The sequence below is a fragment of the Mycobacterium sp. NS-7484 genome (assembly GCF_001953975.1).
Taxonomy (GTDB): domain Bacteria; phylum Actinomycetota; class Actinomycetes; order Mycobacteriales; family Mycobacteriaceae; genus Mycobacterium.
In genome coordinates, this window is the sequence record NZ_MBEJ01000099.1 from 56,681 (window position 1) to 111,831 (window position 55,151).

Genomic DNA, 55,151 nt, shown 5'->3' on the forward strand with positions numbered 1-55,151 from the left:
TCGGTGAGCCCGAGGGCCGAAGCTCGTTCGGGGTCATACGGATCGGTGACGACGGCGGTGAGGTGGCCGGTGCCGTGGTCGGATGCGGTGATCCGGAAGAACACCGACAGGGAGGACCAGTCGCCGGTCGGATCGGTCTTGAGATAGATGAAGGGGTTGTCCCCGGTCCAGTCCACCTTGCCGGGCAGAACGGTGCTTGTCATGGAGTAGTCCTTTCTGCGGTTCTCAGACGCCGAGTTCGGCGCGCAGCGAGAGAAAATCTGTGGTCGGTTCCCAGCCCAGCAGCTCACGAGCCTGCCGGTTGCTGAAGATCGATGCCCGCGGATTGAGTTGGAACAGACGCGGATTGGTGATCTCGGGCAGTTCCCCGATCCGGGACCGGTACCAGTCGAGCGTCGGTTCCGGATGCGAGGTGTCGTCGGCGCTGAGAAAGAAGGTGCCGAACTTCAGGTCGCGCGCCTCGAGTGCTTTGCGGAAGCCGGTCGCCACATCGCGGGCGTGCACGTAGTAGTAGAGCCAATGGGTTTCCGGATTGTCGATGAACGCGGTGTATTCGGCGATCGTCTCCGGCAGCACCACCGCCAGCGGGCGCAGGCACAGCACGTCCATGGGGCTGCCGGTGGCGAAGCTGCGGCCCATGGTTTCCATGATCTGCTTGCTCACGCTGTATGCCTGCACCGGGCGAAGTTCATGGCGCTCGTCGACCTGCAGCGCCTGCGGCGTCCAGTCCGGCCGCATCTCGGATAATCCGCACGCCGAAATGCTGGAGCACAGCACGACTTTGCGTACCTCGTTCTCGGCGGCGGCCTGCAGGACGTTCCAGGTGCCCATGGTGTTGACCCGAATGTACTGTTCCGGTGCGGCGTTCCAGTCGTAATCGAGGGCGGCCAGATGCACGACCGCATCCGCACCCTTGGTGGCGCGACGGACGCTGTCCAGATCGGTGACATCGACCTGGGTGTAATCGACCGCAGCCTCGGACTGGGCGAGATCGGCGTTGGTGACATCGAATCCGGACGCCAGTTCGTCGACGACATAGCGGCCGACGCGACCGGACCCGCCGGTGACGACGACCTTCGACAGGGGGGACATGAGATGTTCCTTTCGGATGAGGGGCTCAGATATCGAGAACCAGGCGGGCGGTTCGGGCGCGGGAGACGCAGATCATCATGGTGTCGTTGGCTTCCCGCTCTTCGGTGCTGAGTACCGCATCGCGGTGCTCGGGTACGCCTTCGAACACCGCGGTCTCACAGGTACCGCAGACTCCTTCGGAGCAAGAGAACTCCACCGCCATACCGTTTTTCCGGAGAACTTCCAGGATCGAACAGCCGGCCGGAACGGGATAGCTGGCACCGCTGCGGGCGGTGACCACCTCGAAGTCGACGTCACCGGTGACATCGATCGGGGCGGCGGCGAAGCGTTCCAGGTTGAGCTGCCAGTCGGCGTCGGCGTGGTGTAACTCGGTGAGAGCGTCGAGCATCCGGCCGGGGCCGCAGGCGTAAACGCCGCAACCTGGCGTCAGTTCGGCCACCAGGGCGGGCAGATCGAACAGGCCCATCTCATCGTCGACCCAGATCGTGACCCGGTCCTCGCCCAGAGCCAGCAACTCGTCGGCGAAGGCCAACCGGTCCCGGCTCCGTACCAGATACACCACGCGCCAGGGCCGGCCGGAAGCCGCGGCCGTCCGGGCCATGGCCAGGATCGGCGTGATGCCGATTCCGCCCGCGACGAACAGGTAGGATTCGGCGGCCTCGTCGAGCGGGAAGTGGTTGTGCGGACCGCGGACCCGGACTGAGGTGCCTTCGTTCAGGTGCGCGTGCACATACGCCGACCCGCCGCGGCCTTCGGGTTCCTCGAGCACGCCGAACCGGTAGACGCCACGATCCGTCGGGTCCCCACACAACGAGTAGTGCCGGATCAGCTCGGTACCGTCGGGTCCGGGCAGCAGGAACTCCAGATGCGCTCCCGGTCGCCAGGGCGGTAGTTCGCCACCGTCCGGTGCGACGAGGTCCAGACCGATGATTCCGGTCGCGGCATCGTGGCGCCGGGCCACCTGAAGGTCGAATGCCGAAGCGTTGGCGGGCTTTTCCGGTGCCATCGAGGTTCGGCTCAGCTGGCTGGTCATGACTGTTGGTCGGCTGCGCGGTACTTGCGTACCAGCCAGTGGTTGAGTGCGACGAGCACTTCTTCGGGCGGGGCGTAGCGTCCGCGCGGGGCGAACCGGGACCGCATGCCGCTCTGCGTGCCGTTCCAGGCCATTTCGTCTTCGCGCATGACCTCGGCCAGATCCTCGACCTCCTGCTTCCAGTCCACATCGAAGTTCGGCAGCGCCAAGGTGGACTCCGGGTACATCCAGGTGGCGGCGAACTGTGAAGTGCCGGCAGTGGTTCCGGGTAGCCAGTGGAAGTACTTGACCTTGTCGGGCATCGCGATGATGAGCAGGTTGGGTGCCACCGTGACGTAGGCCAGCTTGGACCGCTGCTCACTGGTGAGGTTGGGCAGGAAGGGCTGCATCACCCGTCCGGTCTTGGTGGGCGAGGCGCCTTCTTCGACGCTGATCAGCTCGTAGCCGATGACGCCCTTGTCGGCGTCGTTGAAGGAGGCGCGGAAGTTGATCTGTTCGGCCGAGGTCGGGTACATCGGCACCCAGGACTGCGAGTGCAGGAATTGGCAGTGATAGCACTCGTCGCCGAACAGCTTCCAGTTGAAGTTGTAATCGGTGAACTGCTGCGGCGCCGCTGAGTGCAGGGAGGCGATATCCCAGTTGGCCAAATAGTCCGAGAGTCCGCCGAGCCGCTCGGTGAGCGAAGGAATGGTGTCGTCGAAGGTGACGAAGATGAAGCCTTCCCAAAGCTCCGAGCGCACCTCGGGCAACTTTACGTCGGCCTTGTTGAAGCACGGTGAATCGTTGAGCTGGGGAGCGGACTGCAGTTGCCCGTCCAGGCCGTAAACCCAGGAGTGGTAAGGGCATTGGAAGCGACGGCGGTTGCCGCTGCCCTCGACCAGCAGCATGGCACGGTGTTGGCAGACATTGGCCAGCACCCGCACCACGCCGTCGCGGCCGCGCACCGCCATCAGCGGATCGTTGGCCACCGTGACGGTGAAGAAGTCACCGGCGTTGGGGATGTCGGCGGCCCGGCCGATGCAGAACCACTCATGGCCCCACACGGCGTCGAGTTCGAACTGGTGGAATTCCTCTGAGGTGTACACCGCCGGTGGCATCGAGATGGCGGTGTCGATGCCTTGGTCGCTGGTGTCGAAAGCCTGAAGGGGGATGGGGCTTTGCAGGTTTCGGGGCATGTTTCAAACTCCTTCGTTGCCGCGTGAACGGGATCAGGACAGGGTGTCGATCAGGGCGCGCATCCAGGCGCCGAGATCACGGGGCAGCTGGGCGGTGATCAGGTTGCCGTCGACGACCACCGGCTCGTCCACCCAGTCGGCGCCGGCGTTGCGCAGGTCGTCGCGGATTGCGGTGACGCTGGTGAGGCGGCGGCCCGAGACGATGCCGGCCGAAATGCCAACCCAGGCGCCGTGGCAGACGAATGCCACCGGTTTGACCGCGGCGTCGAACTTGCCGACCAGGTCCAGGACGGCCGCCGAACGGCGCAGCAGGTCGGGGGCGAAGCCGCCCGGCACCACGACCGCGTCGAAGTCGTCGGCACTGAGGTCGGCGACGTCGGCGTCGACCGGGTATGGCCCGTAACCCGATTTGCCGCGCACGGGTGCGGTCCCCATGCCGGCCACGGTCACCTGGTAGCCCTCCTCCCGGGCCCGGAGGACGGGGTAAATCAGCTCCGACTCTTCGAAGAAGTCGGCCGCGAGGACCAGGATGCGGGTGGGTTGCTCAGGATTGGACATGGCAGCTCCGGGGAATCGACTGAGATCGAGCGATCTGTGAGAACAAACGCGAGTGTTCTGTAGTTACAAACGCTTGTCAAGCGTCGGATCCCGGATGGAGGTCAGAAAGCCTGATCGGTGCGCCGGCGTCGATCAGTGCGGAACGTTGGACACCCAGACGGCGCGGGCCACGCCCGGGCCCTCGTTCCAGAATCGGTGTGGGCGAGAGGATTCGAAGGCGATCGAATCGCCCGGGCCAAGGACGAAGACGTCGAACTCGACCTGGGCATGAAGACGGCCTTCGAGGACCAGGCCGTATTCATGACCGTGGTGCCGGATGAATGCCTCCTCCGGCGGGGACGAGGCGATCTTCGAGTAGATGATCTCGCGGAAATCTATGCCCGCATCGGTGGACGGGGTGAGCAGTTCCCAGCGCACGCCGGGGCTCACCTCGATGGCCTGACGCTGATCGAAACGACGGATATACCGGCCTTCACCTGGTGATCTCGGAATGTCGGGGTCGCCGGCGGCCGCGGTGGGACGGCCCCCGTCGGTGCCGTCGTCGAACAGTGAATCCATCGATACGTCGAGTTCGGAGACGATCGCGTAGAGCAGGCTGATCGACGGCGCCACCAGATCACGCTCGATCTGGGAGAGGTGTCCGGGGGAGACGTTGACCCGTCGGGACAACTCGCGAAGCGACATCTGTCGCGCCTCGCGGGCCTGGCGCAATCGGGATCCCTGGCCCCGGCCCGGGCGGCTTCCTGCAGCTTGGCCGTGTGAATCCACCACGCCGCGAGTGTAGGTGACGGCCGCCCTCGCGGCGGTGGCTCCGGCGACCGGTGTGTTCCGCTCGCGTTAAAAGTGTTCGTTCACTATTGACATAGCGTTCGTTAAGAAAGAACACTGTCGGGTGTCGGGGATCACATCGAGGGTCCTAGACTTCACAATCCGCACTCCGCAGAGGAGATCCGCTTGTCAACCGCCTCATCGTTCATCGACACCGTCCCGCTCACGCGCTTTCACAAACGTCTGCTGCTGCAGAGCGCCGGCGGACCCTTCCTGGACGGCTACCTGCTGAGCATCATCGGCATTGCCCTGGTCGGGATGACGCCGGAACTGGGCATGTCCACCGGCCAGGAGAGTCTGGCCGGCGCCGCGGCGCTGATCGGCATCTTCGTCGGCGGGGTGGCCTTCGGTCGGATCACCGACCGCATCGGGCGACAGCTGATGTACACCGTCGACCTGTCCGTCCTGGTGGCGGCCTCGGCCCTGTGTGTTTTCGTCGACGCGCCGTGGCAGGTGATCGCCTTGCGCTTCGTCATCGGCATCGCGATCGGGGCGGACTATCCCATCGCCACCGCGCTGCTGGCCGAATGGCTACCGGCCAAGAAACGCGGCGCCATGCTCGGCTCGCTGGTGGTGTTCTGGTTCCTCGGCGCCACCGTGGCCACTTTCGTGGGCTTCACCATCTCGGCACTGTTCGGCGACCACGCGTGGCGGTACATGCTCGGAAGCGCGATCATCCCGGGCATCGCCATCCTGCTGATGCGGATCGGCACACCGGAATCTCCCCGCTGGCTGCTGTCCAAGGGACGAGTGGACGAGGCAAAACAGGCGGTACGCAAGGCATTCGGCGAGAACATCGACCTCACCGGCCTGGAAACCATCGAGACGCCGGCCGCCCAGGATCTGGGCTTCCGTGGACTCATGCGCGGCGTGTACCTTCGCCGGACCTTCTTCTGTGGCTTCTTCTATCTGGCCGCCGTCACCCCGGTGTTCGCGATGTACACCTTCGGGCCACAGATCCTCGGCTCGTTCGGTCTCGCCGAGGGCAATATGTCCAACCTGGGCTACACCCTGATCAGCCTGCTATTTCTGATCGGCTGCCTGCCGGCCCTGCGCTGGACCGAGTCGCTGGGCCGCCGTCCACTGCTGATCTGGTCGTTCGTCGGCATGCTGATCCCGATGGTGGTGCTGGGCATCGCCCCCGCCGGACCGGCGTTCCTGGTGATCGCTGCCTTCGCGGTCTATGCCATCGCCTCGGGCGGACCGAACATCCTCGAATGGTCGTATCCCAACGAGATCTTCCCGACCGAAATCCGTGCCACCGCAATGGGACTGGTCACCGCGGTGAGCCGGGTCGGCGCGGCCATCGGCACCTTCCTGCTGCCGATCGGGTTGGATCACCTCGGCACCGGACCCACCATGCTGGCCGCGGCCGGACTCACCCTGGCCGGCCTGGTCGTCTCGGTGCTGATGGCCCCGGAAACCCGCAATCGCAGCCTGGCCGAAGCGAGTGGAGACGGCACCGTCAAACCAGGGCCGGTCGCTGTCGTGGCCGAGCCCGAGAACCAGCCGGCGAGCCAACCGTGACTCAGCCGTGCGACTTGGAAATCCACGCGATTGCCGAGCTGATCCACAGCGGTGATCTCCTGCCGTCGCAGCTGCTGGAGAGCTGCCTGGATCGCATCGACGCCCGGGAACCGGCTGTCGGGGCGTGGGAGGTCCTCGACGTCGAGGGTGCCCGAGTGCAAGCGAAGGGACTCGACGACCGCCCTCCCGCCGGCCCCCTGCACGGGGTACCGGTGGGAGTGAAAGACATCATCGACGTCGCGGGACTGCCGACCCGATGCGGCTCGCCGGTTCGCGGTGGTGCCCCGGCGGTGCAGGACGCCTGGATCGTCAGGCGGCTGCGGGAGGCCGGGGCCGTCATCGTGGGTAAGACCGTCACCACCGAGTTCGCCTACTTCACCCCGGGCAAGACCCGAAATCCGCACGATGTCGAGCGGACCCCGGGGGGTTCGTCCAGCGGGTCGGCGGCCGCGGTTGCCGACCGGATGGTGCCGTTGGCGCTGGGCACCCAGACCGCCGCGTCCACCACCCGGCCCGCCGCCTACTGCGGGGTGGCCGGTCTGGTGCTGCCTCCCGGACATCTGGACGACAGCGGGATCACCGGGTTGAGTCCCACGCTCGACTCGATGGGCTTCCTGACGCGCTCCGTGCCGGACCTGCAGCTGGTGGCCGCCGGACTGTTGGGTATGGATTGCGCACCGGGACTCGACCACGCGCCTGCCTTGCGAATCTGTGCCGCAGAACAGTTCGGTGAAGTCGAACCGGCCATGCGGGAAGGTTTGGCCAGTTCGGTTGCCGCACTGCACAACAGCGGTGCCGTGGTGGACCGGCTGGCCCCCGAGGCGGCACCGGGATCGCTGGTGCAGGCGCACCTGGACATCATGGCGGTGGAAGCGGCACAGTCCCTGGCGGCCGAGACCGGGCAGGTGAGTCCCAGCCTGCAGGCCCTGCTCGATCAGGGGCGGGCGACGTCCGAGGCTGCCTACCGCCGGGCCATCGACCATGCGCGTAGGCAACGAGATGCGGTCACCGAGCAGTTGCGCGGGTTTGACGCCATCCTGGCTCCGGCCGCGCCCGGACCGGCGCCGGTCGGTATGCCGACCGGCAGCCCGGTGTTCAGCCGGCCCTGGCAGGTGATGGGCTTGACCTCGGTGGCCGTCCCGGGGCTCCGCGACACCGATGGGATGCCGCTGGGACTTCAGGTGATCGGACGGCCCGACGACGTACCGCGGCTGCTCGCCGTGGCCGAGTGGATCGAGCGGGTATTGGCCCGAGCCGTCACGGGTTGATCGTGGGCTCACCGACCTGGCGCCCCCACACGTAGTCGATGAAGATCGGCGAGCCGAGTTCGACGTGGTTGTACGGGGCGATCGACAGACCGGTGTCCATCACCAGATACGGCGCCGGCCACAGGTCGCGCGTGATCTTCTGCCAACAGCCCGGCCGGCCCTCGGGCCCACCGCTGGCATTGACCCGCGGCAGATTGTCCGGATAGACGTAGGCGTTGCCCACCCCGATGCTCGACAGGGTCCCGGTGACGTCCAGCGAATACCCGTTGTCACCGCCGAAGGTCTCCCAGAAGGCCGGTGCGACATCGTGATAGTTGCGGATGGTGCAGAACAACTGCCCCTGATAGTCGTCGAACAGTTTCGACGTCGGGATCAGATCCTGCGCGCCGCGCTGCAGATAGGGACCGCCCCGTTCGAGGATGTCGGACCCGGTTTCGGCGAATCCGACGGCTGCGATCAGGGCGGCGTCGAGGTGACCGCGCTGGGAGTTGAACGTGTCGGCACTACGGGCCGCGTCGGCCAGTCCGTCGAACAGATCAGGCGCGGCCGCCGCATAGCGCGCGCCGAGATCGGCCAACCCGGCGATGTCGTGACGCAGCGCAGGCAGTCGCGGGTTCACCTGGTCGAGGATGGTGTTGCCGTCGGACAACGACTGCCCGAACGCGCTGCCCATACCGGACAACGCCTGCGCGGTGGCCGACAGCGTCTGGTTCAACTTGATCGGATCGACAAGTTCGGTAATCGCGGTGATCGTTTCGAACAAACTGTTGAACTCGGTGGTGACCGCGGTGACATCGATGGCGGTGGTGCTCGAAACCCGTTGTGGGCTTGGATGTTCCGGCGAGGTGAAGGCGACGTACTTGTTGCCGAACACGGTGGTGGCCGCGATGGAGACCTGCACGTTGGCCGGCAGCAGATCAACGTACTTCGGCGTGATGTCCAGGCGTACCAGGGCCCGCACCGGATCTGCGCCGTCCGTGCTGACCGAGGCCACCCGGCCGATCGGCACCCCGTTATAGGTCACCTTCGAACCCGGGTCGAGCACCAGACCGGCCCGCGCGGCCAGCAGGGTCAGCCCGACCTTGGCCTCGAACGCGCCCCGGAACTGCGCCGCGATCAGTCCCAGGGCCAGCGCGAGAACCGTCACCAGCACCGCACCGGCCGTGCGATACGGCGGATTGCGGTGATCGGCAAACACTTTGCGAGACTCTAGGGCATGGCCGCGCGAGGCAGTGTCGATCCACAAAAGACCCGGGCATCGGTTATCGCGGTGGCCGGCTGGTTGCATGACCCGACCGAGCCGGAACCCGCGCGCGCCGAACTGGCCGAGGCCGTCCGGCTGACCGCCCGCACCCTGGCCGCACTCGCTCCCGGCGCCAGTGTCGAGGTCAGGGTGCCGCCCTTCGTCGCGGTGCAGTGCATAGAAGGGCCCCGGCACACCCGGGGCAATCCGCCCAACGTGGTGGAAACCGACGCCCGCACCTGGCTGCTGCTGGCCACCGGGCTGCTGGGACTCGAGGCGGCCGGTGCCGCCGTGCAGATGTCGGGATCGCGGGCCGGCGAGATTGCCCGCTGGCTACCGCTGGTGGCGGTGGACTCGTGACTCACCGGAAGTACGGATACTCCTGCACCCAGTGGAAGCCCCGGTTGCGCAGCGTGAACTGGTCGAGGTCGTAGCGATCCAGCCAGATGTCGACGTCGCGGCCGGACAGCTCACCGCTCAGCTGCAGCTGCTGCGGTGACGGTCGGGTCGCGGTCAGCGAGGCCAGCGGGGAACCGTCCGGTCCCGACACCACCAGGTGGTTCCCGTCGAGCTTGACCGGCGCGTCCACCAACTCGCCGTTCATCCGCTGATAGGTCATCACCTCAGGGGTGTCGAAAACGACGCGCTGCCAACGCTGCTGATCGCTCGTCAAGGGGGCGACGGCCTCGCCGTCGACGTCGAACCGGCTCACCGTCCAGATCCCGTAGAGCTCGGGCTTGTCGCGGCCACCGCCGTACTCGGTCCAGCTCTGCCAGCTGGTCAGGACGCAACCGGCGATCATCCAGATACCAAGCAGGACCTGGACCCGGGCTGCGATGGTGTTGGCGCGTGCATGTGCGAACAGCTCAGGTTGGCGGGCCGGGGTGGTGTCGCGCTGCAGCACCAGGAAGTCCGCCAACCGGCGGTACTGCGGTGCCAGCAGCACCAGCCCCATCAACAGCAGATGGCCGGAGAGGATCTTGACCGGCACATCGAATGTCATGTTCAGCAGGAACACCTGAACCATGCTGGCCACCCCCAGCAGGGCACCCAGGGTCGCGGTCCGCGGAGCGAACAGCAGCACCCCGGCGAGGACCTCGACCGCACCGAGCGTCATTTCGTACGGATACGAGCTGCCGACCTGCAACCACAACACCGAGGCCGGGCTGAAGTCCCCGTACGGGCGCAGCAGTGCGGCCAGGGGCGGGGCCGGCATCTGCGTCGGGACCAACTTGGCGAACCCGTAGAACAGCATCTGCCCGGCCACACACAGCCGTAGGAACGTCAGGAACCAGGCCCACAACCGGGCGTAGTCGCGGCGCCGCCGATCCATCAACGACCACGCTGCGGTACAGGCGATCGCGACGACCAACAGGCAGAACACCATCACCCAGATCGCGGCCTGGTCTCCGCTGCCCGAATCCCGGTGCAGCACCGCCTCGATCCCGAAGACATGTGCGCCGACCCAGCGCAGCAACGGCTCCAGCACGGTCATCTGCCACATCACCGCCCGGTCCGGCAGCCAGTTGCCCACGGCGCCGAGGAACGCGAACAGGATCTGCGCGAACATCAGGCTGAACAGACCGAAGTACAGGAAGCAGAACCGGAATGCGATCTTCGTCACCTCCGGCCACGCCGAGGGCCGGGCGTCGTCATCGGATACCGGACCCGCGGTTGGCAGCGTCTCGGGGAGTTGGGGCGTCACGAAAACCTTCCTTGCCCTTGGCGTGTGGTGGGCCGACGAGGTTGTCCCGACAATTTCGGGTAGGGCACGCCACACCATCGTGCGGTCAGCACGGAAATGCAACCGCGTCCCGTGCTGTTGTAACCGCTGATGCCAGACCGGCCATTCGATTCCTTTGTTGGGCCGGCTGGACCGTAGACTCGGTTATGTCACCAACCGCCGCCCCGGGAGCAGCCCTATCGTGACTGGTCAGCAACTCGACGAGAACGAACCGCGCGAGGAGTGTGGCGTATTCGGGGTCTGGGCCCCGGGTGAAGACGTCGCAAAGCTCACGTACTACGGCCTGTACGCACTGCAACACCGAGGGCAGGAAGCTGCCGGTATCGCGGTGTCCGACGGGTCGCAGATTCTCGTGTTCAAAGACCTCGGGCTGGTCAGCCAGGTATTCGACGAGCAGACCCTGGCCGCCATGCCGGGCCATGTCGCCGTCGGGCACTGCCGCTACTCCACCACCGGCTCGACCACGTGGGAGAACGCCCAGCCGGTGTTCCGCAACACCGCGGCCGGCACCGGCGTCGCACTCGGTCACAACGGCAACCTGGTCAACACCGCCGAGCTGGCCACCCGCGCCCGCGACGCCGGGCTGATCGACATGACGATCCGGGGGAGCGCCGCCGCTCCAGCGACAACGGACTCCGACATCCTGGGGGCGTTGCTGGCCCACGGCGCCGCCGACGCCACATTGGAACAGGCCGCCCTGGAGCTGCTGCCCACGGTCCGCGGCGCCTTCTGCCTGACCTTCATGGACGAGAACACGCTCTACGCCGCACGCGACCCGCACGGTGTGCGCCCGCTGGCTCTCGGCCGGCTGGACCGCGGATGGGTGGTGGCGTCGGAAACCGCCGCCCTCGACATCGTCGGCGCCTCCTTCGTGCGCGACATCGAACCCGGTGAACTGCTGGCCATCGACGCCGACGGGGTGCGCTCCACCCGATTCGCCAATCCGAACCCCAAGGGCTGCGTCTTCGAATACGTCTATCTGGCCCGTCCGGACAGCACGCTGGTCGGCCGTTCGGTGCACGCGACCCGCGTCGACATCGGCCGCCGGCTGGCCCGCGAGCACCCCGTCGACGCGGACCTGGTGATCGGCGTCCCGGAATCGGGAACGCCGGCTGCCGTCGGGTACGCGCAGGAGTCCGGGATCCCGTTCGGGCAGGGTCTGATGAAGAACGCCTACGTCGGCCGCACGTTCATCCAGCCCTCACAGACCATTCGCCAGCTCGGCATCCGGCTCAAGCTCAACCCGCTGCGAGAGGTGATCCGCGGCAAGCGGCTCATCGTCGTCGACGATTCGATCGTGCGCGGCAACACCCAGCGCGCACTGGTTCGCATGCTGCGGGAGGCCGGAGCGCTGGAGGTGCACGTACGCATCGCGTCACCGCCGGTGAAATGGCCGTGCTTCTACGGCATCGACTTCGCCACCCCGGCCGAACTGATCGCCAACGCGGCCTCTGCCGAACACGAGGGCGAGATGCTGGAGGCCGTCCGGCACGCCATCGGTGCCGACAGCCTGGGCTACATCTCCCAGCAGGGCATGATCGCCGCCACCGAGCAGCCTCCCACCCGGTTGTGCTCGGCCTGCTTCGACGGCAACTACCCGATCGAGCTGCCCGGGGAGACCGCCCTGGGGAAGAACGTCGTCGAGCAGATGTTGGCGACCGCGGCTCGCACCGGTGTCCCGCTGACGGCCGACAACGACAACGCGTCGGCGCTGCGCAGGCCCTGACGGCTCCGGCGTCGCGGCGACCCTGACGGCGTCCTTGACGCGGGCTTAACGCCTCCTGCGCTGTACCCCCGAAATAGCGGGGCGGTAGCCTTGCATCCGATGACTAAGGGCGCCGAACAGCACGGCATCGCCGAACAGCACAGCATTTCCTATGCGTCGGCCGGAGTGGACATCGAAGCCGGTGACCGCGCCGTCGAACTTTTCAAACCGCTGGCCGCCAAGGCCACCCGTCCCGAGGTGCGGGGAGGGCTGGGCGGCTTTGCCGGCCTGTTCGCCTTACGCGGCGGGTACCGCGAGCCGGTGCTGGCCGCGTCGACCGACGGGGTCGGCACCAAGCTCGCCGTCGCCCAGGCCATGGACAAGCACGACACCGTCGGCTTGGACCTGGTCGCCATGGTGGTCGACGACCTCGTGGTGTGCGGTGCCGAGCCGCTGTTCCTGCAGGACTACATCGCCGTCGGCCGTACCGTCCCCGAGCGGGTCAGCGCCATCGTCGCGGGCATCGCCGAAGGGTGCGTCCAGGCCGGTTGTGCGTTGTTGGGCGGGGAGACGGCCGAACACCCCGGCCTGATGGAACCCGACCACTACGACATCTCCGCAACCGGCGTCGGCATTGTCGAGGCCGACGACGTGCTCGGGCCCGACCGGGTCCGCCCGGGTGACGTCATCATCGCGATGGCGTCCAGCGGCCTGCACTCCAATGGCTACTCGCTGGCCCGCAAGGTGCTGCTGGAGATCGACCGGATGAACCTGGCCGGCCATGTCGAGGAGTTCGGCCGCACGCTCGGCGAAGAGCTGCTCGAGCCGACGCGTATCTACGCCAAGGACTGCCTGGCACTGGCCGCCGAAACTCAGGTCCGCACGTTCTGCCACGTCACCGGCGGTGGTCTGGCGGGCAACCTGGAGCGCGTCGTGCCGCATGGGCTGACCGCCGAACTGGATCGCGGCACGTGGACGCCCGCCCCGGTGTTTCAGATGATCGCCCAGCGCGGACGCATCGAACGTGCCGAGATGGAGAAGACGTTCAACATGGGCGTCGGGATGGTCGCTGTCGTCGCCCCGGAGGACACTGACCGCGCGCTGGCCATCCTGACCGCGCGACACCTGCAGTGCTGGACGCTGGGAACCGTCAAGAAGGGCGGCAAGGACAGTGTGCGCGCCCAGCTGGTCGGACAGCATCCGCGGTTCTAGGCAGTCAGAGACAGGTCGCGCTGGTAAGCGTTCTGCGTAAACCAGCGCGACCTGTGTCTAAGAGCTGCGACGGACTGCTGACGGCTCAGCGCCGCCAGTCATCCTCACCCGACCATTCATCGGCGTCGTCGTTGACGTCGCCGGAATCGGGAGATCCCGACAGCTCTCGTTGGAGCTGACTGAAGTCGGTCTGCGGTGAGCTGTACTTCAGCTCACGTGCAACCTTGGTCTGCTTTGCCTTCGCCCGGCCGCGGCCCATGGGGGGACCCCCTCGCGCAATAACGGAGCGGCCCAATTACTAGGCGGCTCCGATCTGTGTGTCTTTATTGTCCTGCCGACACTTTACCGTGCCCCGCCGCGAAGCGCTGCCAGGCCCTGCCGCACGGCGACCGTCCTGGGGGTTCGGAAGGCTTGAGGGTTCAACGGCCGCGCAGGCGCTCGACGGCAGCGCGGCCGGCCCCGGCGGTGGCATCGGCCTCGGGCAGTGAGTCCGGGTCGATCGCGGCCGGTACTTGCGCCTCAGTGCCGGCCACGAGCTCGGTGTCGGCCGGCAGCCCACGCTTGAGCAGTGCCAAAGCGATCGGCCCCTCGTCGGCATGCTCCACAATCGTGCCGATCCGGCCGACAGTGCGCCCGCCCGCCGTCACCGGATCCCCGGTCACCGGACGGTCCGACGCCCCGTCGAGGTGCAGAATCACCAGCATGCGGGGCGGTTTGCCCAGGTTGTGGACCCGCGCGACGGTCTCTTGACCGCGGTAGCAGCCCTTGTCGAGGTGGACGGCCCCGATGCCGGGGCCGCCGATCCAGCCGACCTCGTGCGGAATGGTCCGCTCATCGGTGTCCACACCCAGCCGCGGACGTCCCGCGGCCACCCGGTGCGCCTCGTACGCCCAGACGCCGGCTGGGCGGACCCCGGCATCGGTGAGCTTCTGCAGGTAGGCGGCTACGGATTCACGAGGTACCACCAGGTCCAGTTCGATTCCCGCGGCAGGCAGCCTGCGGATGAACCCACCGCCGGGCAGTGGCGCGGCCGTGGACTCCACGGGCAGCTCGTCACAGCCGAGGGCCTTGATCACCGCCGTGTCGGCCAGGCCGGGTCCGAGCAGGGACAGCACCGCCAGAGCGGCGGGCTCGATCTGCACATCGGCCCAGAACACCATCTTGCGCAGGTACGCCAGCAACGGCTCGCCCCGCCACGGCTCGGTGTCCAGATACGTGGTGCCGTCGAGCTCGGTCTGCAGCCAGTGATCTTCGACACGGCCTTGCAGATCCAGGCTGAGGTTCTCGGTGACGGCCCCGTCCGGCAACGCGCTGACGTGCTGGCTGGAGATGCTGTGGAGCCACGTCTGACGGTCCTTGCCGGTCAGCGTGAGCACCGCGCGGTGTGATCGGTCCACCACGACCGCGGCGCGGTCGGCGGCCTGTTGTTCACCGAGCGGATCACCGTAATGCCACGCGGCGCCTGCGTCGGGGCCGGCCTCGGGCGCCGGAACCGCCGGCGGTAGTGCAGTCATAGGCCAACTCTACGTTTGCGGCGCATCGCGCTCTCGGTGCTCTTGGCGCTACGCTGGCGCCCCATGGCAAGCCCACCAGCCGTGCTGGTCACCCTTGACGGGCAGATCCACGATCCGGACGTCCCGCTGCTGCACGCCGACGACCTGGCCGCGGTGCGCGGTGACGGGGTGTTCGAGACCCTGCTGGTGCGCGACGGTAGGCCGTGCCTGCTGGAGGCGCACCTGACCCGGCTGACGCAATCGGCCAAGATGCTTGATCTGCCGGCCCCGGACCTGGATGCCTGGCGGGCGGCGGTGGCACTCGGAGCAGGGCACTGGGCTGCCGAGCACGACGCAGACGGCGTGCTGCGGTTGGTCTACAGCCGCGGCCGGGAAAGCGGGGGACCGCCCACGGGGTTTGCCACCATCGGTGCGGTGGCAAACCGGGTGGCCGGCGCCCGGCGCGACGGGCTGGCGGCGATCACCCTCGACCGGGGACTGTCCCGCAGCGCCAGTGACCTGCCCTGGCTTGCCGCGGGAGCCAAGACGTTGTCCTACGCGGTGAACATGGCGGCGCTGCGGCACGCTGAACGGCACGGCGCCGGCGACGTCATCTTCGTCAGCTCGGACGGCTACCTGTTGGAGGGGCCGCGGTCCACCGTGGTGATCGCAGCCGCAGGGGCCGACGGTCAACCGCTGCTGCTCACCCCACCGCCGTGGTATCCGATCCTGCGTGGCACCACCCAGCAGGCGCTTTTCGAGGTGGCCCGCAACAAAGGATACGACTGCGACTTCCGCGCCCTCACCACCGCGGATCTTCTTACCGCGCAAGGGGTTTGGCTGGTCTCCAGCATTACCCTGGCCGCGCGGGTGCATACGCTGGACGGGCAGCGGCTACCTGATGCGCCCCTGGCCGCCGAAATGGCACAGCTGATCGACGCGGCGATCACCAGCGACCGTTGAGCGGCGAATAAATCGCTTGTCGGGCTGCGCGGACGAGGGTACTTTCGTGGGCACACAGGGAAGGAGGTGGTCCGTCAAATTGAGTGACTTATGGACATGTGAGGTGGCTGCCCGCTAGCAGCGCCGGGGTATTGCCCGCAGCGCGCTGGCGAATTCCCCGCAGCCACCCGGCCCCCGAGCCCCTCGGTCTGTCCAACCAGGAACCAAGGCTCGGGGGCCGCCCCATATCTGGGCCCGGCGAAGACATGACGGTGAGATGTGCGCTTGGGGCTAGCTCGGGCCCGGTGCCAGCGTCGAACACGCTTTGGTGGCCTGTTGCCAGGTTTGGTCGTCAACCCCGGCGGGCGGGCCGGCGACCGGTCCGGGAGCCGCCGGTACCCCGTGCTCGGTCAGACAGTGGGCGTAGGACCCGTGCTCGGCCGGTGCCGAGGTGGGTGCGGGCTGCGGGCCTTCCGACGAGCAGGCGCCCAGGATCGCGGCCGCGGCAAGCAGACCTGCCGTGACGATTGGCCGGCGCATCAGCCGACGAACCGGGACAGTCGGGCCGACAGGTGCGGCACGAGGCCACCGTCGGCGTCCACCCGTTCCTCGACGTACCCCAGATCGCCACCCTCGACGATGCCGTACAGCCGCTTGGCGCCGCCCACCAACAGCCCGGACTTGCTGCGGGCCAGGGCATCGGTGGCCAGCTCCCAGGAAGCCTGGGTGAGGGGTTTGCCGTAGAACAACTCGACATAGCCGGCTGAATGGGCCAGCAGCAGTTCGATTGCCTGTGACTCGGCCGGATCGTCGGGATCGGTGACGAAGCGCCAGAAGCCGGTCTCCCGCAAGCCGGGGGAGTCGTATTCGCCGGACTCGGTCAACCGCCAGGAGCGAGACTCCCAGTTCAGGTAGTCACCGCCGTCGTGGGAGACCACGATCTGCTGGCCGAATCGGTAATCGCCGTGGGTGTCACGGCCTTCACCCTCGCCACGCCAGACGCCGACCAACGGCAACAGCGCCAGGAGAGCATCGTTGAGTCCGACGCCGTCGCGCAGGTTGGCGGTATCGGCGGGTAACGGGAGGTCGTCGAAGACCGGAATGTTGCGGGCGGCGGTGACCTTGGCCCGTTCGGCGGCAGCCGCTACGGCCCGGTCACCGGAACCCGGCTCGGGCGCCGGGGTCTTGGCCGGCACGTCCCGGTCGGAGGTCACGACTCGTCGGTGACGAGGCGGTACAGCGCGTACAGCGCGAACCACGTGATGACCACGACGGCCGCGACGAGCAGAATCTCGAAGAAGAGCACCACGGGAAAGAGTCTAGTTCCTAGTCGGAGGGGTCGGCGTCCCGGGTCGGGGCGCCCTATACCAGTCGAACGTGAGCTTGTGTGCGAGAAATCGCTGAAAGGTCGCACACAAGCTCACGTTCGAGCAGCTAGGTCTCAGGCGGTGCCGATGGGCCTAGCTCCTCATCGGCTCGTGCCTCGCCTTGATCGTCGCTAGGCGACCTTGACGTCGACCTCATGGATGCCGGCACCGGCGGGGGCCACGCTGGCGTCGCCGTTACCCGCCGGCGACAGGGCGCGAAGCGTCCACGTGCCCGGGGCGGCGAAGAAGCGGAAGTCGCCGGTCGCCGAGGCCACCACCTCAGCGGTGAACTCGTCGCTGGAGTCCAGCAGACGCACGAACGCGCCGCCGACCGCCTGGCCGGAGCCGTCCACCACGCGGCCGGTGATGACGGTTTCCTTCTCCAGGTCGACGCCGGCCGGCAACGTCAGTCCTTGCTTAGGTGCAGAGCACATATCAACTTCCCAACTCGATCGGGGCGCCCACCAGGGAGCCGTATTCCGTCCAACTGCCGTCGTAGTTCTTGACGTTCTGGTGTCCCAGCAGCTCCTGCAGCACGAACCAGGTGTGCGAGGAACGCTCACCGATCCGGCAGTAGGCGATGGTCTCCTTCTGCCCGTCGAGGCCGGCCGCGGCATACAGCTTGGCCAGCTCCTCGTCGGACTTGAAGGTGCCGTCGTCGTTGGCTGCCTTGCTCCACGGAACGTTGATGGCGCCGGGGATATGCCCGGGCCGCTGGCTCTGCTCCTGCGGCAGGTGCGCGGGTGCCAGGATCTTGCCGGAGAACTCGTCGGGCGAGCGCACGTCGACCAGGTTCTTCTCACCGATCGCGGCGATCACCTCGTCGCGGAAGGCGCGGATGTTGTTGTCCGGGGCCTTGGCCGAGTACGAGGTTGCCGGGCGGCTGACGGCGTCGGTGACCAGCGGGCGGCCGTCGAGCTGCCAGCGCTTGCGCCCGCCGTCGAGCAGCTTGACGTCGTTGTGGCCGTACAGCTTGAAGTACCAGTAGGCGTAAGCGGCGAACCAGTTGTTGTTGCCGCCGTACAGGATCACCGTGTCGTCGTTGCTGATGCCCTTGTCGCTCAACAGCTTCGAGAACTGCTGCTGATCGACGAAGTCACGCTTGACGGCGTCCTGCAGATCGTCTTTCCAGTCCAGCTTGACGGCGCCGGGGATGTGCCCCTCGTCGTCGTAGGCGCTGGTGTTCTCGTCGACCTCGACGAACACCAGGCCCGGGGTGTCGAGATTGTTCCCGGCCCACTCGGTCGAGACCAGGACGTCGGAACGTGCCATGTACGAATTCCTTTCGATTGCTTCAGGTTTGAGTTGTCAGGCGGGATCGGGGACGCGACGCAGCCGCGCCACCAGCGGGTAGATCTGGCAGCCCAGGCAGATGCCGAAGGCCGCGTTGAGGAATGCCGCCACCAACGCCAGCGCGGTGGCGGTCAGGCCGAGGATGTCCAGGCCGAACCCGAATCCGGCAGTACCGACGACCGCGAACACCAGGCCGACCAGCTGGGCGAACTTCAGCGGCGCCACCGGCTCGCGTTCGCTGACCGGAGCCAGACGCGGCGCGACGACGGTGGCGAAAACGCGGCCATAGGGATGGTGGCGTGGACCGGTGAGCGCGCCGATGGCGAACACCACCGCCTGGACACCCAGCAGCACCGCCGCCGCGGACGTGCTCACACCGGCCAGCAGCACGGTGGCGATCAGTACCGCGGTGGTGACCCAGGCCGCGAAGCGTGGCCCCCGCACGTCGACCTGCGTAGGCGCTACGCCGGCGGCGGGCCTGGTCGATGTCGATGACATGTGAAAGAACTCCTGTTGTTGTCGAAGGTCTGGTGGTGTGCAGGCTCAGGACGCAAGGCCCGAGCGGGCGCGCAGAAGCGCGCGGCTGCCCTCAACAGCAACAACAACAGCAGCAACCCGCGACGCGGCACAGATCAACTGCGCGGCGCTTGGTGAGCACGAGCTCAAGGCGGGCTGACACGAGCGACAGCTTACCCAATGACCGCCGCGTCAAGCCAACAGCGGTTCCAGCGCCGAGCGCAGGTCAGCGGCCTTGGGAACCCCGCTGGTGCGGTACCGCGGCCGGCCATGGCGGTCGAAGATGATCGTGGTGGGCAGCGACAGGACCGAAAGCCGCCGGGCGGCTTCGGGATTGGCATCCATGTCGATCTCGACGTGAGCAACGTCGGGCAGCTCCGCGCAGACCTGGTCGACCACTCGGCGCACGCCGGCGCACGGCCCGCACCATTCGGCCGAGAAGTGCAGCACGGTGGGACCGGTGTCCGACAAACCCAGATCGCTGGTATCGACGTTGGCGGCTTCTTCGCCGGCCTTGACCATCCCCGAACGCAGCGTGATCAACCGGCCGATCACATAAGCCACCCCCAGCGCGGCGATGAGCACCGCGATCGCCGTCACCAGGGAGGCACTCATGACTGCCTGAACCCCGCCAGGTCGATCGTCACTCCCGATGCGATGCCCTCGATGATCACGTCCGAGCCGCGCGCGCCTGCGGTGGTCGGAGCGACGCCGAAGGGCAGTTTCTGGCCGGTGATCGTATTGCTGAACTCCGAGAGCACCGCTGCGGTCTTGTCCTCGGGTACCGGTTCGTCGGCGGTCCCCGGCCCGGTCAGGATTCCGGTGGCGGTGAGCACCAGGGTGGTCTTGTCGGCGTCGGCGAACGACAGGTCAACCGACACGCTGACCCGCTTGTCCACACCGGATGCCTTGGGCGTTCCGGTGAACACCAGCCCCTGAGGGCTGGAGATTCCGGACTCGGTGGTGCCCCCGGTGGCGTCGTTGGATTCGCGTGCCGGCGCCTCCACCAGCAGGTCGTCGATGCCCATGTATCTGCCGATGTGGGTGGAGTCGATGATGATGCGGCTCTCGGCCTTGTTGACGTGCATTTTCGCCGTGGGACGGATCAGCCACGACGCCTCGGTGAGATCGATCCCGTGCAGGGTGGCCTCGAGTGAGGCTTTGCCGACCACCGGGTGATCGACGCTGCCGGCCCGGATCTCGACTTCCCGGTATTTGTGGTTGCGGACCTGGGTGAGGAACGGGAAACCCAGGATGGCCACCCACGGATCCCAGTTCAATCCGGCGGCGCTGCGGATGTTGCGGGCCAGCCGGTACTCCGCGTAGATCGCGGAACCGAAATCGGCGCCGAGCACCCCGACGACGAGTGCGGTCACGGTCGCGGTGAGCCCGATCAGCAGTTTGCGCACCGCCACATTGTCGCCCACGGCAGACGGATCGATCCGCTCGGCGCGGCTGATCCGCAGGTGAGGCGTTATCGTTAGAACACTAATGGCCGGTAACGGCTTCATGTCAGTCATGAATCCGACCGTGCGGACACCGGGGTCCGGGCGATCGTGGGAAGTGATTGCCGGCGCGCCGGAGGACCCGTTGGATCTACTGCTACTGACCGTCGACCCGCATCCCGAGACTGTCTTGCCCTCTCTGTCGCTTCTGGCCCACACCGTGCGGACCGCACCAACAGAAGTGTCCTCACTCTTGGAAGCAGGCAGTGCCGATGTGGCCATCGTCGACGCGCGCACCGATCTCGCGGCCGCTCGCGGGCTCTGTCGACTGCTGGGGACGACGGGCACGTCGGTGCCGGTGGTCGCGGTGATCAACGAGGGCGGATTGGTGGCGGTCAACCACGAGTGGGGATTGGACGAAATCCTGCTGCCGAGCACCGGCCCCGCCGAGATCGACGCCCGGCTGCGGCTGTTGGTCGGCCGCCGTGGCGGCGGCGCCAATCAGGAGAATGTCGGCAAGATCACGCTCGGCGAGCTGGTGATCGACGAAGGCACTTACACCGCGCGGCTGCGGGGGCGTCCGCTCGACCTCACCTACAAGGAGTTCGAGCTGCTGAAATACCTCGCCCAGCACGCCGGGCGGGTGTTCACCCGGGCCCAGCTGCTCCAAGAGGTGTGGGGCTATGACTTCTTCGGCGGCACCCGCACGGTCGACGTGCACGTCCGTCGGCTCCGGGCCAAGCTCGGGCCGGAGTACGAAGCGCTCATCGGCACGGTCCGCAACGTCGGCTACAAGGCGGTGCGTCCGTCCCGCGGACGCACTCCCGCCGCCGAGGCGGCCGGTACCGAACCCGACGACGGCGACGTCGACGACGACTTCGACCCGACCCACGACGCCGGTGAGCCGTTGGCCGGGAGGCTGCCGAGCCAGTGACCGAACTCGACTGGCGAGCCGGGCTGTCACCGGCCGAGCAGACCCGTATCCGTGACCTCATCACCGCCGCCACCACCGCCGACGGGGTGGCGCCCGTCGGCGATCAGGTGCTGCGCGAGCTGAGCCAGGACCGCACCCGCCATCTCGTGGCCACCGACGGTGCTGACCTGGTCGGCTACCTGAATCTGGCCCCGGCCGACGGCGACGATCCGGCCATGGCCGAGCTGGTGGTACATCCCGATGCCAGACGTCGCGGTACCGGTGCGGCGCTGGCCCGCGCCGGACTGGCCGCGGGTGGTCTGGGCACCAGGATCTGGGCGCACGGCAACCTCGAGGCGGCCCGGTCGTTGGCCTCGGCGCTGGATCTGAAGGTGGCTCGTGAGCTGCTGCAGATGCGCCGTCCGCTGACCGACCTGCCGCCGGTGCGAGTGCCCGAGGACGTGCGGATCGCCACGTACCGAGGGCCGCAGGACGACGCCGAAATCCTGCGCGTCAACAACGCGGCCTTCTCCTGGCATCCCGAACAGGGCGGCTGGACCGAACAGGAAATCACCGAACGACGCGACGAGCCCTGGTTCGACCCGGCCGGACTGTTCGAGGCGTTCGACGACCAGACCGGGGTACTGCTGGGCTTTCACTGGACCAAAGTGCATGCCGCCGAGCTGGGGGAGGTCTACGTCGTCGGCGTCGATCCGGCCGCCCAGGGACGTGGCCTGGGCTCGGTGCTGACACTGATCGGCCTGCACCATTTGGCCGAGCGCGCCTGTTCGACGGTGATGCTGTACGTGGAGGCAGATAACTCGGCAGCCGTCGCCACCTACCGGAAATTGGGTTTCGAGGTGTTCAGCGTCGACGCGGCGTACGCCGCCGGTTAACCCGTTTAGCTGTGAACACGCTGAACCTGTTCACTGCTGATTCACCTGCCGTCCGCGAGTTGTCCACTGCGGCCGAATACGTTGCCGGAGAGTCCGAAGCCGTCAACTGGTCGACTGAAAGTGGGACATGTGAAGCTCATCAGCATTGGCAGGGGTGTGGGAAAGCCGATCGGGGTCGCGCTCTCGGCGACCGCCATCGCGGCGCTCACCCTGACTGCGTGCGGTAGCGACAACAACACCGGAACCTCCGGCTCTGCGACTTCGGGTGGCACCGCGGCTTCCTCGGCCGAGTGCGGCGGCAAGAACTCGCTGACCGCCGAGGGCTCGACGGCCCAGCAGAACGCGATCGCCGAATTCAACAAGGTGTGGGGCCAGGTGTGCTCCGGCAAAAACCTGTCGTACAACCCGACGGGCTCGGGCGCCGGGGTCGATCAGTTCATCGCCAAGCAGGTCGACTTCGCCGGTTCCGATTCGGCGCTCAAGGGCGATCAGGTCGCCCGGGCCGCCGAGCGCTGCGGCGGCAACGAGGCCTGGAATCTGCCGCTGGTGTTCGGCCCTGTCGCGCTGGCCTACAACGTCGAAGGCGTCGACAAGCTCGTGGTCAGCCCCGACACGCTCGCCAAGATCTTCTCCGGCCAGATCACCAAGTGGAACGATCCGGCGCTGGCCGCGCTGAACGCCGGCACCACGCTGCCGGATCTGGCGATCACGCCGATCTACCGGTCGGACTCCTCGGGCACCACCGACAACTTCCAGAAGTACCTGGCCGCCGCCGCACCGCAGACCTGGACCAAGGGCGACGGCAAGGAGTTCCAGGGCGGAGCCGGTGAGGGCGCGCAGAAGTCCTCCGGAGTGGTTCAGGCCGTGCAGGCCACCCCCGGCTCGATCGGCTATGTCGAGAAGAGTCCGGCCGCCGCCGCGGGCCTGCCCTACGCCGAGATCGACAGCGGTGCCGGTGCCGTCCCGCTCGACGACCAGTCGACCACCAAGGCCGTCGGCGCGGCCAAGTTCGAGGGTGAGGGCAAGGACCTCGTGCTGGACTTGAACGCGCTGTACGCCTCGAAGGAGGCCGGGGTGTATCCGCTGGTGCTGGCCACGTACGAGATCGTCTGCTCCAAGGGCTACGACGCCGACACCGCCGCGGCCGTCAAGTCCTTCCTGACCGTGGCGGCCAACGAGGGGCAGGCCAGCCTGTCGCAGGCCGGATACATCGCCCTCCCCGACGAGTTCAAGCAGCGTCTGCTGACCTCCGTCGAGGCCATCGCATAGACAGCCCGCTGGCATTAGGGGAGGAATCTGGGCAAGGATGGGTTTTTCGACCATATGACCAACAGGGGCCCTGACGGGACAACAGTGACGACGCCGAATCCATCTGAATCGGGGTCGGGGGAGACGCTCGCCTCCCCCTTCCCTGAGCCAGAACCCATCTCCACCAACCCTTCCAAGGGCGCCAAGGTTCGCCTCGGCGACCGGATCTTCCATAGCGTCGCCGAAGGTTCGGGCATCCTGATCGTCACGCTCATCGCGGCGATCGGGGTGTTCCTGCTGTGGCGGGCAGTGCCGGCCCTGACCCGCAACGAGGAGAACTTCTTCCTCTACGGCGGCAACTGGATCACCACCGACACCTCGGCGATGCACTTCGGCATCTTCGATCTGCTCCAGGTCACGGTGTTCGTCTCGGTATTTGCTTTGGTGTTGGCGATGCCGGTGGCGTTGGGTATCGCGATCTATCTCACCCAGTACGCCTCGCGCCGGTTGGCCGGGCCGCTGGCCTACCTGGTGGACCTGTTGGCCGCGGTGCCGTCCATCGTCTACGGCGTGTGGGGCCTGTACGTCTTGGCCCCGGCGATCAAACCCTTTGCGGTGTGGCTCAATACGAACCTGGACTGGCTGTTCCTGTTCAAGACCGGCAACGCCTCGGTGGCCGGCGGCGGCACCGTCTTCACCGCGGGCATCGTGTTGGCGGTGATGATCCTGCCGATCATCACCGCGGTGACCCGCGAAGTGTTCATCCAGACCCCGCGAGGCCAGATCGAGGCCGCGTTGGCACTCGGGGCCACCCGCTGGGAAGTGGTGCGCACGACGGTGTTGCCCTTCGGCCTGTCGGGTTACATCAGCGGGGCCATGCTGGGGTTGGGCCGCGCGCTCGGTGAGACCATCGCGCTGCTGATCATCCTGCGTGGTACGCAGACCGCGTTCAGCTGGACGCTGTTCGACGGCGGCTACACCTTTGCGAGCAAGATCGCCGCGACGGCAAGCGAATTCAACGACGAGTACAAGGCCGGCGCCTACATTGCCGCCGGCCTCGTGCTGTTCATCCTCACCTTCGTGGTGAACTCGCTGGCTCGGGCCGCGGTCGCCGGAAAGGGGCGGTCATGACCTCCACCCTCGAGCGGCCGGTCAAGGCGGCCGCGTTCCAGGGCGTGAGCCTGCGACGCAAACTCACCAACCACGTCGCCACGGTGTTGGTGACCCTCTCGGTGCTGATCGCCCTGATCCCCCTGGCCTGGGTGCTGTACGCGGTGATCGTTCGGGGCTGGCGCGCATTGACTTCAGCCACCTGGTTCACCCACTCGCAGGCCGGGATGACGACGTTCATCGAAGGCGGCGGGGTCTACCACGCCATCGTCGGTACCGTGCTCCAGGGTTTGGTGTGCTCGCTGATCTCCATTCCGATCGGCGTGATGGTGGCCGTTTACCTGGTCGAGTACGGCGGTGGCACCCGCCTGGGCAGGGTCACCACGTTCATGGTCGACATCCTCACCGGCGTGCCCTCGATCGTCGCCGCGTTGTTCATCTACGCGTTGTGGGTGGCCACGCTCGGGTTCGGCCGGTCCGGGTTCGCGGTGTCATTGTCGTTGGTGCTGTTGATGATCCCGGTGATCGTGCGGGCCACCGAGGAGATGCTGCGCATCGTGCCGATGGACCTGCGTGAGGCGAGTTACGCGCTGGGCGTGCCGAAATGGAAGACGATTGTGCGGATCGTCATCCCGACGGCTTTGTCGGGCATCGTCACCGGCGTGATGCTGGCACTGGCCCGGGTGATGGGTGAGACGGCGCCGCTGCTGATCTTGGTCGGTTACGCCCAGGCGATGAACTTCGACATGTTCAGCGGGTTCATGGGCTCGCTGCCGGGCATGATGTACGACCAGATTTCGGCGGGCGCGGGTGCCAACCCGGTGCCCACGGACCGGCTGTGGGGCGCGGCGCTCACGCTGATCCTGCTGATCGCCCTGCTCAACGTCGGTGCCCGGGCGATCGCCAAGTTCTTTTCCCCCAAGAAGGTGTAGGAGCCATCCATGGCCAAACGGCTGGATCTCAAGGACGTCAACATCTATTACGGTGCGTTCCACGCCGTTTCAGAGGTTTCACTGTCGGTGCAGCCGCGCAGCGTGATGGCCTTCATCGGTCCGTCGGGCTGCGGCAAGTCGACCGTGCTGCGCACGCTGAACCGGATGCACGAGGTGATCCCCGGCGCGCGTGTGGAGGGTTCGGTGCTGCTCGACGGCGAGGACATCTACGGCCCCGGGGTGGACCCGGTGGGGGTGCGCAAGACGATCGGGATGGTGTTCCAGCGCCCGAACCCGTTCCCCACCATGTCGATTCGCGACAACGTGGTGGCCGGGTTGAAGCTGCAGGGCGTGCGGAACAAGAAGACCCTCGACGAGGTGGCCGAGCGCTCGCTGCGCGGGGCCAACCTGTGGAACGAGGTCAAGGACCGGCTGGACAAGCCCGGCGGCGGACTGTCCGGTGGTCAGCAGCAGCGGTTGTGCATCGCCCGCGCCATCGCGGTGCAGCCCGACGTGCTGTTGATGGATGAGCCGTGCTCGGCGCTCGACCCGATTTCGACGCTGGCCATCGAAGATCTGATCTCCACGCTCAAGCAGGATTTCACGATCGTCATCGTCACCCACAACATGCAGCAGGCCGCCCGGGTGAGCGATCAGACCGCGTTCTTCAATCTCGAGGCCACCGGCAAGCCGGGCCGGCTGATCGAGATCGACGACACCGAGAAGATCTTCTCCAACCCGACCCAGAAGGCCACCGAGGACTACATCTCGGGTCGTTTCGGCTGAGTTCTTCCCGCGAACAGACATAGACCCGCACTATCTGGCCCGAAAAAGTACTGGTTTACGTCTGCTCGCGGGAGAACTCAGGGGGTCAGCACGACGCGGGTCCCGGCCGGTTCACCGCCCGCCCAGACCTCGGCGACGTCGGCCAACGGCCTTGCCTGAGTGCGTAATTCGAGTCGACCGTCGGCCACCATGGCGAACAGTCGGGGCAGTGCCTCGGTGCGGGCCCGGCTCAGGACCTCCGGCGGCACACTGCCGATCCCGACGCCGCAGAGGGTGACCCCGGTGCCGCGCAGCACCCCCGCGTCGAGCGGCAGTGTCGGCCCCGCCATCGAACCGATCTGCACGAATCGGGTCGGGTGGTAGTGCGCGGCCGGGTGACTGGCAGCCAGGGCGGTCAGTACCTGGGCGGCAGGGTCACCCCACAGGTAGTCGAGGACCGCGTCGAACGGCCGTCGCGCATGCATCTCGGCGACCCGCGCACCCAGATCCTGCTCGCCGAGGGCGATCGTGTCGTGAGCGCCGGCCGACCGCAACCACTCCAGCCGTTCGGTGTTGCGGCCGGCGGCCACCACGGTTTCAGCACCGAACATGCCGCCCGCCAATTGCACTGCCATGGAACCGGTTACCCGGGTGGCGCCCAACACGAGCACATGGTCGCCGGGTTTGACGGCTGCGGCGTGCGCCAGGGCGGTCCAGGCCGAGATGCCGGGGTTGGGCAGGGCGGCGGCCGTCACCGAGTCCACGTGGTCGGGGATGTCGATGCCGCTTCGCGGGTCGACCAGTGTGCGCTCGGCCATCAGCCCGGAGTATCCGACGGCGCCGGTGTAGACGGTGTAGACGCGACGTCCGTCGCCAAGTCGTGCGACACCGTCGACGCCGGGGATCGCCGGCAGTTGAATCTCTTTGCTGGCGTAGTGTTTTCCCGATACCACGCCCCGGGTGAGGTTGGTCAGGGCCGAAGCTTCGACCTCGGCCACCTCGGCGCCGTCGCGTGGTTGCGGCTCGGGTACGTCGGTATAGATCGGGACAGAGCCCCATTCGGTGACCAGTGCGGCTTTCATGGTGGCTCCTTTTGTTTCTGCGGATATGGTTTCTACGGAAACAATCTACGCGGAGCAGTTGTGGGTGGCAAGATGGTTTCCGTGAAAACCAAACTTGAGCTGGTCGACGCCATCACCGGGTTGATTGCCACAGTGGGTGACCGGCTCGGGAACGACGGCGAGGGCGACGCCGAGCGCGATTTCATGGCCTCCGAATGCCCCGAGCGGCTACGGCAGATGGTGCGGGCGCTACCGACGTCATCGATGCACCTACTGGCGGAGATCGCCGAAGGCCCGGTCAGTTTGGTCGGACTGGCGGAGCGCTCCGGCCAGCTCAAGGGCACGGTGTCCAAACACGTGCAGCGGTTGGTGGAGGCGGGCCTGGTAGAACGCCACCCAGTGCCCGGCAACCGCAAAGAGATCGAACTCGGCCTGAGTGCCGACGGCCAACTCATCGCGGACCTGCACCGCCGACTGCACGACGAGATGGACCGCGGAGTCCGTGATTTCCTGCTGCGTTACAGCGGTGCGGAGCTGAAGGTGCTGGCCAAGGTTCTGGCGGACCTGGCCGCGGCACACAAAGACGGCGTCCGGCTGGTCCCGCCCGCCGACCGGCCCTGAGTTGGCCGGCCCGGATTCACTGATTCGAGGTGACCGACTCGCCGTCCGGGTAGGAGCCGGTGACCTGGAAGATCACCCGGCGGGCCACCTCGACCGCGTGATCGGCGAAGCGCTCGTAGAACCGGCTCAACAGCGTCACGTCAACGGCCGCCGTCACGCCGTGCTTCCACTCACGGTCCATCAACACCGAGAACAGGTGACGATGCAGATCGTCCATCGCATCGTCTTCTTCCTGAATCCGCGCCGCCTTCTCCGGGTCCTGGGTGAGCAGAACCTCGCGTGCGGCGTGGCCCAGTTCCACCGCAACCCGCCCCATTTCGGCGAAGTAGCCGTTGACCTCTTCGGGCAGCACGTGCTGAGGGTGACGGCGACGCGCGATCTTGGCCACGTGGAGAGCCAACGCACCCATCCGGTCTACATCGGCGACGATCTGGATCGAACCCACCACCGAGCGGAGATCACCGGCCACCGGAGCCTGCAGCGCGAGCAACACGAACGCCGACTCCTCGGCCTGAGTGCTCAGTGTGGCGATCTGCTCATGATCGCTGATCACCTGTTCGGCCAGCGCCAGATCGGCCTGCAGCAGCGCCTGGGTGGCGCGCTCCATCGCAGTACCCGCCAAATCGCACATGCCGGCTAGTTGGTCCGTCAATGACCGCAATTGCTCGTTGTACTGGGTACGCATGGTGCAAGATTATGCGGTCAGCAGCGTGATAGTCACGGTGCAACGATGAACGACCGGTGAACGCCGCCCGCCCGGCCCCTGAAACTATTCGCAGGTGGTGTCGGCCGCGTTCGTGACGGTCAGATCCTCGGGCAGATGCGTGGGGCTGCTGCTGGTGCCCTTGATCACGTGTACCTGCACCTCCGACCCGCTCGGGGTGGGCGGATTCACCGAGTAGAAATCGGTGCCGAGCACCACTTGCACCACGTCGCCCATCCCGGTCACCCGTTCGATGGTCGGATTGGCGAACGAGCTGGCCACCGTGGCGGCCGCCTCCTCATTTCCGGGCGAGAAGAACACCGTCGTCGCCGGCAGCGTGCTCGGATAGTCGTCGGGGGTGTTGACGTTGAAGCCGTGTTCCTGCAGTTCGGTGGCCGCTGTGGAGGCCAGGCCGCTCTGTCCGGTCGAGTTCGAGACCTGCACGGTGACCTGCTGCGGTTCGGTGGTGACCGCGTTGACCGTCTCGCCACTGTCCGTGGCGGCCGGAGCGGGAGCCGCCGCCGACTCGGGGGTCTGTGACGGCGCTGCGGCCTGCACCGACGACGTCGTCGACTCCGGAGTGCCCGGTACCGGAGTGTTGTCCGGGTTCTTCTCACCCGGCAGCGGATCGTCGTTGATGATCGCGTCGAACAGCGCACGCATGTCATCGGTGCGCGGCACCTCGTTGCCGTACTCGTCGGCGTATCCGACCGTCGGCACCGTCACGAACGTGATCCGGCCCGCGTTGACGCCTTGCACGGACTGGCCGAGGTCGACGAGGTCCTTGGTCTTGATGTTGTCGACGAAGCTGTCGCTGATGAACATGTTGACGACGTTGTTCAGCTTGTTCAGCGAGAAGAAGGTGTCGCGGGAGATCAACGACCGCAACAACGAGGACAAGAACAGCTGTTGGCGTTTGATGCGGCCGTAGTCGCCGTTGTACTCGGTGGTGACCTGACGGGCCCGCACGTAGTTCAGCGCGGTATGACCGTCGATCATCTGACGGCCGGCGTTGGGCAACACGGTGCCCAGCTCGTAATCCTCCAGCGGCGTGGTGCTGCAGACCTCGACCCCGCCGAGCGCGTCGACCATCTTGGAGAACCCGGAGAAATCGACGGCCATGAACCGGTTGATGGACAAACCGGACAGCTTCTGGATCACCTTCACCAGGCACTTCGGACCGCCGAAGGCGAACGCTGAATTCAGCTTGGTCTCGGTGTAGACCTCGTCGGGCCCGTAGGTTTCGGTCTCCTCGTCGTAGAGCGGACCGTAGGTCGCCGTCTCCGGGTTCCAGGGCTCGCACTGCATCGGGGTGATCGACAGGTCGCGCGGGAACGACACGGCGACGACGCGTTCGCGGTTGGCCGGGATGTTCACCAGCATGATGGTGTCCGAACGGGCGCCGCCGGCGTCCTCGGTGTCACCGGCACCCATGCCCGCGTTCTCGCCGAATCGACTGTCGGTCCCGACGATCAGGAAGTTCTCGTCCCCGAACTGGGCATTGGGATCCAGGATGTCGCGGGAGTTGGGATCGAGCGCGGCCACCTTGTTGAGGCTGTTGTTCTTCGAGCTCTGCCACTGCCAGGCTCCGCCGGTGAGGACCAGGGTGAGCACGGCGATCATCGCCGCGATGGCCCGCCCGGCCAGCATCACCCGATGGTTGCGCGGCGGACGAGGCTCGTCGTCGGTCTCGTCCCATCCGTCGGCGAGGTCATCGGCATCGTGCTCGTTCGGCGCCACCCGGCCGGCCCGCCACGACGGGCGCGACCGGGCCACGTCGTAGTCGTAAACCTGTACTGCCGGCAGCACATCGGTCCTGGTGCTGTCGGTCTCGCCGGTGTGGTGCTCGGCCGCCGGCTCGTAGGGCGCGTCGAAAGGAGCTTCGAACGTCTCGAAAGGTTCCCCGAACGGCTCCGGGAATGCCTCGGCGTCGTTATGGGGAAAGTCCTCCTGAAAGGCTTCGGGATAGTCCTCGGGAAGCCGCACTGCCGGGATGACGTCGGTCGGGTCGGGCACCTGCGGGCGGCTGTACGCCGGCTCTGGCTCTGGCTCTGGCTCCGATTCCGGCTCGGGCACGGTCTCGGTGGAATACGCCGGTTCGGCGTCGCCAAAGTCAGCAGAGTCGTCGGCATCGTCAGGCTCGAGGCGGTGGCGCGTAGGGGTGAACCCGGTCCCGGCCACCTTGGCGATCAGATCGGCGACAGTTACCCCGTCGGTGTGGCTTCCGGTCGGCTCGTCGGGCGGTGAATCATCGGGTAACAGCCGATCTTGGCGCTCCCACGGCGCGGCGCCTGGCAAAGGCCGCGGGGATCGGGTAAGCCATTGGTTGTCCGACTGCTCCTCGGGCGAGCGATGCCGACGGCCGGGAGTGGCGTTGTCACCGTCACTCATGTCCTTACCGGCCTCCGACTCTTCGAGCTTGCGCGAGCGCGTCGGTGCGCATCGCTCCCACTGTTGTGCTGGGCGCTGCTGAGGTTTTTCTCCTCATCTCTTCTAGCAGCACTGTGCCGCGCTGGCTACCTGAGCCGGCCGCGGCAAGGTCCTCATCGTACTGAGACATCCTGAGACTGAGCTAGACCCAACCTGGTGACAGAGCCATCTCGATGTCGTCTCGACGACAACGGATCAGCCCCCGGAGTTCATCACGTCGGCGGCCACCGGCACCGCGCAGTCGTCGGGATCGTCGAGCCAGCCCTCGGGCAGCGACACCGAGGCGGCCGAGCCCTGGCGCCCGCGCGGACCGCCGGCCGCCGCCGGGAAGGGCACGTCCGGGTCGAGTTGACCGAGCAGCTCGTCGAGTTCGGCGCGCGTCTTGACCAGGGCCAGGCCACGACGCAGATCGGCCCCGGCCGGGAAACCGTGCAGGTACCAGGCCACGTGCTTACGGATGTCCCGCATGCCCTTGTCCTCACCGAAGTGCTCACTGAGCAGTTCGCCGTGCCGGCGCACGATGTCGGCGACCTCCCCCAAAGTCGGGGGAGTGGCGGCCGGGCGGCCGGTGAAGGCTGCCGACAGCTCGGCGAACAACCAGGGGCGGCCCAGGCAGCCCCGGCCGATCACCACGCCGTCACATCCGGTGGCGGCCATCATGGCCAGTGCGTCGTCGGCCTCGAAGATGTCGCCGTTGCCCAGCACCGGAATGCTTGTGACATGGGCTTTGAGTGCCGCGATCTGGTCCCAGTCGGCGGTACCGGAGTAGCGCTGCGCGGCAGTGCGGGCATGCAGCGCGACGGCCGCGGCGCCCTCCTCGGCAGCGATGCGCCCGGCGTCGAGGTGGGTGTGGTGCGCGTCGTCGATACCGACCCGGAACTTCACCGTCACCGGGATGTCGGTGCCTGCGACACCGCGTACCGCGGCCGCCACGATCTGGCCGAACAACCTCCGCTTGTAGGGCAGTGCCGATCCGCCGCCGCGCTTGGTCACCTTGGGCACCGGGCAGCCGAAATTCATGTCGATGTGGTCGGCCATGCCTTCGTCGGCGATCATCTTGGCCGCCAGGTAGGTGGTTTCGGGGTCCACGGTGTACAGCTGCAACGAGCGCGGCGATTCCTCGGGCGCGAACGTCGTCATGTGCATGGTCACCGGATGGCGTTCGACCAGGGCCCGTGCCGTCACCATCTCGCACACATACAGCCCGCTGACCGTTCCGGCGCGGGCGATCTCAAGCTCACGGCACAGCGTGCGGAACGCCACGTTGGTGACGCCGGCCATGGGGGCGAGGACGACGGGACTGGGCAACGCGAACGGCCCGATCCGCAGTTGGGATCGGGCCGGCGCTGCCGTTTCGGCGGGGGGAGTTGCTACGACGATGACGACACCAGCAGGTTCTTCATGGCCTTCTTCTCGGCCATCTTGCGCTCACGCTCCAGGCGGCGTTCCTTGGCGACCTCGAACTTGTCGCAGGCGTCCTCGAGCTCTTCGACGATGCGGCCCAGGTCGTCACGGAGCCGTGCGCCCTCGCCGGTGAAGTCCTCACGTTCGAAGATGCGCCACTTGCGCAGCACGGGCATCACCACGTCGTCGAGGTGGATGCGAGGGTCGTAGACCCCGCCGACGGCGATGACGACGGCCTTGCGGCGGAAGTCGGGCACGGTGTAGCCGGGCATCTTGAAGTTGTCGAGCACGCGGTGCAGCGAGGCGATGCCCTGGTTGGGGGCGATGTCCAGGCCGGCCGCCGAGACGTCGCGGTAGAAGATCATGTGCAGGTTCTCGTCGGCGGACACGCGCTGCAACAGCTGGTCGGCGATCGGGTCATCGCAGGCCTTGCCGGTGTTGCGGTGGCTGACGCGGGTGGCGAGCTCCTGAAACGACACGTACATCACGGAGTCGAACAGGCTCTCGGCGAAGAGGTCGCCCTGCTGGTTCTGGCCGGGGGAGAAGCCGCGGGTGACCTGCTCGACGCGCAGTTCTTCGAGTTCGACGGGGTCGACCGCGCGGGTGACGACGAGGTAGTCGCGCAGGGCGATGCCGTGGCGGTTCTCCTCGGCGGTCCAGCGGTTGACCCACTCGCCCCAGGCGCCGTCCATGCCCATGTTCATCGCGATCTCGCGGTGATAGGAGGGCAGGTTGTCCTCGGTGAGCAGGTTCTGGATCATCGCGGTCTTGGCGACCTCGGACAGCTTGGACTGCCCGGGCTCCCAGTCCTGACCGCCGAGCGCGTAGTAGTTCTTGCCGTCCGACCAGGGGATGTAGTCGTGCGGGTTCCAGTCCTTACGCATCCGCATGTGGCGGTTGATGCTGGTTTCGACGACAGGCTCGAGTTCGTGCAGGAGCTGCAGGTCCGTGTATTCCTGCGACATATGCCCTCAACTCTCCTTGGCGCCCTTCCGGACGCTCAGTTATCTGTACCTGTTGGTTGCAGTCAATATATCTGTGTAACTCGGTGACATTCAAGTTACTCCGCGTGTGTCACATGAGCGCTGCGGCGCGCGGTTTGCGGCGGTACGATCCGCACTAACAGCTGTTGGTTACCCACATTCGGAGGTTGGGCACACGTGAAGAAGCTCATCGTCGTTGGCGCTGGAACTGCCGTCGCCACCGGTGCGGCGGTATCCCTTCTTTTCGGTTCGGGCCTCGCGGCCGCCGCGCCTGACGTGGTGGGGCAAAAGTACTCGGACGCTTCGGCTGCCATCGAGGACAGCGGCGCGAGCGCCAAGGTCGCCGTGACCGTGGGCAGCAAGCTGTCCCAGGGCGACTGCATCGTCACCAACGCGTGGGACGCACCGTTCGTGCGTGACGGTGGCGGCGAGTTCGGCCATGCCGATGGGGAGGTCATGGTCGCGCTGAACTGCGACGGTGACCATGCCACCGCCGAGCACCCGGGCGCGTCGGTGGCCAGCCCGGCCGGCCGGGAGGCCAAGGCTGCCGCCGACGAGGCTGCCGCCGAGCAGCAGCAGCAACTCGAACAGGTCAGCACTCCGAACGAGTAACGTCGGACGCGCAGCGTTCACGCGCAATTTGATTGCGCGACATGGTATTTCGAACATCGATCGGTAACTTCCCCTCCGGCTTGACATTCGACGCCAGAGGGGGAACCACCCCGGCGCTTCTGTCGCCAGCCCGGCCGGCCGGGAGGCCAAAGAAGCCGCAGACGAGGCTGCCGCGGCCGAGCAGGACGGTGTCGCCGAGGCCAGCACCCCGGACGAATAGTCCGGTTCAGAAGCTGCCCACCCGGCCGACCAGCATGTCGACGCAGTAGTCGATGAACTGTTCGCGGCTGGCCGGCAACCGGTCATCAAGGTACGCGGTGAACAGCGCGGTGAGTGCACCGATCAGGCTCGTGGCGACCATGGCCTGACGCACCGGATCGGCGATTCGGGTCAGCTTGCGCTGCAGCAGCCCGATGAAGTTGGGCATCCACTCCGCGCCCGATCGGGTCAACACCGGCTCGGATTCCGGGGCCAGGAGCAAAACCCGGCCTCGCATCGGGTCGTCGACCATGAGCGAGACGAACTGCTCGACCGCCTCGCGAGGAGTGACCGCGGTGGTCAGCGCGGCCATCGCGCGGGCGCAGACGTCGTCGTAGACGGCCCGGACGAAGGTGTCCCGGTCGGTGAAGCTCTCGTAGAAGTACCGCTCGGTCAGTGCCGCGGCCCGGCACACTGCCCGCACCGTCACCGCGGGGCCGTCGGACCTGCCCAGCAACGTGACGCCCGCGGCGATCAGCTCGTCGCGGCGACGGGCCGCACGCTCCGGTAGGGGAACGCCAGACCATCGGCCGCGCCGTTGAGCGGATGGCACATCAACTCCTAGCGTCCGTGGCAACAGAGGTTGTCACACCTGCGACACAAGATACTTCTGCGCCGTGCTCGGTGACCAGCGGATGCGCAGGTTGTCCGGGCTGCCGGGGCGTCGCCGCCGCGCGTCAGCGTCCGACGAGCGAGGCGTACTGCGGGCAATAGACCTTGACCGCGCCCCACACCACGTGGGTGGCCTGGCCCTTGTCGATGCCGGCCTGGTTGCGCAACTGGTTGATGATGCCGCGCACCGTGCGGGCCGGTTCGATCTTGCCCTTTTCGACCGCGTCGCAGACGCCTCGCCCCACCGTGCCGGCCTCCTCCGCGGAGTTGGTCGGCACCCCTAGATCCTTGACGATGGTGAAGAACTGGTCGTCCTGAGCGTTGGCATGCGCCGGCGCCACCCCGAAAGCGGCGCCCGCTGCCATCGCGGCAGCGCAGATCGCCGTGGCTGTGACGCGGATGCTCAGGCGCCCGGAGGACATGCGGTGACTCCTTCATCGAAAACGGCCGACCCCGCGCTCAACGATAAACGGGCCCGGCCGAAGGCGCTTGCCCACGTGGCCGAAATCCCGGTGCCTGTGAGATCGCCGTAGCCGAGCTGCTACCCCTGGGTAATTGCTTGGCAACGGCTCTCGCCGAGGCTGTCGCCATGACGACCATTTATGACCAGATCGGCGGTGCCGAGGCTCTCGAGACCGTCGTCGACGACTTCTACCGGCGGGTGCTGGCCGACGACCAACTGTCCGGCTTCTTCAGCGGCACCAACATGGCCCGGCTCAAGGGCAAGCAGGTGGAGTTCTTCGCCGCCGCGTTGGGTGGGCCGGTGCGCTACAGCGGGGCGCCGATGCGCCAGGTCCATCAGGGGCGCGGGATCACCATGCACCACTTCAGCCTGGTCGCCGGCCATCTCGGTGACAGCCTGACCGACGCCGGAGTCGCGGCGGCGACCGTCGGCGAGATCATCGCCACGATCGCGCCGCTGGCCGACGAGATCGCGACCGCGCGGAGCGCGTGAACGGACGGCGCGCGGAGCGCGTGAACGGCGACCGTGAACCCGCCTTTCGGCGGGCGTCTGGTGCCCCCAGTAGGGCTCGAACCTACGACCTGCGGATTAAAAGTCCGTAGCTCTACCAACTGAGCTATAGGGGCGCGAGAAGACAGGGTACAAGATGAGGCAAATTGGTGTTGCGACCACACGGTTTGAGGATTTGGGCATCTGTACCCTAAGCTATCGAAGCTCCCAACGAACGAGGTTGACGAGTGCCCCGGAGAGATTCGGATTAGGCCCCCATCGTCTAGTGGCCTAGGACGCCGCCCTTTCACGGCGGTAGCACGGGTTCGAATCCCGTTGGGGGTACGCACCACGGAAATGTGGAGCACGCAGGAAAGCAAGGCCCTGTGGCGCAGTTGGTTAGCGCGCCGCCCTGTCACGGCGGAGGTCGCGGGTTCGAGTCCCGTCAGGGTCGCCATCACGGCGAGGCAGTTCGGTTTGCAAGAGCCGGTGCCTTCCGGCCAGGTAGCTCAGTTGGTACGAGCGTCCGCCTGAAAAGCGGAAGGTCGCCGGTTCGATCCCGGCCCTGGCCACTGAGAGAACCCACCGGCGACGGTGGGTTTTTTTGTTTGCGGAGCATGTTGCTCGGAAGCCCGAATCTGATAGGTGAGACATCGGCTGTACATGGCGTGGCAGGCGGATTGCCATTCAATCTAATCCAACTATAGTTGTGTTGCTCTAACTTTAGTTAGAGAAGGATGCGGGTCATGCAGCTGAACAAGCCGTTCGCAACGGTGACGCCGACGCTCGACGGCGACGTGCTTGCTGTCCTGGCGAGTGCAGACGTCACGTTCACGATCAGCCAGGTCCAGCGCATCCTCACCACGGCGTCCGGGGAGGGCATCCGCAAGGTACTCAACCGGCTCACCGCGCAGGGCGTGGTGCTGCACGACGAGGTGGGTAGAACCCACACTTACCGCCTCAATGTCGAGCACCTCGCGGCCGAGCCAATCAGGATGCTGTCGCGGCTGAACTCCACGTTCCTCAGCAAACTGAAAGAGCACTTCGACGACAAGTGGTGCAAGGATCTGAAGTACGCCGCGGTGTTCGGCTCCGCGTCGACCGGGCGCATGAAGCTCGACAGCGACATCGACCTGTTCTTGGTCCGCAGTGCCGACTCCGAGGACGACGATGCGTGGGACCAGCGGTTGACCGAACTTGCCCGGCTGGTCACCGCGTGGACCGGAAACGACGGCCGAATCGTCGAGTACACCGAGGATGAGTTCCGCGCCGCGGCCGCCGCAGGTGAGCCTCTGTTCCAGGAAGTGTCGAAGCAAGGCCAGACGGTCGCAGGGAGGCGGGCCTGGTTCAACGCGCAGCTGCGCGCGGCGAGGAAGTCCTGAAGCAAGCGGTCGCTGCCCGCGGATAGTTCGCGGGTCGTCCGCATGAATCCCAAGCTCAACCCGACCCGTCCCGAACCCCGCCTGGGCAACCGACGAGAGCGACCCATCCGGGATTTGATCGCCTAGGCGCCGGGCTGTGCCGTGCGCAGCACCTTGCTCATCGGCTTGCCGCGTGCCAGCTCGTCGACGAGCTTGTCCAGGTAGCGGATCTTGCGCATCAGCGGATCCACGACCTCCTGCACCTTTACCCCGCACACGACGCCGGTGATCATCGAGGCGTTTGGGTTCAGCGAGGCGTCGGCGAAGAACTCCGCGAATGTCGTCTCGTCGTCGAGGTGGTGCTGCAACGTCGTCTCGTCGAACCCGGTCAGCCAGCAGATGGCCTCGTCGAGTTCGGCCTGGGTGCGACCCTTGCGCTGCATCTTCGCCAGGTAGTGCGGGTACACCGCGGCGACGGCGGTGCCGAAGATCCGGTGCTCCATGCGTCGAGGCTACGGCGTGGTGGCGTCTGTGACCGCGGTGTCAGACTGCGTGCGTGCCTCATCGGCTGACGCGACCGGCCTGGCGCTCGGAGGCCCTCACGCGGTAGGGGGATCTCGTGGTGACCGGCTGCAATTGACCGCTGGCGACGATTGTGGGAACCGCCGTGGCGCTTCTCGAAAACTAGATCTGCCAGTCGTTGGAGCCGTCGTACCGGGGGTAGGCGCCGCCGCCGGAGTTCTGCACGATGATCGGGTCGCCGGGTTTGACGGTGTCGAAGAACCACTTCGCATTGGCCGGGCTGATGTTGATGCAGCCGTGGCTGACGTTGCGCTTGCCCTGATCGGCCACCGACCACGGCGCGCTGTGCACGAAGTCACCGCTGTCGTCGAACCGGACGGCCAGATCGACGGTCAGCTTGTATCCGTTTGGCGAGTTGACCGGGACACCGTAGGTGGACGAATCCATCACCACCGAAGGCAGTTTCTCCTGGACGTAGAACGTGCCGTTCGGCGTCTGGTGGCCGCCGGCCGCCATACCCATTGACATCGGGATGGTTTTCTCCACGGTCCCGTTGCGAGTGACGGTCAGTTGGTGGGTGGTGTCGTTGGCGGTGGCCACCACGGCGTCCCCGATGGCGAAGTTGGACACCGTGCCGGCGGCATCGACGGTGACGGCGGTGTGCGCCGGCCAGAAGCTCAGCGGACGCCAGCGCAGCTGCGTCGGGGTTATCCAGTAGAACTTGCCGGGAACCTCCGGGACCGACGAGATATGGATGGCGTTCTCGGTGGCACCGGCATCGGCGACAGGGCCCGGGAAGTTGATGATGACCGGTTGTGCCACACCGACGGTCGCGCCGTCGGCGGGCACGAGCCTCGGTGGCTCGAACGGGGCCGGGTCTGCCTGTGCGGCACTGGCGCCCAGCACCAGCGCACCGACCACCATCGAAGCCGCTGCGGCTGCCCTCAACGCGCCGAAAAGCCGTCCCGTCGTCCCGTAGCTCATCTCGCCATCGTGTCACGCTGGTTGGACTGTCCGGTGTTTCATCGCCCCGTCCACCACCACCGCCGCCGACGCGGAGCGGCACCCGCATGCGCGTCGCGCTTGTGCCGGCACACCTCACCGGCCGCGGCCACCGCCGCCGGGTCGAATCCAGCCGGCACCGGGCCCCCGGCCACGAGCGCCCGCACCAGGGCCTCCTGTCGCCGCGCCAATGACTCGGTCATGCCCACGCCTTTCGTGCGCGCGAGGTGATCGGCGCGGTCCCCGCAGCCGCAGCGATCGCGTCCAACTCGTCGAACAGTTCGGCCGCCGGTGGGTACCGGCCGTCACGCTCCAGCATGAACGGCGTATCCACCCGGTCACGTAATGCCGTGACGAGCTCGAGCACCTCGGTAGGTGTCCGGTCGGTGTGGGTGTCGTGATAGAAACCTTTCCCTTCGCGCCCGCCGGCCACGTGACTGTAGGCCACCCGCTCGACCGGAAGCCGGGCCAGTTCTCGTTGCGGGTCCAGACCCCGGTTGCGGGCATTGGCATAGACATTCGCCACATCGAGCACCAGGAGCACTCCGGTGCGCTCGACCAACTCGGTCAGGAACTCCGACTCGCTGAGGTCCGATTCCGGCCACTCCACGAAGGAGGCGATGTTCTCCACCGCCAGTGGCACCGGAAGCTGGTCGGTGACGCGTTTGATGTTGCGCGCCAACGCATCCAACGCTTCGTGGGTGCGGGGGACCGGCAGCAGGTGGCCGGCCTCGACGCCGCCGGCGCGCACGAACGCGACGTGCTCACTGACCAGTGGTGACCCCAGTGCCTGTGCGCAAGCCGCTAACCGACGCACCCGGGCCGGTTGCACCGGTTCCACGCCGCCCAACGACAGCGCCACCCCATGGGGAATCACCGGGACACCGGCCGCCGCGAGCCCGACGAGCATCGGCTCCGGCCGGGCCCGGCGGCGACGCATCGGCACCGATTCGGCGATCACCTCGCAGAACCCCGGCGTCAAATCGGCGACCACCCCGGCAATCTCGCGCCGCCAGCCCAGGCCCAGGTCGCCCAGTGTGGGCACGGCGCGCGGCGCGGTCATCCGCCGCACCCGCCACAGCCGCCGCACCCTCCGCAACCGCCGCCACCTCCGCCGTCTCCGCCGCAGGAAGCCCCGCACCCGCCGCCGTCGGCGCCGCCACCGGAATCGCCGCCGGCAAGTTCCACAGAGCTCGAATAGTCGCCGTCGAGCACCCACAGCGCGCCGGTCCCGAACAGGGCGACGGACAACGCCACTCCGACGGCACCGTAGGTCTCGAATGCGGGACGCTTCGCTGGATCCAGGTAGGCGAGCTCAACCTGCTTGGCGGCCAGCAGCTTGCGACCTGCACGGGTCAATCGATTCACCTCGAGCAGGTGCGGAAGCACGAGCGTCGCGCACAACACGGTGGTGACCACCACCGCGGCGAACGTCACCGCCAAGCGAGGTTGCTCGGACAGCGAGGGTCCCAGGTAGATGGCGTAGCCCCCGCCGAGTATCAGGGCCATGATCAAAGGCGCGGTGCCCCAGCGGATGGTGGCCCGCTCGGCCCGGCTGTGTACGAGGCCGCGGTCGCTCAGACGTTGTTCCAGCTCCGTGAGGTCGTCTTCGGATGCGGAGAACAGACCCGACACCGTGTGCTCGGGGTCGGCGGCTGCCCGTGCCAACACCCGAGCGGTGAACGGGTCGGTCTCCTGCGTGGCGACCGTGCGGTCCACCCGCCGGTCTCCGGTGATCCGGTTAGCGGCGCGCAGGCCCGCCAGGGCGGTGACCACCGGGGCAACGTTCGAGCGTAGGTAGGCCAGCTCGGTCGGGTTCAGGGGTTCGGTCACTGCAGGCTTGCGCGGGGTCATCACGATCCGCCACGTCACCGCGAAGACCACTGACGCGGCCAACACGGCCAGATAGCCGTACCCCGCGTCGGACATCGCCGACGCGTACCAATCGATGAGTTTCTCGATCGACATCACAGTCACCTCCTGGTGTTCGGTCCAGACCACGGTGCCGCGGCTGTGCCGGTTACCGGTCACAAGATTTCAGGCGGCGTGAGTGGTCATCGGCCCGGCCGGATCAGCCAGCGTGCACGCCGTAGGACAGAAGTCGGTGAGGCTGCGATGGCGGTTGTATGAGGAAGTTCGGTGCGGCGAGGCTGGTGGACCGCACCGGAGGTCACAGTAGGCACACTGCGCCTCGTGGACCTTATCTGTAACATCGCCCTCAGAGGCATCGATAATCACGCGTGTCGCAAATCTGTGGGGGTGAAGCCGTGCGCCGAGCGTTGGCGGCCTGCGCGCTGGCCCTGGCGGTGGCCTGCGGCGGGGTGATCCCAGGGATCGCCCAGGCCGCCCCGCCGGTGGCCGGCAAGGATTTCACCAAGCCTGCGATCGTCATCCTCGGCTATGGGCTCAAGCCCGACGGTTCCATGCGCGCGATCCTGTATCACCGCGTGCTCACCGGCCTGGCGATCGCCCAGGCATTCCCGCAGTCCCCGGTGATCGTCACCGGCGGCAATCCCCGCAACGGCCAGACCGAAGCTGCGCAGATGCGCAATCTGCTTCTCATGCTTGGCTTTCCGGCCAACCGGATCATCGTCGAGGACCGGGCCAACAGCACGGTTCAGAACGCACAGTTCTCGGTCCCGTTGGCGAAGAAGGCCGGTGCCACTGGCATCATCGTGGTGACCTCCTCGACCCATCAGGGCCGCGCCGATCAGAACTTCGCCGACGCGGGCGGCAACGTGCTGGCCACGGTGAGCTTCCCGGACGGCAATCCCTCGGTGAACATCGCCCAGTTCGTCAGGGATGTGTTGAGTCCGTTGACGCCGATCGGTTGAGCGCCGGCGACTAGGCTGATGGTTGTTTGGACGAAAGTGTGACGACGATGCGTAAAGCAGGCCGGCTATCCCGATTGCTCGTCGGGTGCTGCGCCGCCGCCATCGCCCTGGCCCCGGCGGCCACCGCCCAACCGGAGCCCTTCGATCCGACCGGAAACCGTTCGGGTGGGCCGGTGCCCACGGTCAACGGTGTTCCCTGCGTGGGCGGCGGCCTGGGCGCGTGCCTGAGTTTCCGGCAGAATCACCCGCCCAACGCCAGTTCCGAGGCGCGCTCGAGCTTCGGGCACAGCCCCACCGTGCGGCGCTGACCGGCATTACGATGCAGGCCGAGATGAACAGTCCCACCACGTCCGCCGCACCCGAGAAGAGCCCTGCGACCGACAAGAGCGCGTTTCGATCACGTCTGCTCAACGCCTTGATCGAATCGATCATCGAGGTCGGCTACCAGAACACCACGGTGGCCGACATCGTGCGGCGGGCCAAGACTTCTCGACGCACGTTCTACGAGCAGTTCGACAGCCGCGAAGACTGCTTCGTGGCCCTGTTGACCAGCGTCAACGCCAAGCATGTGCGGGAGATTGCCGGTGCGGTCGACCAGCAGGCGCCGTGGCAGGCGCAGGTGCGCCAGGCGGTCGAAGGGTGGATCGGCTCCTACCAGGCTCACCCGGAACTGATGGTGGCGTGGATCCGTGATCTGCCGACCCTGGGCGCCTCCGCGCGGGCACTGCAGCGCGAATCCATGGAGAAGTTCATCGCCCTGGTGCAGGCGATGACGAGCACCGAGGCGTTCCGCTCGGCCGGGGTACAGATCTCGCGTCGACGCACCATCATGATGCTGGGCGGATTGCGGGAGCTCACCGCGATCACCGTGGAGAGCGGTGGCCAGATCGGGGACATCACCGAGGACGCCGTGTTGGCCTGCACCGCGATGCTCACACCGCTCACCTGACCGCGACCGCGGCCTGCTGGTGGCGACGCTGCCGTTCCATGGTGGCGAAGTAGAACGCGAAGGCAAACGCGAAGCTGGTGAACAGGCTCGAGACGAAGAACAGCCACGGGTGCCGGATACCGCGCCGCATCCCGTCGATGATCGTAAACAGCGGCAGCAGAATGACATTGGCGATCGTGTAGTCGGCGCTGGCGGAGCTGGCCGCCGGGTTGGTGTATCCCAGTGCGATGAATTCGGTCCAGCTGCCCGGTCCCCAGATCGGGTTGCCGCCGGGTGGGGCGTATTCGGCGACGAACTGCGAGTTGAAGTACCAGCAGATCGGGATCGATGCGAGGCCGACGGCGTAGAACGCCAGCTCGACGCGTGAGAGCGCCGGGCCGGGTGGGCGCGAGAAGATGCGGGGATTGAGGCGGATCACGAGCGCGACGACGGCCACGCCCAGCACCGCGTGAACGATAAGCGACACCATGGCGTGAGCACACTCGCTGAACCAAGTTTTGTCAATATTGACATTTAGCACCACGCGGTGATCGCGTCGCCATGCGGTAACTTGCACCCCATGGCCAGGCCTGCGCAGACCGCACGCAGTGAGCGCACGCGCGAGGCGCTGCGCCAGGCAGCGTTGGTGCGCTTTCTGGCCCAGGGTGTCGAGGACACGTCGGCCGAACAGATCGCCGCCGACGCCGGGGTCTCACTGCGCACCTTCTACCGGCATTTCGCCTCGAAACATGATCTGCTGTTCGCCGATTACGACGCGGGCCTGCACTGGTTCCGCGCCGCGCTGGCCGAGCGGCCCGCGACCGAATCGATTCTCGACTCGGTGCAGTCGGCAATCCTGGCGTTTCCCTACGACGTCGACGCGGTCACCAAGATCGCCGGCATGCGCGCAGCTGAACTGGATCCGGACCGCATCGTCCGCCACATCCGTCAGGTGGAATCCGACTTCGCCGACGCCATCGCCGAACTCCTTGCCGCGCGGCGGGTCCCGGGGTCGCAAGGTGACGACCGTCTGCGCATCGTCGTCACGGCCCGCTGCGTGGCGGCCGCCGTCTTCGGCGCGATGGAGCTGTGGATGATCGGCGACGAGGCCGGGGAACGGTCGCTGCCCGAGTTGGCCCGGATGTGCCGGACCGCGCTGGAGTCACTGCGCTCAGGCCTGTTCTGACCCCCGAGGTTTTGTCATTATTGACAAAACCTCGGCCACGGTGTCAGCCTCAGTCGATGGCGGACTACGACGCGATCGTGATCGGTGCGGGGCACAACGGCCTGGCCGCCGCGGCGATGCTGGCACGGGCCGGCCGCCGGACCCTGTGCTTGGAGGCCAAGCGTTACGCCGGCGGCATGGCCGCCACGGTGGAGTTGTTCGACGGCTACCGGTTCGAGATTGCCGGGTCACTACAGTTCCCCACCTCGGCGGTGGTCAGCGCCGAACTCGGACTGGACGCGTTGCCGACGGTGGACCTGAAGGTCATGTCGGTATCGCTGCGCGGTATCGGTGATCCGCCGGTTGTCTACTACTCCGACCCGATGAAGATGCTCACCCACCTCGGTGAGGTGCACGGCGCCGACGCGGTGACCGGGATGGCCGGCCTGATGGCCTGGAGCCAGGCCCCGACCCGGGCACTGGGCCGGTTCGACGCCGGACGCCCACCGCGCTCGTTCGACGAGATGTACGCCTGTGCGGCAACGGAATCCGAACGGGCTGCCGTCGACGACCTGCTGTTCGGTTCGGTCAGCGAGGTGCTGGACCGCTACCTTCCGGATCGGGACAAACACGGTGCACTGCGTGGCATGTTGGCCTTCCTGGCGGTCAACACCACCTACCGCGGACCCGAGACGCCAGGCAGTGCGGCCGCGTTGGCTTACGGATTGGCGGTCCCCGACGAGAACGCCGTGTTGATGAAGAAGCTGGCAGGCGGCATCGGCGCGCTCACCGAACACCTTTCGGCCAGGCTCACCACCGCAGGGGGTGAACTGCGGCTACGCAGCGGCGTGACGCGGATCCTGGTCGAGGACGGACGCGTCACCGGGGTGGGATTGGGCGACGGCAGTGTCGTCACCGCGCCCACGGTGGTGTCGGCGATCGCCCCCGACGTCACCGTCTCCGGCCTGCTCGAACCGGATGCCCTACCGGCCGAGGTGCGGGACCGCTACACCCACATCGACCACCGCGGCAGCTACCTCCAGATGCATTTCGCCCTCGACGGTGCGCCGACCTTCGAGGCCCCCTACGAACTGCTCAACGATCCCGAAATGCAAGCCGCCATCGGGCTTTTCAGCACCCCGGAGGAATTGCAGCAGCAGTGGCAGGATGCGCGCCACGGGATCGTGCCGGCCGATCCGGCCATCGCGTTTCAGATTCCGTCGGCCCACGACCCGACGCTGGCGCCCCCGGGTAAGCACGCCGCATCAGCCTTCGCGCTGTGGTTCCCGGTCGAGGAGTCCGCCTCCGGATACGGCAAACTGAAAGCCGAGATGGGTCGCCGGGTGATCGAGAAGATCACCCGGCTGGCACCCGATTTCGAACGCCGCATCATTCGGCACACCACCTTCACCCCGCGCCATATGGGCACCATGTTCGGCGCGCCCGGCGGCGACTACTGCCACGGCCTGGTCCATCCCGAGCAGATGGGTCCCAATCGTCCTGGCCCCAAAGGCTATGTTGGCCAACCGATTCCCATCGACGGGCTGTACCTGGCCAGCGCCGGGTGCCACGGTGGGCCGGGAATCACCTTCATTCCCGGCTACAACGCCGCCAAGGCGGTGCTGGACGGGTAATCTCGCCGCATGGCAACCAGTGATTCCCGCGAAGTAGTGATCGAGGCGACCCCACAGGAGATCCTCGACGTCGTCGCCGACGTCGAGGCGACGCCCAGCTGGTCGCCGCAGTACCAGCGCGCCGAGATCCTCGAGACCTACGACGACGGCCGGCCCAAGCGCGTGAAGATGACGGTCAAGGCCGCCGGGCTGACCGACGAGCAGGTGATCGAATACACCTGGAGTGAGAACAAGGTCAGCTGGACGCTGGTGAGTGCCGGCCAACTCAAGGCCCAGGACGCCAGCTACACGTTGACCCCCGACGGCGCCAAGACCAAGGTCCGGTTCGACATCTCGATCGACCTGTCGGTGCCGCTGCCCGGCTTCATCCTGAAACGGACCATGAAGGGTGGGGTGGAGACCGCCACCGAGGGCCTGCGCAAGCAGGTGCTCAAGGTCAAGAAGGGATAGTCCGCCGGTTAGGGTGCCTCCCATGACGAAGACGGGACCCCTGGCCGGCGTGCGCGTGATCGAACTCGGGGGCATCGGACCGGGGCCGCACGCCGCGATGATGCTCTCGGATCTGGGTGCCGACGTGGTACGGGTGCGTCGCCCGGGCGGCCTGACCATGCCGGCCGAGAACGTCGACCTACTGCACCGGGGCAAGCGCATCGTCGACCTGGACGTCAAGGCCGAGCCGGGCAAGTTACTGGAGCTGGTCGCCAAAGCCGATGTGCTGCTTGACTGTTTCCGGCCCGGCACCTGCGAACGCCTGGGCATCGGACCGGCCGAGTGTGAGGCCGCCAACCCGCGGTTGATCTTCGCCCGCATCACCGGTTGGGGGCAGGACGGTCCGTTGGCCACCACGGCGGGCCACGACATCAACTACCTGTCGCAGACCGGGGCGCTGTCGGCGATCGGTTATCGAGACCGGCCGCCGGTCGCCCCGCTCAACCTCGTCGCCGATTTCGGCGGCGGCTCGATGCTCGTCGTCATCGGCATCGCCACCGCGCTGTACGAGCGGGAGAAATCCGGCAAGGGGCAGGTGATCGACGCGGCCATGGTCGACGGCGTCAGCATGCTGTCGCAGATGATGTGGACCATGCGGGCCACCGGATCGTTGCGCGACGAGCGTGAGTCGTTCCTGCTCGACGGCGGTGCCCCGTATTACCGCACCTATGAGACCTCCGACGGCGGCTACATGGCCGTCGGCGCGATCGAACCGCAGTTCTTCGCACAGTTGGTGGCCGGACTCGGGCTGGACGCCGCCGCCATCCCCGGGCAGTTCGAGTTGGCCCGCTATGACGAGTTGCGCGACATCTTCACCGAGCGCTTCGCCACCAAGACCCGCGACGAGTGGACGGAGATCTTCGCCGGCACCGATGCCTGCGTGACACCGGTGCTCACCTGGGGTGAGGCCGCCGAGAGCGAGCACCTGCGGGCCCGGTCGACGCTCGTGTCGGTCGATGGCGTGGCCCAGGCTGCACCGGCCCCGCGGTTCTCCCGGACTGCGGCGGGCACGCCCGGTCAGCCGCCGCAGGCCAGCACGAGCCTCGACGACATCGGCTGGACCTGATCGGCACCAAGAGTCTTTGGTCCCTGGCCATCGCGCCGCTCAGCCGCCACGATGAAGGAGTGACTTCCTCAGACGCCCCGGTTGTGGTTGGAATCGACGGCAGTGACGGCGCGCTCGCCGCGGCCCGGTGGGCCGGCGCGCTCGCCGAACGGTTCGGCGCACCGCTGCGCATCGTGCACGCGCTGCCATCGCTGGGCCGCAACCTGACTCAGACCGCAGCCGCGTTGACCGCCGCGATGATGTCCTATCAGCAGGACATGGCGCAGACGTTCCTCAAGGCCGCCGAACGGGCCGTCCGCGACGAACACCCCGCGTTGACGGTGTCCACGGTCTCCTTCGACGAGCCGGCCGATCAGGTGTTGATCGAGGCCAGCCGGCAGGCGCGGCTGGTCGTCCTCGGCGGCAAGACCGTCACCCCGGCCGCGGCGCTGCTGCTCGGTTCGACAGCGCTGTCGGTGGCGACCCGGGCCGCGTGCCCGGTGGTGGCCTTCCGCGGGGATCAGGTCTCACCGGGGGAGGGGCCCGTCGTCGTCGGGGCCGACGACAGCCCCGCCGCGCAGGCCGCGTTGGCGATGGCGTTCGAATTCGCCGACCGGTTCGGCCTGACGCTGAATGCGGTGCGGTCGCTGTCGTTGGCCGCTCCGGCCGAGACCGGAGTCAGCATCCCGCTGCTAATCGATTGGGACGGTGTGGAATCCGCCGAACTCGCCGCGCTGACCGACGCTGTCGACGTTCACAACAAACGCCACCCCGGGGTTGCGGCCAAATGCTTCGTCGAGCCCGATTCGCCCGGCAAGGCACTGCTCAAGCACGTCACGGATTCCGGGCTGGTGGTCGTCGGCTCTCGTGGCCGCAACGCGCTGGCCGGTGTCCTGCTCGGGTCGACGAGCCTGAATCTGTTGCACCACAGCCTCGTTCCGGTGATGATCTGCCGCGCGGTGGCAGAAGGAGATTCGCATGAGTGACCATGACGTCCGGCACGGAATCGTCGTCGGTGTCGACGGGTCGTCGGCATCGGATACGGCGGTGGCCTGGGCCGCACGCGATGCCCAGCTTCGCGGCGTCGAGCTCACGTTGGTGTACGCACTGCCCGGGGCGATGTCGCCGGTCTGGCTGGACGTCGCGCTGCCCGAGGAGTATCTGCAGGCCCAGGATGATCAGGCGCAGAACGTTCTCGACGCCGCACGCCGGGTCGCCGTCGACGCCACGACCAAGCCCGGCGCGCACCCCCTCCGCATCGTCGAGAAGGCCGTGCCCGGACACGCGGTCGCCACCTTGATCGAATATTCCCGACGCGCTGACCTCGTGGTCGTCGGTTCCCGCGGGTTGGGCAAGTGGGGACGTCGGCTTCTCGGATCGGTGAGCTCAAGCCTGGCCCAGCACGCCCATGGGCCGGTTGCGGTGATCCCGGAGAACGAGCCGCCGTCGACGGCGCCGGTGGTCGTCGGGGTCGACGGTTCACCGGCTTCCGAGCTGGCCACCGAAATCGCATTCGACGAAGCGTCGCGACGCAGGGTGGAGCTCGTCGTGGTGCACACCTGGACCGATGTGAATTTCGAGTTCCCCGACATCAAGTGGGACGATCTGACGCCGCGCGCCGAACGGGCGCTGGCCGAACAGCTTGCCGGGTGGGGCGAGCGGTATCCCGACGTCGCGGTGCGCCGGGTGGTCATGCCCGACCGGCCCGCCCGCCAACTGCTGGCGCAGGCCGAGACCGCGCAACTGGTGGTGGTCGGCAGCCGGGGCCGAGGCGGATTCACCGGGATGCTGCTGGGCTCGGTCAGCTCGGCCGTCGTCCATTCCTCCACCGCACCGGTGATCGTCGCGCGTAGCTGAAATCCCGTCCGGTTCCCGGCCTGGCCACTACATTCGGTCCTATGGCGGTGCGGGCCTCGCGGGAGGCCGTGTTCGATGCCTCACCCGAGGCGATCATGGCTGTGCTCGCCGACGTTGAGGCATTGCCGGCCTGGTCGCCGGTGCATCGACGGGTCGATGTGCTCGACCGGTACCCGCACGGTCGTCCCCATCACGTCAAGACCACGGTGCGGCTTCTCGGGGTTACCGACAAGGAGATTCTCGAATACCACTGGGGTGAGAACTGGATGGTTTGGGATGCCGAAGCGAATCTCCAGCAACGCGGCCAACACGTCGAATACAACCTCACTCCCGAGATGGACCGGACCCGGGTGCGGTTCGACATCATCGTCGACCTGGCGATGCCCATCCCGGACTTCCTGATCCGGCGGGGTAAGAAGCTGGTGCTCGACGTGGCCATCGAGCGGCTCCGGCGGGAGGTCATGAGTAATGCTCACCATGCGTGAAACGGAATTGTGGTGCGCCCGGGGGCTGTTGATGCCGTTATGCCGACCGGAGTCGTCCTTGCCCTGAACCCGTCCGCCTCGAACGTCGTCGACGCTGCGATCGCACAGGCCCGCGCCGCGTATGCGGCCGGGGTCCGCCGGCTCTGGCTGGCCCAGCAGTTCGACGTCGACGCCATCACCCTGGCCGCGTTGATCGGGGCCGCGGTGCCCGGCCTGGCCGTCGGCACCTCGGTGGTGCCGCTCAACCCGCGTCACCCGCTGGTGGTGGCGTCGGCGGCGCAGACGGCCCAGGCCGCCGTCCACGGGAACTTCACGTTGGGTATCGGCCTGGGATCCCATGCCCCCGAGCACCGCGCCTTCGGCACGGTGTGGGCCGATCCGGTGGGCCGGTTGCGTGAGCACCTGCAGGTCCTGCGCTCGGTCTTCCACGATCGCGCAGTCAGCTTCCACGGCAACGAGTTCACCGCGGACCCGGAGTGGCCCGTGCATGTGCCCGGCGGTGCGCCGGTGCCCGTCTACGTCGCCGCGATGGGTCCCAAAGCGCTCGCGGTGACCGGAGAACTGGCCGACGGGACGCTGCCGTATCTCGCCGGGCCGCGCACGGTCGGAGAGTTCATCGTGCCGACGATCACCGCCGCGGCCACCGCGGCAGGGCGGCCGCAACCGCGGGTGGTGGCCATGGTGCCCGCCCTGATCGACGACGACGCCGACGCGGCCCGCGACGCTGCCGCAGCGCGGCTGGCGTTCTACGAGACCATCCCGTCGTATCGGAAAGTGATTGCCCGCGAACAGGTTTCCAGCATCGTCGAGCTGGCGGCAATCGGATCCGCGAAGCATGTCCACGCGCAGTTGCAGCGCTACCTCGACGCCGGCGCGACCGAGGTGGCGCTCAGCCCGATCCGGACCGAGGCGCGGGATCTGGCCGCGCTGTGGGAGGTGGCTGCCTCGCTGGGATAGGCCTGCCCACTACCACATGCGCTCCGGCTACGGGGCGGAATCAAGCGACAATGTGTCGCTATCTGTGGTGGATTCCTTACATGATGACAGCGCGGGGCTGTCGAGGCGACTGGCAGCATGACAGGCCACACGTCAATACCGTCCAAAGGGTGATCGCCGTTGTCTCGCACGCTTTTCGACCGCCTGCCGCCGGAACCTGTTGTGCCACAGGAGCTGCCCGGACGTCCGGCGATCCCGGTGTACCGGTCCCCGCGTAACCTGCCGCCACCGGCTCTCGACGAGTGGAGCTGGCAGCTCGACGGCAGCTGCCGGGACCATCCGGCCGAGGTGTTCTTCCCGGATGAGGTTCGCGGCCGAAAGCTCCGCCGGCAGGAGGAAGCGGCCAAGGCGATCTGCCTGCAATGTCCCGTGCTGAAACGCTGCCGGGAGCATGCACTGTCGGCCCCGGAACCCTACGGCATCTGGGGGGCGATGACGGCCAGGGAGCGTGCCGTCAAGCTGTGCAGCAGGTTCGGTTCCTGACGGGTCGAGCCGGATCACCGGCGGGGTCGTAGCACCCCGAGTCGCCGGATCGCTTCTTCCAACGTGTCGTCGCGTTTGCAGAATGCGAAGCGCACCAAGTGATTCCAGCTGTCGGCATGCTCCTCCCGTCCGCAGAAAGCTGACATCGGTATCGCCGCCACCCCGGCCTTGTGCGGAAGTTCGGCGCAGAACTGTGTGCTGTCGGAGTAACCCAACGGTCGCGGGTCGGCGCACAGGAAGTAGGTGCCGCGGCTGTCGTGTACCTCGAACCCGATGTCGGCCAGCGCGTTGCCCAGCCGGTCCCGCTTGGCCCGGAACGATTCGCGCAAATCGGCCACCCAGCCGTCCTCGTGATTGAGTGCGTGGGCCACCGCGGGCTGGAACGGCCCGCCACCCACATAGCTCAGGTACTGCTTGGCGGCCCGTACACCGGCGATGAGGTCGGCAGGTCCACAGGCCCAGCCGATCTTCCAGCCCGTGACGTTGAACATCTTGGCCGCACTGGAAATGGTGACGGTCCGGCCCGCCATGCCCGGATAGCCGGCCAGTGGGCGATGCTCGACCCCGAAGACCAGCTGCTCGTACACCTCGTCGGTGATCACCAGCAGATCGTGCTCGATCGCCAGCGCCGCGATGGCTCGCAACTCGGCGTCGGAGGCGACCGCACCGGTCGGGTTGTGCGGTGAGTTGAGGATCAGGGCCTTGGTCTGCGGGGTCACCGCCCGGTGCAGACCTTCGGTGTCGATCGCAAAGCCGGCACCCTCGGCGACCATGGGAACGGTCCGGCGGATGCACCCGGCCATCGCGATCACCGGCGAGTAGGAGTCGTAGAAGGGCTCGATCACCAGCACCTCCGAGCCCGGCTCGACCAGGCCCAGCACCGAAGCGGCGATGGCCTCAGTGGCGCCGACGGTCACCAGCACCTCGGTGTCGGCGTCATAGTCGATGCCGAAGTGGCGTTTGCGCTGGGCGGCGATCGCGGCCCGCAGCTCGGGAATGCCGAGCCCGGGCGGGTACTGGTTGTGGCCGCTGGAGATCGAGTCGATCGCGATTTTGAGCATCTCGGCCGGGCCGTCCTCGTCGGGAAACCCCTGACCCAGATTCACCGCACCGAGCTTCGCCGCCAGGGCGGACATCTCGGCGAACACTGTGACGGCGAACGGCTGCAGCCGTGTGACAGTCATGTTGCATGAGGCTAATGCGGGAATGATTGCCGCGCCGCCGACGCTCTTATGCGGCGTGACCTACACACTGAACGCCGACGCGGCATTGCTGCAGCCGATCCAGGTGGGCGACACCGCCGCCACCAACCGTCTGTTCATGGCACCGCTGACGCGTTCGCGCGCCGACGCCGACGGCACCCCCTCACCGCTGGCCGCGCAGTACTACTCGCAGCGCGCCGGCGCGGGCCTGATCATCAGTGAGGCCACCGCCGTGGCCGAGACCGCCAACGGCGCCTACATGAACACCCCGGGCATCTACACCGATCGCCATCAGCACGGTTGGGCGGAGATCGCGGACGCGGTGCATGCCGCGGGCGGCAAGATGTTCGTCCAGCTCTGGCACGTCGGCCGCTTGGCGCACCCCGAGATCAGCGGGTTCGAACCCGTCGCGCCATCGGCGATCGCCGCGGACGTCATCACCCACACGCCCACCGGCAAGAAGCCGTTGCCGACGCCGCGGGCCCTCGACATCGACGAGATCCCGGCCATCGTCGAGCAGTTCCGTGCCGCCGCCCGCCGCGCGATCGATGCGGGCATGGACGGCGTGGAAATTCACGGTGCCAACGGCTATCTGCTGCACCAGTTCGCCTCCGATGTGGTCAACCAGCGCACCGACGCCTACGGTGGGTCGCCGCAGAACCGGGCCCGGCTGACCGCCGAGGTGGTCGAGGCCGTCGTCGACGAGATCGGCGCGGGCCGGGTCGGCTTACGGATCTCACCTGGGAACACCGCGGGCGGCATGCGCGAGACCGACACGATCGGCACCTACGAGGCCCTGCTGGAGCGCATCGAACCGCTGGGTTTGGCCTATCTGCACGTGGTCATCGACCCGGCGGCGCACGATTTCGGTGTGCTGCGCGCGCTGTGGCCAGGCACGTTCGTGCTCAACACCGGGCGCGCCACCGGGACGGACTTCTGCCAGCTGGAGAGCTACGCCGAATGGGGCGCGATCAGCGCGGCCGCGGTGGGGCGAGCGTTCTTGGCGAACCCGGACCTGATCGACCGGCTGATTCTGGGTGCCGACCTCAACGAACCCGATGTGTCGACCTTCTATGCGCCGGGGCCGATCGGCTACACCGACTACCCGACACTGGCCGAGGTCGAGGAGCCCCGCTCGGCCTGATCTGCGGCGGGGTGGTTTGGTTCCGCGCCGTTTTCCACGTGAGGGTCGTTGCAGCGGGCGATCGGCAGCCCTGGTGTGGAAATCGGTGCGCCGGGCTGCGTGGCGGCGGCAGCGTACCCCTGCTATCGCGCCGTTTCCTACGTGAGGGTCGTTGCAGCGGGCGATCGGCAGCCCTGGGGTCGAAAACGGTGCGCCGGGCTGCGTGGCGTATGCCTGCTGTCGCGCCGTTTTCCACGTGAGGGTCGTTGCGCCGCGTGGTGAACAACTCCCATGTCGAAATCCGCGACGAGTCGGTCGACCGCCGGTTCCAGGAGATGCTGAGCACAGGCCCAACCAACGGGTTGGGCGAGGCTGCTACGCTGCCGTTCAGAGGACCGCACTCGTGACGGGGCGGTTCCACAACCCAACCTGAACCTGAACGCCGACACGGCAGGGGAGCAGACATGTCCGAAGAAGCCTTCATCTACGAGGCGATCCGCACACCGCGCGGCAAGCAACGCAACGGCTCGCTCAACGAGGTCAAGCCCGTCAACCTGGTGGTCGGCCTGATCGAAGAGATCCGCAGCCGCTACCCCGACCTGGACGAGACGCTGATCAGCGACCTCATCCTGGGCGTCGTCTCCCCGGTCGGCGACCAGGGCGGCGACATCGCCCGCACCGCCGGCCTGGTGGCCAAGCTCCCCGAGACCACGGGCGGCTTCCAGCTCAACCGCTTCTGCGCGTCCGGCCTCGAAGCGGTCAACCTGGCCGCCCAGAAGGTGCGCTCGGGCTGGGACGACCTGGTCCTCGCCGGTGGCGTGGAGTCCATGAGCCGCGTCCCCATGGGCTCCGACGGCGGCGCCTGGGCCTCTGACCCGGAGACCAACTACCGCATCGGCTTCGTCCCGCAGGGCATCGGCGCCGACCTGATCGCCACCATCGAGGGCTTTTCCCGCGACGACGTCGACGCCTACGCCGCCCGCTCGCAGGAGAAAGCCGCAGCGGCCTGGTCCGGCGGCTACTTCGCCAAGTCCGTCGTCCCGGTCAAGGACCAGAACGGCCTCGTCGTCCTCGACCACGACGAGCACATGCGACCCGGCACGACCGTGGAGAGCCTGGGCAAGCTGAAGACCGCGTTCGACGGCATCGGCGCGATGGGCGGCTTCGACGACGTGGCGCTGCAGAAGTACCACTACGTCGAGAAGATCAACCACGTCCACACCGGCGGCAACAGCTCCGGCATCGTCGACGGCGCCGGCCTGCTGCTGATCGGTAGCGAGAAAGCCGGCCAGAGCCAGGGCCTGACCCCGCGCGCCCGCGTCGTGGCCACCGCCACCAGTGGTGCCGACCCGGTCATCATGCTCACCGGCCCCACCCCGGCCACCAAGAAGGTGTTGGATCGGGCCGGCCTGACCGTCGATGACATCGACCTGTTCGAGCTCAATGAGGCCTTTGCCTCCGTGGTGCTGAAGTTCCAGAAGGACCTCAACATCCCCGACGAGAAGCTCAACGTCAACGGTGGCGCCATCGCGATGGGCCACCCGCTGGGCGCCACCGGCGCCATGATCACCGGAACCATGGTCGACGAGCTCGAGCGTCGCGGCGCCAAGCGTGCCCTGGTCACGCTGTGTATCGGCGGCGGCATGGGTGTGGCCACCATCATCGAGCGCGTGTAGGGAGACGAAAAACAATGGCTGAGAACACCATTCAGTGGGACAAGGATGCCGACGGCATCGTCACCCTGACGCTGGACGACCCGACCGGTTCGGCCAACGTGATGAACGAGCACTACAAGGAATCCATGCACAACGCCGTGGAAAGACTTGTGGCCGAGCAGGATTCGATCACCGGTGTGGTCATCACCAGCGCGAAGAAGACCTTCTTCGCCGGTGGCGACCTCAAGGGCATGATGAATATCGGCCCGGATGACGCCGCCGAGGCGTTCGAGATGGTCGAGACCATCAAGGCTGACCTGCGCAAGCTGGAGACCCTGCCCAAGCCCGTCGTGGCCGCCATCAACGGCGCCGCGCTCGGTGGCGGCCTGGAGATCGCGCTGGCCACCAACCACCGCATCGCCGCCGACG

63 protein-coding genes and 4 tRNA genes (2 of these 67 running past the window's edge) are annotated in these 55,151 nt (G+C 67.1%); 34 read left to right on the plus strand and 33 right to left on the minus strand.

The window, feature by feature from the left end; translation table 11 throughout:
* From A5733_RS18565 to A5733_RS18590, 6 genes are all read right to left on the minus strand, one after another.
* Positions 1-203: the beginning of a hypothetical protein gene (locus A5733_RS18565; protein ID WP_076241191.1), read on the minus strand. The gene continues 400 nt to the left of window position 1, outside the view; only the first 203 of its 603 coding nucleotides appear in the window; it begins with the start codon at positions 201-203; its stop codon lies beyond the left edge, outside the window.
* Positions 204-225: 22 nt separating this feature from the next.
* Complete coding sequence (locus A5733_RS18570; protein WP_076241192.1) at positions 226-1,092, minus strand: NAD(P)-dependent oxidoreductase; 867 nt, start codon at positions 1,090-1,092, stop codon at positions 226-228.
* Between the two features lie 25 nt (positions 1,093-1,117).
* Entirely contained in the window at positions 1,118-2,125 is a 1,008-nt protein-coding gene (locus tag A5733_RS18575; RefSeq protein WP_083666299.1) for a PDR/VanB family oxidoreductase, read from the minus strand.
* Positions 2,122-3,300, minus strand: coding sequence for an aromatic ring-hydroxylating dioxygenase subunit alpha (locus tag A5733_RS18580; RefSeq protein WP_076241193.1), 1,179 nt, complete (start codon positions 3,298-3,300; stop codon positions 2,122-2,124). The genes A5733_RS18575 and A5733_RS18580 overlap by 4 nt, the downstream gene beginning before the upstream one ends.
* A gap of 33 nt (positions 3,301-3,333) precedes the next feature.
* On the minus strand, positions 3,334-3,858 hold the full coding sequence (locus A5733_RS18585; RefSeq protein ID WP_076241194.1) for a type 1 glutamine amidotransferase domain-containing protein: 525 nt from the start codon (positions 3,856-3,858) through the stop codon (positions 3,334-3,336).
* A 132-nt stretch (positions 3,859-3,990) separates the two neighbouring features.
* The gene (locus A5733_RS18590) at positions 3,991-4,629 is read right to left on the minus strand and encodes a helix-turn-helix domain-containing protein (protein WP_142254074.1); all 639 of its coding nucleotides are present in this window, start codon (positions 4,627-4,629) and stop codon (positions 3,991-3,993) included.
* A 183-nt stretch (positions 4,630-4,812) separates the two neighbouring features.
* Here A5733_RS18590 and A5733_RS18595 point away from each other — a divergent pair, with 183 nt between their 5' ends.
* Together A5733_RS18595 and A5733_RS18600 are read left to right on the plus strand one after the other, a co-directional pair.
* Entirely contained in the window at positions 4,813-6,213 is a 1,401-nt protein-coding gene (locus A5733_RS18595) for an MFS transporter (protein WP_076241196.1), read from the plus strand.
* A complete protein-coding gene (locus A5733_RS18600; RefSeq protein WP_233152727.1) occupies positions 6,210-7,481 on the plus strand; it encodes an amidase in 1,272 nt (423 codons plus the stop codon). The genes A5733_RS18595 and A5733_RS18600 overlap by 4 nt, the downstream gene beginning before the upstream one ends.
* Here the strand turns inward: A5733_RS18600 and A5733_RS18605 are convergent.
* Complete coding sequence (locus tag A5733_RS18605) at positions 7,471-8,679, minus strand: MCE family protein (protein ID WP_067769815.1); 1,209 nt, start codon at positions 8,677-8,679, stop codon at positions 7,471-7,473. The genes A5733_RS18600 and A5733_RS18605 overlap by 11 nt on opposite strands.
* An 18-nt stretch (positions 8,680-8,697) precedes the next feature.
* Between A5733_RS18605 and A5733_RS18610 the strand changes: the two genes are divergently transcribed.
* Entirely contained in the window at positions 8,698-9,084 is a 387-nt protein-coding gene (locus tag A5733_RS18610; RefSeq protein WP_067769817.1) for a sterol carrier family protein, read from the plus strand.
* A gap of 1 nt (position 9,085) precedes the next feature.
* Here A5733_RS18610 and A5733_RS18615 read toward each other — a convergent pair whose 3' ends face one another.
* Complete coding sequence (locus tag A5733_RS18615; RefSeq protein ID WP_369830954.1) at positions 9,086-10,429, minus strand: DoxX family protein; 1,344 nt, start codon at positions 10,427-10,429, stop codon at positions 9,086-9,088.
* A gap of 220 nt (positions 10,430-10,649) precedes the next feature.
* Here A5733_RS18615 and purF point away from each other — a divergent pair, with 220 nt between their 5' ends.
* Together purF and purM are read left to right on the plus strand one after the other, a co-directional pair.
* Entirely contained in the window at positions 10,650-12,194 is a 1,545-nt protein-coding gene (purF, locus tag A5733_RS18620) for an amidophosphoribosyltransferase (protein ID WP_076241197.1), read from the plus strand.
* Between the two features lie 99 nt (positions 12,195-12,293).
* Positions 12,294-13,385, plus strand: a complete 1,092-nt coding sequence (gene purM, locus A5733_RS18625; protein ID WP_076241198.1) for a phosphoribosylformylglycinamidine cyclo-ligase — start codon at positions 12,294-12,296, stop codon at positions 13,383-13,385.
* Between the two features lie 85 nt (positions 13,386-13,470).
* Here purM and A5733_RS18630 read toward each other — a convergent pair whose 3' ends face one another.
* A complete protein-coding gene (locus tag A5733_RS18630) occupies positions 13,471-13,644 on the minus strand; it encodes a DUF3073 domain-containing protein (protein ID WP_076241199.1) in 174 nt (57 codons plus the stop codon).
* Between the two features lie 160 nt (positions 13,645-13,804).
* On the minus strand, positions 13,805-14,899 hold the full coding sequence (locus A5733_RS18635; RefSeq protein ID WP_076241200.1) for a folate-binding protein YgfZ: 1,095 nt from the start codon (positions 14,897-14,899) through the stop codon (positions 13,805-13,807).
* Between the two features lie 63 nt (positions 14,900-14,962).
* Between A5733_RS18635 and A5733_RS18640 the strand changes: the two genes are divergently transcribed.
* Positions 14,963-15,841, plus strand: coding sequence for an aminodeoxychorismate lyase (locus tag A5733_RS18640; protein ID WP_076241201.1), 879 nt, complete (start codon positions 14,963-14,965; stop codon positions 15,839-15,841).
* Between the two features lie 270 nt (positions 15,842-16,111).
* Here A5733_RS18640 and A5733_RS18645 read toward each other — a convergent pair whose 3' ends face one another.
* The 8 genes from A5733_RS18645 to lmeA all read right to left on the minus strand — a co-directional run bounded on the left by A5733_RS18645 (position 16,112) and on the right by lmeA (position 20,423).
* On the minus strand, positions 16,112-16,360 hold the full coding sequence (locus A5733_RS18645; protein ID WP_076241202.1) for a hypothetical protein: 249 nt from the start codon (positions 16,358-16,360) through the stop codon (positions 16,112-16,114).
* Positions 16,360-17,034 (minus strand): FABP family protein, encoded by a 675-nt coding sequence (locus tag A5733_RS18650; RefSeq protein ID WP_076241203.1) that lies wholly within the window; start codon positions 17,032-17,034, stop codon positions 16,360-16,362. Before A5733_RS18650 ends, A5733_RS18645 begins: the two co-directional genes overlap by 1 nt.
* A gap of 284 nt (positions 17,035-17,318) precedes the next feature.
* Positions 17,319-17,621: a DUF1416 domain-containing protein gene (locus A5733_RS18655; protein WP_044520476.1), complete on the minus strand. Its 303-nt coding sequence runs from the start codon at positions 17,619-17,621 to the stop codon at positions 17,319-17,321.
* Between the two features lies 1 nt (position 17,622).
* A complete protein-coding gene (locus A5733_RS18660) occupies positions 17,623-18,459 on the minus strand; it encodes a sulfurtransferase (protein WP_067769828.1) in 837 nt (278 codons plus the stop codon).
* 36 nt (positions 18,460-18,495) lie between these two features.
* Positions 18,496-18,978: a DUF4395 domain-containing protein gene (locus tag A5733_RS18665; protein ID WP_076241204.1), complete on the minus strand. Its 483-nt coding sequence runs from the start codon at positions 18,976-18,978 to the stop codon at positions 18,496-18,498.
* A 91-nt stretch (positions 18,979-19,069) separates the two neighbouring features.
* On the minus strand, positions 19,070-19,159 hold the full coding sequence (locus tag A5733_RS28250) for an Ms5788A family Cys-rich leader peptide (protein WP_350222965.1): 90 nt from the start codon (positions 19,157-19,159) through the stop codon (positions 19,070-19,072).
* Positions 19,160-19,188: 29 nt separating this feature from the next.
* The gene (locus A5733_RS18670; protein WP_067769832.1) at positions 19,189-19,611 is read right to left on the minus strand and encodes a thioredoxin family protein; all 423 of its coding nucleotides are present in this window, start codon (positions 19,609-19,611) and stop codon (positions 19,189-19,191) included.
* Complete coding sequence (gene lmeA / locus A5733_RS18675; protein ID WP_076241205.1) at positions 19,608-20,423, minus strand: mannan chain length control protein LmeA; 816 nt, start codon at positions 20,421-20,423, stop codon at positions 19,608-19,610. Before lmeA ends, A5733_RS18670 begins: the two co-directional genes overlap by 4 nt.
* A 163-nt stretch (positions 20,424-20,586) precedes the next feature.
* On the opposite strand from lmeA, the gene A5733_RS18680 reads away from it, so the two are divergent.
* The 6 genes from A5733_RS18680 (at position 20,587) to pstB (ending at position 26,326) form a co-directional block, all read left to right on the plus strand.
* Positions 20,587-21,375 carry a response regulator transcription factor gene (locus A5733_RS18680; protein WP_142254085.1) on the plus strand — a complete coding sequence of 263 codons (789 nt, stop codon included), beginning with the start codon at positions 20,587-20,589 and terminating at the stop codon, positions 21,373-21,375.
* Entirely contained in the window at positions 21,372-22,250 is an 879-nt protein-coding gene (gene mshD, locus A5733_RS18685) for a mycothiol synthase (RefSeq protein ID WP_076241206.1), read from the plus strand. The genes A5733_RS18680 and mshD overlap by 4 nt, the downstream gene beginning before the upstream one ends.
* Positions 22,251-22,379: 129 nt before the next feature.
* Positions 22,380-23,519 carry a phosphate ABC transporter substrate-binding protein PstS gene (gene pstS / locus A5733_RS18690; RefSeq protein ID WP_076241207.1) on the plus strand — a complete coding sequence of 380 codons (1,140 nt, stop codon included), beginning with the start codon at positions 22,380-22,382 and terminating at the stop codon, positions 23,517-23,519.
* Positions 23,520-23,573: 54 nt separating this feature from the next.
* Entirely contained in the window at positions 23,574-24,629 is a 1,056-nt protein-coding gene (pstC, locus tag A5733_RS18695; RefSeq protein WP_076241208.1) for a phosphate ABC transporter permease subunit PstC, read from the plus strand.
* On the plus strand, positions 24,626-25,540 hold the full coding sequence (pstA, locus tag A5733_RS18700; RefSeq protein WP_067769843.1) for a phosphate ABC transporter permease PstA: 915 nt from the start codon (positions 24,626-24,628) through the stop codon (positions 25,538-25,540). The genes pstC and pstA overlap by 4 nt, the downstream gene beginning before the upstream one ends.
* 9 nt (positions 25,541-25,549) lie before the next feature.
* Complete coding sequence (gene pstB / locus A5733_RS18705) at positions 25,550-26,326, plus strand: phosphate ABC transporter ATP-binding protein PstB (RefSeq protein ID WP_067769845.1); 777 nt, start codon at positions 25,550-25,552, stop codon at positions 26,324-26,326.
* Positions 26,327-26,403: 77 nt separating this feature from the next.
* On the opposite strand, the gene A5733_RS18710 is transcribed toward pstB, so the two are convergent.
* Complete coding sequence (locus A5733_RS18710; RefSeq protein ID WP_076241209.1) at positions 26,404-27,387, minus strand: zinc-binding alcohol dehydrogenase family protein; 984 nt, start codon at positions 27,385-27,387, stop codon at positions 26,404-26,406.
* Between the two features lie 81 nt (positions 27,388-27,468).
* Here A5733_RS18710 and A5733_RS18715 point away from each other — a divergent pair, with 81 nt between their 5' ends.
* Positions 27,469-27,987: a MarR family winged helix-turn-helix transcriptional regulator gene (locus A5733_RS18715; RefSeq protein ID WP_076241279.1), complete on the plus strand. Its 519-nt coding sequence runs from the start codon at positions 27,469-27,471 to the stop codon at positions 27,985-27,987.
* A gap of 16 nt (positions 27,988-28,003) precedes the next feature.
* Here A5733_RS18715 and phoU read toward each other — a convergent pair whose 3' ends face one another.
* From phoU to A5733_RS18735, 4 genes are all read right to left on the minus strand, one after another.
* Positions 28,004-28,672, minus strand: coding sequence for a phosphate signaling complex protein PhoU (gene phoU / locus A5733_RS18720; RefSeq protein WP_067769850.1), 669 nt, complete (start codon positions 28,670-28,672; stop codon positions 28,004-28,006).
* Positions 28,673-28,756: 84 nt separating this feature from the next.
* Positions 28,757-31,081, minus strand: coding sequence for an LCP family protein (locus A5733_RS18725; RefSeq protein ID WP_083666301.1), 2,325 nt, complete (start codon positions 31,079-31,081; stop codon positions 28,757-28,759).
* 234 nt (positions 31,082-31,315) lie between these two features.
* On the minus strand, positions 31,316-32,449 hold the full coding sequence (gene dusB / locus A5733_RS18730; RefSeq protein WP_076241211.1) for a tRNA dihydrouridine synthase DusB: 1,134 nt from the start codon (positions 32,447-32,449) through the stop codon (positions 31,316-31,318).
* A 41-nt stretch (positions 32,450-32,490) separates the two neighbouring features.
* Complete coding sequence (locus A5733_RS18735; protein ID WP_067769854.1) at positions 32,491-33,489, minus strand: acyl-ACP desaturase; 999 nt, start codon at positions 33,487-33,489, stop codon at positions 32,491-32,493.
* Between the two features lie 195 nt (positions 33,490-33,684).
* On the opposite strand from A5733_RS18735, the gene A5733_RS18740 reads away from it, so the two are divergent.
* The gene (locus A5733_RS18740; RefSeq protein WP_067769859.1) at positions 33,685-34,119 is read left to right on the plus strand and encodes a hypothetical protein; all 435 of its coding nucleotides are present in this window, start codon (positions 33,685-33,687) and stop codon (positions 34,117-34,119) included.
* Positions 34,120-34,345: 226 nt separating this feature from the next.
* On the opposite strand, the gene A5733_RS18745 is transcribed toward A5733_RS18740, so the two are convergent.
* On the minus strand, positions 34,346-34,930 hold the full coding sequence (locus tag A5733_RS18745; RefSeq protein WP_067769861.1) for a TetR/AcrR family transcriptional regulator: 585 nt from the start codon (positions 34,928-34,930) through the stop codon (positions 34,346-34,348).
* A 124-nt stretch (positions 34,931-35,054) separates the two neighbouring features.
* Entirely contained in the window at positions 35,055-35,411 is a 357-nt protein-coding gene (locus tag A5733_RS18750) for a DUF732 domain-containing protein (RefSeq protein WP_067769863.1), read from the minus strand.
* Positions 35,412-35,578: 167 nt separating this feature from the next.
* Here A5733_RS18750 and A5733_RS18755 point away from each other — a divergent pair, with 167 nt between their 5' ends.
* The gene (locus A5733_RS18755) at positions 35,579-35,944 is read left to right on the plus strand and encodes a group 1 truncated hemoglobin (protein WP_067769865.1); all 366 of its coding nucleotides are present in this window, start codon (positions 35,579-35,581) and stop codon (positions 35,942-35,944) included.
* Between the two features lie 58 nt (positions 35,945-36,002).
* Here A5733_RS18755 and A5733_RS18760 read toward each other — a convergent pair.
* Positions 36,003-36,078, minus strand: a tRNA-Lys gene (locus A5733_RS18760).
* Positions 36,079-36,213: 135 nt separating this feature from the next.
* On the opposite strand from A5733_RS18760, the gene A5733_RS18765 reads away from it, so the two are divergent.
* From A5733_RS18765 to A5733_RS18780, 4 genes are all read left to right on the plus strand, one after another.
* A tRNA-Glu gene (locus tag A5733_RS18765) sits at positions 36,214-36,286 on the plus strand.
* A gap of 35 nt (positions 36,287-36,321) precedes the next feature.
* A tRNA-Asp gene (locus A5733_RS18770) sits at positions 36,322-36,398 on the plus strand.
* 41 nt (positions 36,399-36,439) lie between these two features.
* Positions 36,440-36,513, plus strand: a tRNA-Phe gene (locus tag A5733_RS18775).
* A gap of 174 nt (positions 36,514-36,687) precedes the next feature.
* Positions 36,688-37,323, plus strand: coding sequence for a nucleotidyltransferase domain-containing protein (locus A5733_RS18780; protein ID WP_076241280.1), 636 nt, complete (start codon positions 36,688-36,690; stop codon positions 37,321-37,323).
* Between the two features lie 122 nt (positions 37,324-37,445).
* Here the strand turns inward: A5733_RS18780 and A5733_RS18785 are convergent, their stop codons facing one another.
* The 5 genes from A5733_RS18785 to A5733_RS18805 all read right to left on the minus strand — a co-directional run bounded on the left by A5733_RS18785 (position 37,446) and on the right by A5733_RS18805 (position 40,794).
* The gene (locus A5733_RS18785; protein ID WP_076241212.1) at positions 37,446-37,805 is read right to left on the minus strand and encodes a DUF2200 domain-containing protein; all 360 of its coding nucleotides are present in this window, start codon (positions 37,803-37,805) and stop codon (positions 37,446-37,448) included.
* 181 nt (positions 37,806-37,986) lie between these two features.
* A complete protein-coding gene (locus A5733_RS18790; RefSeq protein ID WP_369830955.1) occupies positions 37,987-38,748 on the minus strand; it encodes a L,D-transpeptidase family protein in 762 nt (253 codons plus the stop codon).
* 98 nt (positions 38,749-38,846) lie between these two features.
* Entirely contained in the window at positions 38,847-39,029 is a 183-nt protein-coding gene (locus A5733_RS18795) for a hypothetical protein (protein WP_076241283.1), read from the minus strand.
* Positions 39,026-39,889 (minus strand): DUF692 domain-containing protein, encoded by an 864-nt coding sequence (locus A5733_RS18800; protein ID WP_076241281.1) that lies wholly within the window; start codon positions 39,887-39,889, stop codon positions 39,026-39,028. Before A5733_RS18800 ends, A5733_RS18795 begins: the two co-directional genes overlap by 4 nt.
* Positions 39,886-40,794, minus strand: coding sequence for a TIGR04222 domain-containing membrane protein (locus A5733_RS18805; protein ID WP_198938870.1), 909 nt, complete (start codon positions 40,792-40,794; stop codon positions 39,886-39,888). Before A5733_RS18805 ends, A5733_RS18800 begins: the two co-directional genes overlap by 4 nt.
* Positions 40,795-41,093: 299 nt before the next feature.
* On the opposite strand from A5733_RS18805, the gene A5733_RS18810 reads away from it, so the two are divergent.
* From A5733_RS18810 to A5733_RS18820, 3 genes are read left to right on the plus strand one after another with little or no spacing between them, the layout of a single operon-like run.
* Positions 41,094-41,660 (plus strand): YdcF family protein, encoded by a 567-nt coding sequence (locus A5733_RS18810; protein WP_082957692.1) that lies wholly within the window; start codon positions 41,094-41,096, stop codon positions 41,658-41,660.
* 47 nt (positions 41,661-41,707) lie between these two features.
* The gene (locus A5733_RS18815; RefSeq protein WP_198938872.1) at positions 41,708-41,968 is read left to right on the plus strand and encodes a hypothetical protein; all 261 of its coding nucleotides are present in this window, start codon (positions 41,708-41,710) and stop codon (positions 41,966-41,968) included.
* A gap of 23 nt (positions 41,969-41,991) precedes the next feature.
* Entirely contained in the window at positions 41,992-42,609 is a 618-nt protein-coding gene (locus tag A5733_RS18820; RefSeq protein WP_067770018.1) for a TetR/AcrR family transcriptional regulator, read from the plus strand.
* Here A5733_RS18820 and A5733_RS18825 read toward each other — a convergent pair.
* Entirely contained in the window at positions 42,602-43,078 is a 477-nt protein-coding gene (locus tag A5733_RS18825; RefSeq protein ID WP_076241214.1) for a DUF2834 domain-containing protein, read from the minus strand. The genes A5733_RS18820 and A5733_RS18825 overlap by 8 nt on opposite strands.
* Before the next feature lie 90 nt (positions 43,079-43,168).
* Here A5733_RS18825 and A5733_RS18830 point away from each other — a divergent pair, with 90 nt between their 5' ends.
* The 9 genes from A5733_RS18830 (at position 43,169) to A5733_RS18870 (ending at position 50,742) form a co-directional block, all read left to right on the plus strand.
* Entirely contained in the window at positions 43,169-43,774 is a 606-nt protein-coding gene (locus A5733_RS18830) for a TetR/AcrR family transcriptional regulator (RefSeq protein ID WP_076241215.1), read from the plus strand.
* Between the two features lie 56 nt (positions 43,775-43,830).
* The gene (locus tag A5733_RS18835) at positions 43,831-45,387 is read left to right on the plus strand and encodes an NAD(P)/FAD-dependent oxidoreductase (RefSeq protein WP_076241216.1); all 1,557 of its coding nucleotides are present in this window, start codon (positions 43,831-43,833) and stop codon (positions 45,385-45,387) included.
* A gap of 9 nt (positions 45,388-45,396) precedes the next feature.
* Complete coding sequence (locus A5733_RS18840) at positions 45,397-45,837, plus strand: SRPBCC family protein (RefSeq protein ID WP_067769875.1); 441 nt, start codon at positions 45,397-45,399, stop codon at positions 45,835-45,837.
* A 22-nt stretch (positions 45,838-45,859) separates the two neighbouring features.
* Entirely contained in the window at positions 45,860-46,942 is a 1,083-nt protein-coding gene (locus A5733_RS18845; RefSeq protein WP_076241217.1) for a CaiB/BaiF CoA-transferase family protein, read from the plus strand.
* 59 nt (positions 46,943-47,001) lie between these two features.
* Entirely contained in the window at positions 47,002-47,907 is a 906-nt protein-coding gene (locus A5733_RS18850) for a universal stress protein (RefSeq protein WP_076241218.1), read from the plus strand.
* A complete protein-coding gene (locus tag A5733_RS18855) occupies positions 47,900-48,778 on the plus strand; it encodes a universal stress protein (protein WP_067769881.1) in 879 nt (292 codons plus the stop codon). The genes A5733_RS18850 and A5733_RS18855 overlap by 8 nt, the downstream gene beginning before the upstream one ends.
* A gap of 41 nt (positions 48,779-48,819) precedes the next feature.
* Complete coding sequence (locus A5733_RS18860; protein ID WP_076241219.1) at positions 48,820-49,263, plus strand: SRPBCC family protein; 444 nt, start codon at positions 48,820-48,822, stop codon at positions 49,261-49,263.
* A 39-nt stretch (positions 49,264-49,302) separates the two neighbouring features.
* Positions 49,303-50,220, plus strand: coding sequence for a TIGR03564 family F420-dependent LLM class oxidoreductase (locus tag A5733_RS18865; protein WP_076241220.1), 918 nt, complete (start codon positions 49,303-49,305; stop codon positions 50,218-50,220).
* 159 nt (positions 50,221-50,379) lie between these two features.
* Positions 50,380-50,742, plus strand: coding sequence for a WhiB family transcriptional regulator (locus A5733_RS18870; RefSeq protein WP_369806697.1), 363 nt, complete (start codon positions 50,380-50,382; stop codon positions 50,740-50,742).
* Positions 50,743-50,756: 14 nt separating this feature from the next.
* Here the strand turns inward: A5733_RS18870 and A5733_RS18875 are convergent, their stop codons facing one another.
* A complete protein-coding gene (locus A5733_RS18875) occupies positions 50,757-51,926 on the minus strand; it encodes a pyridoxal phosphate-dependent aminotransferase (RefSeq protein ID WP_076241221.1) in 1,170 nt (389 codons plus the stop codon).
* A 22-nt stretch (positions 51,927-51,948) separates the two neighbouring features.
* Here A5733_RS18875 and A5733_RS18880 point away from each other — a divergent pair, with 22 nt between their 5' ends.
* The 3 genes from A5733_RS18880 to A5733_RS18890 all read left to right on the plus strand — a co-directional run.
* Positions 51,949-53,088, plus strand: coding sequence for an alkene reductase (locus tag A5733_RS18880; protein WP_369830956.1), 1,140 nt, complete (start codon positions 51,949-51,951; stop codon positions 53,086-53,088).
* Between the two features lie 443 nt (positions 53,089-53,531).
* Entirely contained in the window at positions 53,532-54,743 is a 1,212-nt protein-coding gene (locus tag A5733_RS18885; RefSeq protein WP_076241223.1) for an acetyl-CoA C-acetyltransferase, read from the plus strand.
* Between the two features lie 14 nt (positions 54,744-54,757).
* Positions 54,758-55,151, plus strand: the 5' end (the start) of a protein-coding gene (locus A5733_RS18890; RefSeq protein ID WP_076241224.1) for a 3-hydroxyacyl-CoA dehydrogenase NAD-binding domain-containing protein. The gene runs 1,754 nt beyond the window's last position; only the first 394 of its 2,148 coding nucleotides appear in the window; it begins with the start codon at positions 54,758-54,760; its stop codon lies off the right edge, out of view.

Excerpts from the sequence above, each read along its gene's own strand:
- A5733_RS18570 (WP_076241192.1), bottom strand. The coding sequence starts at position 1,092 with ATGTCCCCCCTGTCGAAGGTCGTCGTCACCGGCGGGTCCGGTCGCGTC.
- A5733_RS18575 (WP_083666299.1), bottom strand. The coding sequence starts at position 2,125 with ATGACCAGCCAGCTGAGCCGAACCTCGATGGCACCGGAAAAGCCCGCC.
- A5733_RS18580 (WP_076241193.1), bottom strand. The coding sequence starts at position 3,300 with ATGCCCCGAAACCTGCAAAGCCCCATCCCCCTTCAGGCTTTCGACACC.
- A5733_RS18585 (WP_076241194.1), bottom strand. The coding sequence starts at position 3,858 with ATGTCCAATCCTGAGCAACCCACCCGCATCCTGGTCCTCGCGGCCGAC.
- A5733_RS18610 (WP_067769817.1), top strand. The coding sequence starts at position 8,698 with ATGGCCGCGCGAGGCAGTGTCGATCCACAAAAGACCCGGGCATCGGTT.
- purM (WP_076241198.1), top strand. The coding sequence starts at position 12,294 with ATGACTAAGGGCGCCGAACAGCACGGCATCGCCGAACAGCACAGCATT.
- A5733_RS18630 (WP_076241199.1), bottom strand. The coding sequence starts at position 13,644 with ATGGGCCGCGGCCGGGCGAAGGCAAAGCAGACCAAGGTTGCACGTGAG.
- A5733_RS18635 (WP_076241200.1), bottom strand. The coding sequence starts at position 14,899 with ATGACTGCACTACCGCCGGCGGTTCCGGCGCCCGAGGCCGGCCCCGAC.
- A5733_RS18640 (WP_076241201.1), top strand. The coding sequence starts at position 14,963 with ATGGCAAGCCCACCAGCCGTGCTGGTCACCCTTGACGGGCAGATCCAC.
- A5733_RS18645 (WP_076241202.1), bottom strand. The coding sequence starts at position 16,360 with ATGCGCCGGCCAATCGTCACGGCAGGTCTGCTTGCCGCGGCCGCGATC.
- A5733_RS18655 (WP_044520476.1), bottom strand. The coding sequence starts at position 17,621 with ATGTGCTCTGCACCTAAGCAAGGACTGACGTTGCCGGCCGGCGTCGAC.
- A5733_RS18660 (WP_067769828.1), bottom strand. The coding sequence starts at position 18,459 with ATGGCACGTTCCGACGTCCTGGTCTCGACCGAGTGGGCCGGGAACAAT.
- A5733_RS18665 (WP_076241204.1), bottom strand. The coding sequence starts at position 18,978 with ATGTCATCGACATCGACCAGGCCCGCCGCCGGCGTAGCGCCTACGCAG.
- A5733_RS18670 (WP_067769832.1), bottom strand. The coding sequence starts at position 19,611 with ATGAGTGCCTCCCTGGTGACGGCGATCGCGGTGCTCATCGCCGCGCTG.
- pstC (WP_076241208.1), top strand. The coding sequence starts at position 23,574 with ATGACCAACAGGGGCCCTGACGGGACAACAGTGACGACGCCGAATCCA.
- pstA (WP_067769843.1), top strand. The coding sequence starts at position 24,626 with ATGACCTCCACCCTCGAGCGGCCGGTCAAGGCGGCCGCGTTCCAGGGC.
- pstB (WP_067769845.1), top strand. The coding sequence starts at position 25,550 with ATGGCCAAACGGCTGGATCTCAAGGACGTCAACATCTATTACGGTGCG.
- A5733_RS18710 (WP_076241209.1), bottom strand. The coding sequence starts at position 27,387 with ATGAAAGCCGCACTGGTCACCGAATGGGGCTCTGTCCCGATCTATACC.
- phoU (WP_067769850.1), bottom strand. The coding sequence starts at position 28,672 with ATGCGTACCCAGTACAACGAGCAATTGCGGTCATTGACGGACCAACTA.
- A5733_RS18725 (WP_083666301.1), bottom strand. The coding sequence starts at position 31,081 with ATGAGTGACGGTGACAACGCCACTCCCGGCCGTCGGCATCGCTCGCCC.
- A5733_RS18735 (WP_067769854.1), bottom strand. The coding sequence starts at position 33,489 with ATGTCGCAGGAATACACGGACCTGCAGCTCCTGCACGAACTCGAGCCT.
- A5733_RS18750 (WP_067769863.1), bottom strand. The coding sequence starts at position 35,411 with ATGTCCTCCGGGCGCCTGAGCATCCGCGTCACAGCCACGGCGATCTGC.
- A5733_RS18755 (WP_067769865.1), top strand. The coding sequence starts at position 35,579 with ATGACGACCATTTATGACCAGATCGGCGGTGCCGAGGCTCTCGAGACC.
- A5733_RS18780 (WP_076241280.1), top strand. The coding sequence starts at position 36,688 with ATGCAGCTGAACAAGCCGTTCGCAACGGTGACGCCGACGCTCGACGGC.
- A5733_RS18785 (WP_076241212.1), bottom strand. The coding sequence starts at position 37,805 with ATGGAGCACCGGATCTTCGGCACCGCCGTCGCCGCGGTGTACCCGCAC.
- A5733_RS18790 (WP_369830955.1), bottom strand. The coding sequence starts at position 38,748 with ATGGTGGTCGGTGCGCTGGTGCTGGGCGCCAGTGCCGCACAGGCAGAC.
- A5733_RS18795 (WP_076241283.1), bottom strand. The coding sequence starts at position 39,029 with ATGACCGAGTCATTGGCGCGGCGACAGGAGGCCCTGGTGCGGGCGCTC.
- A5733_RS18800 (WP_076241281.1), bottom strand. The coding sequence starts at position 39,889 with ATGACCGCGCCGCGCGCCGTGCCCACACTGGGCGACCTGGGCCTGGGC.
- A5733_RS18805 (WP_198938870.1), bottom strand. The coding sequence starts at position 40,794 with ATGTCGATCGAGAAACTCATCGATTGGTACGCGTCGGCGATGTCCGAC.
- A5733_RS18815 (WP_198938872.1), top strand. The coding sequence starts at position 41,708 with ATGCGTAAAGCAGGCCGGCTATCCCGATTGCTCGTCGGGTGCTGCGCC.
- A5733_RS18820 (WP_067770018.1), top strand. The coding sequence starts at position 41,992 with ATGAACAGTCCCACCACGTCCGCCGCACCCGAGAAGAGCCCTGCGACC.
- A5733_RS18825 (WP_076241214.1), bottom strand. The coding sequence starts at position 43,078 with ATGGTGTCGCTTATCGTTCACGCGGTGCTGGGCGTGGCCGTCGTCGCG.
- A5733_RS18830 (WP_076241215.1), top strand. The coding sequence starts at position 43,169 with ATGGCCAGGCCTGCGCAGACCGCACGCAGTGAGCGCACGCGCGAGGCG.
- A5733_RS18835 (WP_076241216.1), top strand. The coding sequence starts at position 43,831 with ATGGCGGACTACGACGCGATCGTGATCGGTGCGGGGCACAACGGCCTG.
- A5733_RS18840 (WP_067769875.1), top strand. The coding sequence starts at position 45,397 with ATGGCAACCAGTGATTCCCGCGAAGTAGTGATCGAGGCGACCCCACAG.
- A5733_RS18845 (WP_076241217.1), top strand. The coding sequence starts at position 45,860 with ATGACGAAGACGGGACCCCTGGCCGGCGTGCGCGTGATCGAACTCGGG.
- A5733_RS18855 (WP_067769881.1), top strand. The coding sequence starts at position 47,900 with ATGAGTGACCATGACGTCCGGCACGGAATCGTCGTCGGTGTCGACGGG.
- A5733_RS18860 (WP_076241219.1), top strand. The coding sequence starts at position 48,820 with ATGGCGGTGCGGGCCTCGCGGGAGGCCGTGTTCGATGCCTCACCCGAG.
- A5733_RS18865 (WP_076241220.1), top strand. The coding sequence starts at position 49,303 with ATGCCGACCGGAGTCGTCCTTGCCCTGAACCCGTCCGCCTCGAACGTC.
- A5733_RS18875 (WP_076241221.1), bottom strand. The coding sequence starts at position 51,926 with ATGACTGTCACACGGCTGCAGCCGTTCGCCGTCACAGTGTTCGCCGAG.
- A5733_RS18880 (WP_369830956.1), top strand. The coding sequence starts at position 51,949 with ATGATTGCCGCGCCGCCGACGCTCTTATGCGGCGTGACCTACACACTG.
- A5733_RS18885 (WP_076241223.1), top strand. The coding sequence starts at position 53,532 with ATGTCCGAAGAAGCCTTCATCTACGAGGCGATCCGCACACCGCGCGGC.